The following is a 57671-nucleotide window of genomic DNA, read 5'->3' as shown; positions in this document are numbered from 1 at the left end:
TTATTGCTTTAAAACTCCAATAATTCTAAGATTACTTAATATACTTTTATCTCCCTTATGACACTCATAAAAACTTTCTGTTACATCTGTTCCAGCTTTAACTCCAAAATGTCCATTTTCATTAAATCCTGTAACTCCAGTTACATCATATACTGTACCATCTATAGCTACATATGCTAAATTATTATTTTTTCCATTATATTTTGATAATTCACCTAAAGTAAATTCTCTTCTTATTTTCAAAACAAAATTATTTCTCAAATTTTTTTCTTCCTCTAATAATAAAAATAAATCCTCTGTTATAACCTTTATATTTCTTATAATTTGCTTCCTATCATCATCATTTCTGTAAAATAACATATCTTTTAATTCATTAAGATCTTTATTTTTTTTATTTATAATTTTTTCTAGTAACATAAACAACCTCATATAATTATTGATAAATATATGATAATATATGATAAGTATGTTGCATTTGTTAGAAAAGTATTGTAAAATCAACTTAATATATTTTTTATAAAAACTGTGAAGAGAAGAGTAGACTTAGGATGTAGTCTTAGCGAGTAAGGGATGGTGTAAGCCTTATACGAAGCCTATGATTGAAGAACATCTCAGAGTTTCTAACCGAAAGCAAATTAATTTTAAATTGTTAGTAGACTTAGACGGACATCTAGACCGTTAGCTTCTAGAAGGGCATAAAATGTGCCTGTAATTTAAGTTGGCTATATTTTATAGCAATTTGGGTGGTACCGCGATAGTATCCTTTCGTCCCATTATTTTGGGATGGAAGGTTTTTTTATTTTATAAATTAATTTTCAAGTTATAGGAGGTAAAATTTAAATGGATAAAAATATTTTAGTTAAATCCCTTTATAGAAATACATCAGAATATTTAAATAAAGATGTAACTATATCAGGTTGGATAAGAACTTTAAGAGCTTCAAACGCTTTTGGATTTATTGAAATTAACGATGGTTCTTTCTTTAAAAATATTCAAATAGTATTTGATAACAAATTAGAGAACTTTAAAGAAGTTTCAAAACTTCCAATAAGCTCATCATTAAAAATAATCGGAACTTTAGTTGAAACTCCAAATGCTAAACAACCATTTGAAATTCAAGCTAAGGAAATAGTAATTGAAGGTATGTCAGATTCAGACTATCCGCTTCAAAAGAAAAGACATACATTTGAATACTTAAGAACAATCGCTCACTTAAGACCAAGAAGTAATGCTTTTTCAGCTGTATTTAGAGTAAGATCTGTTGCTGCTTATGCAATACATAAGTTCTTCCAAGAAAGAGACTTTGTTTATACAAACACTCCTATCCTTACTGGAAGTGATTGTGAAGGTGCTGGAGAAATGTTTAGAGTTACTACTCTTGACTTAAATGAAACTCCAAAAACTGAAGAAGGTGCTGTTGATTATAGCAAAGATTTCTTTGGAAAAGAAACTAATCTTACAGTTTCAGGACAGTTAAACGCTGAAACATTTGCTTTAGCATTCAGAAATGTTTATACATTCGGACCAACATTTAGAGCTGAAAATTCAAATACAGCAAGACATGCTGCTGAATTCTGGATGGTTGAACCTGAGATATCATTTGCTGACTTAGAAGATGATATGAAACTTGCAGAAGAAATGTTAACTTACGTAATTAAATATGTAATGAAAGAATGTCCTGAAGAAATTGAATTCTTCAATAAATTTATTGATAAGGGATTAGTTGAAAGATTAAACCACGTTGCAAACTCAGATTTTGCTAGAGTTACTTATACTGAAGCAGTAGAGATACTTAAAAGCTGTGGTAAAAAATTCGAATATCCTGTTGAATGGGGAATTGACCTTCAAACAGAACATGAAAGATATTTAACAGAAGAACATTTCAAAAGACCTACATTTGTAACTGATTATCCAAAAGATATTAAAGCATTCTATATGAGAATGAACGATGATAATAAGACAGTTGCAGCTATGGACCTTCTAGTTCCTGGAATAGGAGAAATAATTGGAGGTAGCCAAAGAGAAGAAAGACTTGATATATTAAAAAATAGAATGGCTGAACTTAACTTAGCTGAAGAAGATTACTGGTGGTATCTAGAGCTTAGAAAGTACGGAGAAACTAAGCATGCTGGATTCGGTCTTGGATTTGAAAGATTAATAATGTACATTACTGGTATGTCAAATATCAGAGATGTTATTCCATTCCCAAGAACAACTGGTCAATCAGATTTCTAATTATAAAATAATTTAAGCAATAAGCAATAAAAAATTTAGGGGCTATAAATAGATATAAGCCAGTATCTTTAAAAGATACTGGCCTTTTTTTATTATTTTATTTATTTTCTCTACCTTTTGCAAATTCATATAATGAGTTTACAGGAACTCCTGTACCACCTTTAGCCTTATAAGGCTTTGGTGAATCTGTCCACGCTGTTCCTGCTATATCTAAATGTAAGAATGGTACACCTTCTTCTACAAATTCTTCAACAAATAATCCAGCTGTTATTGTTCCAGCATTTCTGCCACCAATATTTTTTAAATCAGCAATGTCTGATTTTATAAGCTCCTTATATTCATTAAATGTTGGTAATTCCCACACCTTTTCTCCAGTATATTCAGTTACTGTTTTATATTCTTTAAATAAATCATTATCATTAGTTATAGCAGCTGTTGTAGTTTCTCCTAAAGCAACAAGTGCTGCACCTGTAAGAGTTGACATTTCTATAACTTCATTAACCTTTTCTTTTTTACTTATATAAGTAACTGCGTCAGCTAAAGTTAATCTACCTTCTGCATCTGTATTTAAAACTTCTATAGTTTTTCCTGACATACTACCTATAATATCTCCAGGTCTATACGCACATCCTGATATCATATTTTCACAAGCTGCTACTACTCCTATAACATTCATAGCAAGATTTCTTTTTGCAATAACTGATATAGCACCTATTACAGCAGCTGCTCCACCCATATCTGATTTCATTGTTTCCATTCCATTAGTTGGTTTTAATGAATATCCACCTGTATCAAAAGTTAATCCTTTACCAACAAGTCCTAAAATATCTTTTTTATTGTGTTTATCTCCAAAATACCTCATAACAATAAGCTTTGGTTCTCTAGCTGAACCTTTTGCAACAGACATAAAAGCTTCCATTCCAAATTCTTCAATTTTTTCTTTATCAAAAACTTCAACTTCAAAACCAAATTTATTTCCAAGTATAGTTGCTGCATCAGCTAGTGTTTCTGGATACATTTCATTTGCTGGTTCATTTACTAATTCTCTAGCTATTTTAACTCCATCTGCTATATCTATTCCTTCTTTAACAAATTCATTAGCTTCATTTATTAATGCTTCTTCAACACCAATAATTGATACAGACACTTCTCTATTTTCTTTATCTTTTTTATATTTTATAAATTCATAATCTGAAAGCATTAATGATAATGTAATAGCTTTTATAATTTCTAAAGCATCAAGTTTATTTGTATTAATCATATTAAAAGCTATAGATACATTTTTAAGCTCTTTCATCTTTTTATAGGCTTTTGATATATTTTCTTTAATAGTTTCTAAATTTATATCTTCTTCATTTCCAAGACCTATTAAAATTGTATCTTCAATATTTCCATCGTTCTCGTTTGTTAATATGTAAGTTTCTCCAGATTTTCCTTTAAACTTATCTTTACTATTTAAATTAGATAAAATTTCTTTTAACTTATTATCCTTAATGTCTAAATTACCTTCAAATAAAGGAATTATTCTTCCATCAAAGTTCTCTTTAACATTACTTACAGTTATATTCATATAATACCCCTCCATATTCTTATTATTTCATATATTCTTCTAATAAAATAATTTTACCTTGAGCTAAACTTTTAGGAACATCTATTATTCTTTGATTAGTTGATCCTCTAAATCTAATTCCATCCTCTTTTTTATTTTGATCAAATTTTCCATCTACTAAAACATCTATATTATTTATAAAATCTTTTAATTCTTTTTTTTCATTCATCTTATTTAAAATATGTTCAAATGTATATCCAGTAAATGACCAAATATTTAAACCATTATTTTTAAACTTTTTTGCCATATATGCAAATTTATCAGCTTGTTCTAAAGGATCGCCTCCACTAAATGTCACTCCTTTAATCATAGGGTTTTCTAAAACATCTTCTATAAGTTCATCCATGTTTTTTTCTTCTCCACCATTAAAATCATGAGTATCAGGATTAAAACACCCTTCACAATTATGTCTACATCCTTGTGCAAAGAAAACTCTTCGTATTCCAGGTCCATTTACCAGGCTTTCATAAGCTATTCCTGCAAGTCTTATATTTTTGCTCATAAGTTCACTCCTCTTATCTATTAATTATATCATTCCAATAATTACTATCAATATAATCAAAAATATTTATTACTTAATTAATTTTATTAATATCTTTATAATACTTTCTTAAATATTATTTGCTAAAAAGGCTACTACAATTACTATTGTAGCAGCCTTAATCTATTTTTAATTAACAATCTTGATAGTGATTAACCCCTGTTCCTGTATGAGTAACTCTATCCTGTCTTTCATGATACTTTCCAGGTCCAAATCTTTCATCTAAACTTAAGTATCCTGTTACTCTAGAAATTCCTTGTATATCTACACTTCCACAATTAGTACATTTTTGCTCGTGATTGTGTAAGTATGTTCCACAATCTTTACAATATCTTATATGGAAGTTAATTCCTAGGTAACTTATATTAGTTTTCTTATATGCATAATCTAATATAGACATTATAGTTTCACCTGATGGACAATCATCAACTTCTAAATAACTTATATGTCCGCCATTACATAGTTTATGATAAGGTGCTTCTATATCTATCTTATCCTTTAAAGATATTGCATAATTAACTGGAACATGGAAACTATTTGTATAATATTCTTTATCAGTTACACCTTTAATAATTCCAAACGCCTTTTGGTCTTGTTTAATGAATTTTCCTGATAAACCTTCAGCTGGTGTTGCATAAGCACTCCAGTTAAGTTTTGTTTCTTCTGCTGTTCTATCACAGAATGATCTTAAATGTTCAATAATTTTAATACCAAGTTGTCTAGCATCTTCATCTTCACCATGATGCTTTCCTACTAATGCAGTTAATGTTTCTGCAAGACCTATAAATCCAATTCCCCAAGTTCCTTGTTTTAATATTGGTTCTATTGAATCATCTGGTAATAAACCTTCTGAACCTTTCATTAAATTTTGACCTGCTACAAAAGGTAAATCTTTAACTTTTAAATGCTTTAATACTTCATATCTATGAAGTAATGATTCTTTAGCTAAATTTAATCTTTCATCAAATATTTTAAAGAATCTATCTATATTACCTTGAGCTTGTATTCCTATTCTAGGTAAATTTATAGTTGTAGGAGCTATATTACCTCTTCCCTTAACACCAGGCTCTCCATTTACATTACTCATAAGATAAGTTCTACATCCCATAGTAGCTGGAGTAATACCCATATCATAATATTTTTTATTAAAATCTGCATCTATATTCATAAATGTAGGATTCATTCTTTTAGCCGCAACTCTACAAGCTAACTCATATAAATAGAAATAAGGATCATTTGGTTCCCTATTTACGCCTTCTTTAACTCTAAAAATTATGTTAGGGAATATTGGTTGCTCACCTTTTCCTAAACCTTTTTCATACTCTAATAAGAATATTTCACAAATTAAAGCTGCATCTCTTGATTCTGGTATTCCTATATTTATTGAACTAAATGGTACTTGTGAACCAGCTCTTGAATGCATTGTGTTTAAATTATAAACTACCCCTTGCATTGCTTGATGTATTCTATTTTTTAATTTTTTTTCTGCTAGTTCCTCTATTTTTTCCTGAGGTAATCCAAGTTCTTTAAACTCAGATATTATTTCTTCTCTAGTTGGTTTAACAAATATAGACATATCATTATCAAAGTCAGGATGTGATTGACCACCAAACATATCATTTTGAGTTGATTGTAATAATATACATGATAATTCTGCTGCCGTTTCTATTCTTCTTGGTGCATTTATAGTTCCATATCCTGTATTAAATCCATTCTCTAATATCTCTTTAGTTGGAATGTGTAGACAGTTAGTAGTTAAGTTATAACTATCTAAGTCATGATAATAAAGATCTCCAATTTCATGTGCTTTTGATAAATACTTTGGCATATTTGCTAAGTTATGCCATTTATTTGATTCTGATGCTATTCTTAATAATTTAGAACTAAAATTATTACCAACATTAGCATTATCTCTATCTGTTTCAACACCTATTTTACTTATAGCTCTCATAAGGTCTGATTTTATTTCTCTAACCTTAGTTCTCTCTCTTCTATAATTTTGATATGCAATAACAACATTATCTAAGTTTGAATCCTTTAAAGCTTTTTCAACAAGATTTTGAACTTGCTCTACAGATATTCTATTTTCCCCAGACACCTCTATATACTCAATAACTTTTTGAACGATATCTAACGTTTTGCTCGCTTTTAGGTTTACACCTATATCTTCAGCTGCTTTCTTTATAGCATTAACTATCTTCTCTGAATTGAACTCAACCTCTCTACCGTCCCTTTTTACAACATATAGCATCTAAACGACCCCCATAACACAATATATAGTACCAATTTTAGTACTGTCTTATTATACTTCAAAAGATATTCTAGTGCAATCAGCTTTTATTTTAAATTTATTTGATATTTTATCCTTGCTTATTCTTTGCTTATATTAAGTCTAATTATCTCTCTTTTTTATTTTATTTTTTTATTTTTATTAAGAAAAATATTTTTTTAAATTAAAGTAATCATTTTCTATAAAACATTATATATATTAAGTATCATTAAATAAAAAAAGGAGATAAATATGAGAAAATTTTTATTAATTTCATTATTTACAATTTTTACATTTACTTCTGTAATGTCTTGTAAAGTTGAAGAACAAAAAAATTCATCAAATAATCAAAGTGAAATTTTAGATGAATCAAAAACTACATCTTCAAATAATATAGAACAAACTAAAAAATTTTATTATCCCTTTACAGGTGTAGAATCATCAGAGGATCCTCAAAATAAAGTTCCTTATATGGCAGTTGTTGAAAATTCTAAAGCTTCAAGGCCTCAAAGTGGACTCTCCTTTGCAGATATTGTCTATGAAACCTCAGCAGAAGGTGGAATTCCTAGATTTATTGCCTTATATCATAGTAAAACTTCAGAAAAAATAGGACCTATAAGAAGTATACGCCCTTATTTTTTAACACTATCAAAACAATATTCATTACCTATTGCTCATTGTGGTGGTTCAAAGGAAGCTTTATCACAAGTTGAAAATGATGATTCTTTAATGAGTTTAAATGAAATGAAAAATGGAAAATATTATTATAGGGATAATTCTAGAAAAGCACCACATAATCTTTATACATCAAGTGAAAAAATATTAACTGCCATAAAAGATAAGAAATATAACTTAACTGCAAAATCTTATTTAAAATTTGATTCTAGCTATTTTAATAAAGATAATTTAAAAACAAGCTCAAATATAACTGTAAAACCAAATAACGTTTATGAAACTAAATATGTTTTCGAAAATGGTTCTTATACTAAATATATGGATGGTAAAATTGCAATTGATGCTATAACTAATAAACCCTTAACATTCAATAACATAATAGTTCAAAAAGCCGATATCACTCTTCAAACAGATAATTCTCATTTAGATATAGATTTAATTAATGATGGTGAAGGTTATTTATTTTCTAATGGTAAAGTTATAAATATATTATGGTCTAAAGATTCAGAGACAAGTGATACTATGCTTTTTGATACAGAAGGTAATGAAATTAGCTTATCTCCTGGTAATACAATATGGAATATAGTAGATTCAGATTCTTCTATTTCTTACTAATTTTTTTATAAAAGAAATTATTTTAATAATAATTTCTTTTATATTGCTAAACTATATCAGTAATGATATAGTTTATATTATCAGTAGTGATAAAGTTTACTTGCTTTAATCATTTTAATAGGAGGTATTTATATGCAAAAAATTGCCATTTTAACTGATAGTGGATCAGATTTAACTACAGAACAATTAAAAGAAAATAACATAGAGTTTGCACCATTTAGAATAATATATTCTAATGGAGAATTTGAAGATAAAATAGATATAAGTCCAAAAGAGGTTTATGAATCATTAGAAAAAGAAATTCCTACAACTTCTTTACCAAGTGCTTCTAGAATAGAAAATATTCTTAATAAATTAGAAGAAGAAGGTTACACTCATGTAATTGCAGTTACAATCTCAAGTGGGCTTTCAGGTACAGGTAATGCTATAAGATTAGCACTTGAAGATCACCCTAAATTAACATCTTATGTTTTTGATACTAAAATTCTTAGTATGGCTGAAGGTGCATTAGTATTAAATGCCGCTCAATTAGTTAAAGAAGGTAAAACTTTTGAAGAAATAATTGAGGAACTTCCAAAACTTCGTAAGAAAACTCATGGATACTTTACTATAAACACATTAGAATACTTAAAAAAAGGTGGAAGAATAGGAAAAGTAGCAGGTACTATCGGAGAAATCTTAAATTTAAAACCTATAATATCAGTTAATGATGAAGGTGTTTATTATACATTTGCTAAAGTTCGTGGTAGAAAGCAATCTATGAACAAATTAGTAAAAATAGCAAAAGAACACCTTGAAAAGGGTAAAAGCAAAGTTTGGGTTCTATGTGGTGGTTCATCTGATGAAGAATTTAATGCTTTATATGATGCTATCTCAAAACTTGATAATATAGAATCTATCGCGCCAGCTACAATAGGACCTTCTCTTGGAGTTCATACTGGTCCTGGTTTACTAGGAGTTGTAGTCCAAGAGGTATAATTATGAGTAATTTAAATTTTTCTGACTCAATGGATATAAAGGCTGAGGAAAAAAGACTCTATGAAGAATATAAAAGAAATATGATGGAACTTAAAAAAGTAAAAAAAGAAAAAGATGCTGTGGGTCAAGTTTTTACAAAAGGTTTATTATCCATTTATGTTCTTCATATATTGAATTCTACACCAGCCACAGGTAGTTATATCTCACATTCAATTGGAGAGCGTACACGAGGAAAATGGATTCCTAGTACAGGTGGAATATATCCAATTCTAAAATCATTAGAAAAAGACGGTCTTGTAGTTTGGAAATGGGATGATCCTAAAAAGAAATTCAGAAAAATATATTCTTTAACAAATGAAGGAAAGAAAGAATACTTAAGAAAAAAATCTTTGCTTAAATCTAAAATTGAAGAAGCATTAGATGTGTTCAAAATTGTATATAATGATATTTATTAAGGATACTATTAACTTAGTATCCTTTTTGTATATATATTAATAAATACGCTAACACTAATAATAAAAAGGAGGTAGTGTTATGCGAGGTAAAATATTAGATATAAATAATTTAGAGGCATTTATAGAATTAGAAAATGGCACCTTGATTTCACGCCCTTTATGCGAAATAGCTGGTGCATCTATTGGAGATTATATATCTGTATCTTTTGATAACTCATCTTCACCAAGTAATCATAACTTTTCTAATTATATAATAAATCCTCTTATGAATGACTTCTTTTAATAAAAATAGCAAGCTTATATAAGCTTGCTATTTTTATTACTCTACACTAATTGCATTTACTGGACAATTTTCCGCTGCTTCTTTAGCTCCATCTTCATTTTCTTGTGGAACGTCAGGTGAAATTGCAACAGCCTTTCCGTCATCATCCATATCAAATACTTCTGGACATATTGATGGACATAATCCACATCCAATACAAGTATCCTTATCAACATTAGCTTTCATATTAAATTACTCCTCTCATACATAGAGAGTATGTATTAATATAAGCCTTCAAATATTAATGAATATAGAGCATTATCTAATACATACTCCTCAGCTCTTCCTTCTTCTAGAGCTTCTGTAAGTTCTAGGTTTATTGGAAGTTCTCCTAAAAGTGGTAAACCAAGGTATTCTGCATGCTCTTCTGCTGACTTTTTACTAAATACTCTTAGCTTTTTGTCACAGCTATCACAAGTTATATAAGCCATATTTTCAACTACACCCTTAATAGGTGTGCCTACTTTCTCAGCCATTTTTACAACCTTTTTAACGATCATTGATACCATATCCTGTGGTGTAGAAACTATTATTAGTTCCTTAACATTGAACTCCTTCATAACTGTAAGCGCTATATCTCCTGTTCCAGGTGGCATATCAATTAGAAGATAATCTAACTCTCCCCACTCTGTATCAAAATACATTTGATTTAAAACTCCAGTTATTACAGGACCTCTCCATATAACAGGATCATCTTCAACTTCTGTTAAAAGATTCATTGACATAACCTTTATTCCACTCTTAGTTGTAGCTGGAATGAACTTTATATTTTGTTCATCTAATGATATTATTTGCGCTCTTTCATTATTTATACCAAAAAATCTTGGCATTGATGGTCCTGTTATATCTGCATCTAAAACTCCAACTTTATAACCTTTTTTTCTAAGCATAGTTGCAGTTATTCCTGTTACAGTAGATTTTCCTACTCCACCTTTTCCACTTATTATCCCTATTACATTTTTTATTTTTCCATACTTTGGCTTTTTACCAAATGGATTCATTGTAGCTTTTTGAGCATTATTCATATGTAAATCCTCCCTTATTTATTTGTTTGACTCCAATTATCAGGCTTTTTACCATCGCTTCCGACTGTAATTTCCCATTTTTTAAATTCATAATGTCCTACAACATAATATTTTTGGTAAGTCTTATCAATCTTATTATCTACAGTTATTAATGTTCTAAACACATCTGTGCTATATCCCATGTTTTGAACAGTTACAACTACATTAAAGTCATTTTGGTTGTTATTATTTATTATTTCAGCCCCCGGTATTACTTTTTGTAAATCCTTTTGGAATTTTTGTAAATCTGTTGAAAATAAATATTTAACACAATCTAAATCACTTAGTATATTAATTCCAACTTTGTGATTACCATCACCTAATGCACCTTTATTCATTTCCATTACTTTCATTATTGTACCATAATATATTGAATTAAAATCTCTAGGTCTTCTTATAAATGATAAATTATTAATTATTGTCTGATCCAAATCTCTTGGTACCTTATAGGCATTATTTGAATCATAAAAGTTTCCTCTCCTACTTTCATTAACACCTACTACATAATAATACTTTTTAACTTTGTCTCCTGTATGAATCTCAAATATGTAATCAGGATCTAATGAACTTTTTTCCGGCTCTGGGTTTCCTGCTGATAATGTTTTGTATATTTCCTCTATTGCCTTCGGATCCGTAACTTCAAATCTAAAACCAGTATCACGACTATTCTCTATGACTATTTCATCAACCTTATTAGTCTTCATATAATCAAAATCATTGTTTCTAAATCCAAGCTTTACTAAAACATTATTTACAGGTGTACATCCAACCATAGTTGTTCCAATAACAACCATAATGCAAAGCATTGCTAATTTTGATATTACCCGTCTATTCACTTATTTTCTCTCCTTTTAAATTTATCTAAATTGTAAATTATAACTCCTAATACAAGAGTAAATATAGCTATAAATTGCGATGTTGAAAACATTAATATATTTCCTCTTGGATCATTTCTAAAAAATTCTATAAAAAATCTTCCAATACTATAAATTATAATATATACAGCAAGTATCCTACCTTTAATTCTTTCTTTTCTGCTATACCATATCAAAAAACTTGCTAATAAAAAATCAAATACGGAACTAAATAATTGAGTTGGTATTAAAGGTATTCCACTAGGTGCTAAAGACCCACTTGGAAACACTACTCCAATTGGAAGTGTTGTTTCTCTTCCATAGCAACATCCAGCCAAAAAACATCCTATTCTTCCAAACCCCTGTGCTAAAGCAACAAAAGGAACAACAAAATCTAATAATTGTATAGAATCAAATCTATTTTTTCTACAATATAAATATAGTCCTAGTGCACCACATATTATAGCTCCATATATTACAAATCCATTACCAAAATTAAATAGAATTGACGGATTATTTATTATGTCCTTAAATTCAGTAATTATAAATAATAACTTTCCTCCTAATATACCTGATATAACTGTTACAATTATTAAATTTAATAACTTATCTTCATCATATCCATACCTTTTTGCTTTTCTTATAAAAAATGTTGATGCTAATATTACACCTATAGCAATCATAAACCCATAACTATAAACCTTAAAATTTAAAATTTCAAAAAGTACTTGTCTCATATTCCCTCCTAAACACCCTATATAACTAATTAGGAGAAGCTTAAGCTTCTCCTAATTATATCTAAATTATAATACTTTCAAATATTACTTGCAAATTATTGTATATTACAAATTTATTACTTAGCTGGAACTACAATTGTTGAATTTTTATAATCATAGAACATTAACCAAAAACCATATTCATCATTACTTTTTCTCTTACACCATGTAATAAATCCTGATTTTCCTCCATAAGGTTGCTCATCCTTATCTTTTTTACCTGGCACAGCATAAACTAAGTACTTTAAGTTTCCTTTTTTATCACATTTATATCCCATCATAAAATAACCGTATTTTCTGATATATGGATAATAATTAATCATAGGATAATATAAAATAGAATATTTATTATAATCTTTTGAATCACACATATCCTCTATATCATGTACAGGTATCTTATACCATTTAGTATAAGTTAATTCTTTGAATCCATCTTTAACTTCCTCAAAACCTTTAACTAAGTTTTCAAAGAAATCTCCAATACCACCTCTTAATTTAAAATCATAAGGATCTACATTTTCTATCTCTATACTTCTTTCATAATCTTCAAACTTATTTGTTAATTCTTCCTCATTGTTTTTATGTTCAGCTTTAATATTTTCTACTTCTTCTTTAACAACTTCTTCTTTATTTTGATTTATATCTAAGTTCTCTTTTATATCAGTATGCTTTTCTTCAACTTCTGGTTCAATAACCTCTCTTTTTATATACTCTCTTGATTTAGGTTTAAGTCCATCATAATCACATTTTACTACTTTGCATTTCTTCCAGTTGTCATCTAACTTTTCTCCGCTCATAAATCCATACATAGTAAAATCTAATCCATCTGATTTCTTTTTACATATACCAGCTCCTGATATTTTATCATAATGCATATTTAATCCTGCTATATTATCAGAATTATATTCTATACACGCCTCACCTTTTCCAGAATCACTAACCTTTAGTTTACCAATATCCACTATTTGCTTTAAATCTTTTTTATAACAAATAAGTACTATAGTATAATCATCTTCTTTTTTTAAGTTTTGTGTGTAAAATGTTATTTTGCACTTATCCCCTTTTGATTCTATTTTTGCATATCCTGACAGTGCCTTATCTGAAGAACTCTTACTTCTTTCATCTTCTTGTAGAATTATAAAATTTCTATATAATTTACTATGTGCCAATTTCCCCATTACCTCCGCATACATTTATTCAATATAGTATATGCAGTAAGGTACCTATTATGATAATCGAAATTTACTTATATTTGTAAATTTCATCACTAAGCTTTGCAAATTCTTCTAAAGATAAAGTTTCTCCTCTTCTCTTTGGATCTATTCCAGCATCATCAAATGCCTTTTGTAGCTTTTCTTTATCTATACCTATATTTTTTACTCCGTTCCATAAAGTTTTTCTTCTCATATTAAAAGAATTTCTTATAATGTCAAACATAAGTTTTTCATCTTTAACTTCAACTCTTGGACTATCTAATCTATCTAACCTTATTACTATTGAATCAACCTTAGGTCTTGGTATAAATGAACTTGGTGATACTTTTCTTATTATTTTTGTATTACAGTAATATTGTACTAATAATGATAATGAACCATATTCTTTACAGTTTGGTTCTGCATTTATTCTCTCTGCAACTTCTTTTTGTATCATTATAGTTAAACTTTTAAAATTATATTTTTCTTTTAAAAGATTTACTATTATCGGAGTAGTTACATAATAAGGAAGATTTGCAACTAATTTTACACTTTTTTCATCTCCAATTATTTCATTGAAATCTACCTTTAAAGCATCCTTATGTACTAATGAAAAATTTGGATGACCTCCAAGTTCTTCTTGTAATATAGGAATTAAATCATTATCTAATTCTATTGAAACAACTTTTTTAGCTTTATTTAAAAGCTGAGCAGTTAAAGTTCCAACCCCTGGTCCTATTTCTATTACTAAATCTTCATCATTAACATCAGCACCTTGAACTATATCAGTAAGAACTGAGTCATCTATAAGAAAGTTTTGTCCTAAGCTCTTCGAAAATTTAAAATTGTACTTTTTTACAAGTTCTTGAGTTTTATAATCTTTTATTTCCATATTAAATTTCTCCTATTTCTTTTTCTACTTTTTGCATAGCCTTTGCAAATTCTTCTTTATCTATTCCGTAATTGTTTAGTCTAGATAGCATTTGTTTAGCATTTCCATATCCTATTCCAAGTTCTTTACCTAAAGCCATTCTTCTATCCTTAGCCTTTTCATCAGCTGCAAGTTTAAAATAAAACATATCCTCCATACCATATTCATTATGCTTTTCTTCTAGCGTAACCTTTGCACCTTCTAAGGCTCTTATTATAACATCTGGACATGCATTTTCTACACCTATATCTCCATCTTTTAATCCATCCTCTTGAGCTATATATGCATGCTTTATTCCTTTTACTCTCTTTGCAATTATGTTACGTATCTTCTCTCCAGCAAAATCTGGATCAGTTAAAACTATAACCCCCTTTCTTTTTTGAGCTTCTTTTATTCTATCTATAACCCTTTTATTTATTCCGAATCCACCAACAGCAATAAGTTCAGCATCTACAGCTTTCTTTACTGCATCTATATCATCTCTACCTTCAACTACTATAACTTCTTTTATAATTTTCTTATCCACAAGCTTTACTTCCTTTCGCTAATCATTTATTCTTAGCACTCATATATAAATAATTTACATATATATATACATCATGTCAAATAATAATACATAACTATTATATACAAAAAAATAAGAGATAACTAATCTGTTATCTCTTTAAAATCAAACTATTCACCCGGATAAGATACTATATAAACATCTACTCCATATTTTCTTCCCCATTGATTACATGCTGATGAACTATTTAAATAAACATCTATTATATTTCCTTTTATAGCTCCACCAGTATCTGATGCTCTAGCATATCCATAACCTTCTACATATACTAAGCTTCCTAAAGGAATAACTCTTGGGTCTACTGCTATTGTACTAACTCCACCAGGGTTGTACACAGGGGCAACACCAGTTGCAGTAGTACTATGACCTGAATATGCTGTCGCCTCCATAACTAAGTGTTTCTTATATTGTACTGAATCACCTCTATTTGGTATATAATTAACCGGATTCTTTGTACCTTGTACAACTACTGCATTAACAGGAGTTGCAACAACTTTACTGCTTACTTCTTTCTTTGAAGCTTCTTTTCCATCTTTATATACTATTTCGTAAGTAACCTCTTGCTTTCCGTTTTTACCTTCAGCTTCAATTCGTTTCTTACCTTTCTCAAGGCTTTCATCACTCTTAGTTACGGTATCGTAAGGTATTGCCTTTTGTTCTGTAACCTTCTTGCTTTCTACCTTAACAATACTAACATCCATATTTTCTGTGACTGGAGTATTTAGTTCTGGCTTAACTTCGTCTATACCATCTACATATTCTACTCCTTGTTTTTTAAGTTGATCATTACTAGTTAATAAAACATCTTCAATATTATCTTCTGCTGAATAAATTTTAACATCTTTATCTGCAAACTTAATATTGATCGGCACAGCTTTATCAACTGCAATCTCCTGACCTTCTTTAATTTTGGATTCTAAGGATGGTTGCACCTTATCATAATCTGATAAACTTATTCCTTTATCTTGCAACGCATCTTTAACAGTCCCTTTATATGTGATAAATGTTTCTTCTTTTCCGTCAATACTTAATTTAACTGTCTTTCTCATTGTAGCAACTGTAGTGGCTACTATGACTACAGCAATAGCTGCAGTTAATATCACTATTTTTGCCTTCGGACCGTTAGAAAAACTTTTCTTCATAAAAGTTTTAAATTTTTCTACCATTGATTTCCCTCCTTTGGCAAGAGTGTCTTTTGCATTATACTTAGTTTTTAATACCTTGTCAAATCTACACTCTCTTGCTTACTAGCGCTAAACCTTGAAAATGCAGTGCTATGCATATATTTTTTTATTATAAATTTAGCACTAAATGAGTTCCCTGCGTCCATGGTATATTGTTTAAGTATCTCCGAGAATTAATTGTAAATTAATTCCATTTAAGTTTACATTATTTTTTCTTATTAATCAAATTGTAAAAATTGTTATTAAGCTCAATATTTAACTCTTCTGGATTCATGCTTCTTATTTCTGCTATTTTCTCTATAACTTCTTTTATATAATCAGATCTGTTTCTCTTTCCTCTATTTGGTACTGGAGCCATAAATGGAGCATCAGTTTCTACAAGCATTCTGTTAACTGGAATTTCTTTTGCAACCTCTACTACTTTTTTTGCATTTTTAAATGTAACAACACCAGTAAAACCTATGTAATATCCTAATTTTATACATTCTTTTGCAAACTCTACACTTCCTGAAAAACAGTGAACTACACCCTTAACTTTTGGAAATTCTTTCATTATATCTAATGTGTCTTTATGTGCATCTCTATCATGTATTATTACAGGTAAATTTAATTCTTCTGCAAGTTTCATTTGTTTTCTAAATACATCTTGTTGAACTTCTTTTGGAGGATTTTCTTCCCAATAATAATCTAATCCGATTTCACCAACAGCAACTATTTTTTCATTTGACTTTATTAAATCTCTTAATTCTTTTAATACTTTATCTGTTAATTCATTAGCATTTTCAGGATGAATTCCTAATGCGCCATATATAAAATCATATGTTTGTGTAAGCTTATAAGTTACTTCTATACTTTCATATGAAGAAGCACAGTTTAAAATTCCAATAACCCCATTATTTTTTAATTCATTTAAAATTTCTTCTCTATCTACATCATAATCCTCAGAATCATAATGTGCATGTGTATCAAATATTTTGTATTTATTATCCATTAATAGCAAATCTCCCTCTTTTAAAATTTTATTACATATATTATTATACAATATAAGCACTTTGAAAAAATATATACATTAGTGAAAGGATTTGAAACACATGAAAAACACGCAATTAATAAATATAATAAAATCATCATTGTTGTTCAAAGATTTTGAATTTGAAGAAATAGAAGCGATTATATCAGACCCTTTAGTATCAATAAAGAAATACTCTAAAGAAGAAGTTATATTTTTTAATAATGATATCTGCAATAATTTAAGCATAGTAATATCTGGTGTAGTTGAAATTCAACAAAATGATGAAAATGGAAATGTTTTAATTGTTTCAACCCTTGAAGCTTCTAATATGTTTGGTGAAAATTTATTATTTGGAAACAAGAATACTTATCCTATGGATGTAGTTAGTAAAAATAATAGTTTAATTCTTCATATAAATAAAAAGAAAATAACTTCTTTACTTCAAGAAAACCAAAAATTATTATTAGCATTTTTAGCACTATTATCTAATAAGGCACTATTATTAAGTCAAAAATTAAAACAAGTGTCATCAAAATCATTAAGAGCTATGATTTGTGAATTTTTATTGATTGAATCAAAAAAACAAAATAGTAATATAATAAACTTAAATATGACAAAGCAAGCTCTAGCAAACTCCTTCGGAGTTCAAAGACCTTCATTATCTAGAGAATTAATCAGAATGAAAAATGAAGAAATAATTGACTATGATAGAAAAACAATTAAGATATTGAATTTCGACAAAATAACAATCTAATTTTATTAATATTTTCATTATTATTTATTTAGAATAATTATCATTTAATATTTTATTATATATTTTGACACAAAACTGACATATTACTAAGTTATTATTTAATTGTAAAGTAGTTAAAGCATTATTATTTACCCCTTATAACCATCTTAATTGATTGGTTCCTAGAATATCTAGTCCCCCTATTTTAGATATTCTAGGATTTTTTTATATTTTATTTTCTTTTAATTTTTTTATTTCATCTATAATATTTTTCCTATCTATTAATTCAAATAATGGTTTATATGATTTTATAATAGATGTTTTCCTTACGTTTATTAAATTCCACTCTCCACCACTTACTTCAAAATTATCTTTTATCTTTTTTGATGTTTCTGGTAAAAACGGCTCTAATACATTCGCTAAATTTATAATACCTTCAACCTTTGGATTATTTTTTTTATTTTCTTCCTTTATATATGCAAAAATTTGCCTAATTGCAGACTTAAATTTACATTGTTCTATTTTCTCTCCAACACTAAAATATAAATCCAACATTTTATCTCTTTCTATATTATCTAAATAAGAAAAATCACTTGTTTTTATTGTTTTTTTATAGAGACTATCTAATTCAAAAACTAAATCTCTATTATTTAAATTTATAAAATCTCTCCATTTAAAATCTGTTATAGTCTCTTCAGGTCCATTATTTATTAAATAATATCTTAATGAATCTACATTGTATTTTTCTAATATTTCATCTACCCAAATGGCCCAATTTTTATTTGTAGAAAAATCTTTACCTTCAAGTTTTAAATGTTCACTAGAAACTATAGTTATATTTGGATTTTTAAAACCTAATGCTACTAATATTCCAGGAAAAATTATTGTGTGAAATGGTATATTATCCTTTCCATGAACTAAATAAACTTTACTATCCTCACTATCCCAGTAATCAGATAACTTATTATCTAATTTATTTTCTATACATTTGCTTGTTGCAGTTAAATATCCCATAAGAGCTTCAATCCAAACGAATATCTTTTTATTTGAAAAACCTTTAAAAGGTACATCTATCCCCCAATCAATTTCTTTTGTTATAGATCTATCTCTTAATCCTTCATCTAAATATCTTTTTGTTATTGTTTCAGCATTTTTTCTCCAGTCATTTTGTTTTATAAATATTCTTTTTACATCATTTTCTAATTTAGAAAGTGAAAATATTAAATTCTTATCATTATTTTCATAAACTTCTTCATATATATAACCACTTTCATATAATTTTTGTATAAATTTTTTTACATTTTCCTTATGATATTTAGTATCCGTATTTGTAAATAAATCAAATGAAAAATTTAATTTATTAAAACATTCTATAAATTCATCATTATATTTTTTAAGTGTATCTTCTGGTGTTATTCCGAGTTCTAAAGCCTTTAACTTTACTGGTCTACCATGTGCATCACTGCCCGATATAAATACTACATTATCTCCCATCATTCTATGATACCTTGCTAATATATCCCCTGGAAGAAAAACTGCTATCCGTCCTAAATGCAACTTTCCATTAGCATATGGCCACGCATTACCTATTACTATATTCATTTTCTCAAATCCCTTCCTATTTTATACAAAAAGAAGCCAACCTTATACAAGCTGACTTCCTATCTAGTGTTTTTTATTTATCTTACTATACTTCCAGTTGGTAAGTTATCTCCTGGATTAACTAAGTTTAATATACTATCATCGTCATTTGATGCAGCAATTATCATACCTTGTGATAATTCACCTCTTAACTTAACAGGTTTTAAGTTTGCAACAAGTACAACATTTTTTCCTATTAAATCTTCTGGTTTAAAGTGTTTTGCTATTCCTGAAACTACCTGTCTAACTTCTCCACCTAAATCAACTTTTAATTTAAGTAATTTGTTAGCTTTCTTTATTGGCTCACACTCTAAAACTTTAACTACTCTTAAATCTATTTTTTCAAAATCTTCTATTGTTATTTCTTCTTTAATTGGTTGGATTTCTTTAACGTCTTCTTTAACTTCTTCTTTTTTAGAATTAGCCTCTATTTGAGCTTTTCTTAACTCTTCAAGTTCAGCAAGCTTTTTATCAACATCTATTCTTGGGAATAAACTATATCCTTTTTTAACATTTGTTCCAGGAGCAGTTCCATCAAATCCTTCTAATGAATTCCAATCAGTTGCTGTAACAGCTAATTGTTCATTTATTTTTTCTGAAGTTGTTGGTAAGAATGATGATAATAAAACTGAAGTAAATCTTAAAGCTTCTGCTAAATTATAAAGAACTGTTCCAAGTCTCTCCTTTTTATCTTCATCCTTTGCTAATATCCATGGAGTTGTTTCATCAATATACTTATTAGCCCTTCTAACTAATTCAAATACATTTTCTAAAGCTTCAGGAAGCTTTAATGCATCTATTGATTCTGAAACCTTCTTTGGAGTTTCTAATGCTAAGTTAATTAGCTCATCATCTACATCTTCCTTACCTACTGGTGCTGGAATAACTCCATCAAAATATTTTTCTATCATTGCAACTGTTCTTGAAAGTAAATTTCCAAGGTCATTACAAAGATCTGAATTTATTTTCTTTATAAATATTTCGTTGTTAAATAATCCGTCTGCTCCAAATGGTATTTCTCTTAATAAGTAATATCTAACAGCATCTACACCAAAGTTTTCTACTAATGTAACTGGATCAACTACATTACCTTTTGATTTACTCATCTTTCCACCATCAACAAGTAACCATCCATGACCAAATATTTGTTTTGGTAATGGTAAATCTAAAGCCATTAACATTATTGGCCAATAAATTGTATGAAATCTTAATATATCCTTGCCTATTAAGTGAACATCTGCTGGCCAGTATTTATCAAATAATTCTGTGTTATTGCTTCCATATCCTAATGCAGTTATATAGTTTGATAATGCATCAATCCATACATAAACAACATGCTTTTCATCAAATGTTACTGGAACTCCCCAATCAAAGCTAGTTCTTGAAACACAAAGATCTTGTAATCCTGGTTTTAAGAAGTTATTTAACATTTCATTTTTTCTAGATTCTGGTTGTATGAAATGTGGATGTTCTTCTATATATTTAATTAATCTATCAGCATATTTGCTCATTTTGAAGAAATAAGCTTCTTCTTTTGAAGTTTCAACTGGTCTTCCACAGTCTGGGCACTTTCCATCTACTAATTGACTTTCTGTCCAGAATGATTCACATGGAGTACAATATAACCCTTCATATGAACTCTTATATATATCTCCTTGATCATATAATCTTTTAAATATTTTTTGAACTGCTTCCACATGATAATCATCAGTTGTTCTTATAAACTTATCATAACTTATATTCATCATGCTCCAAAGGTCTTTTATTCCAGCAACTATTTCATCTACATGCTCTATAGGTTTTATACCTTTTTCTTCAGCTATTCTTTGAATTTTTTGACCATGTTCATCTGTTCCTGTTAAGAACATTACATCATATCCTGTTAATCTCTTAAATCTTGCTATTGCATCAGCTGCAACTGTTGTATAAGTGTTACCTATATGTAACTTCGTTGATGGATAATATATAGGTGTAGTAATATAATATGGTTTCTTACACATCTTAAAATCCTCCTTTATTTATATAAATATATCTTTTACTATAAAAAAACCTCTATGCATAATGCATAGAGGCGTTATATACGCGTACCACTCTATTTCTCCTTTGCCTCACGACAAAAAACTCAATAGGTAATAAAATTTACCTTACAATATAACGGTTGTTCCCGTATCCTTCTAACTCTCTAAGCTCAAAGGATGTGCTCCAAGGCCATATTCATAAAAGTCTATAACACTAGCTTTCAGCAAATTGCTAGCTCTCTTTAGATACATACTTTTACTACTCTTCTTTTCATAGCATTTATCTTCAATTTTAATATTTTAAATATATAATATTCTATATATTTTTATATGTCAATTGTTTTTAAATTGTAATCTTTATTAATAAAATTATTTACTTCTATGTGTTATAATATTTAAAAATCTATTTTGGGGGTTTTAATTATGAAGTTAAACGTGCATAGGGTTGGTTTACGTAATATAAAAACAGCTCTTGCGGTTACTGTTTGTATGATTATATTTCAATTTCTAGGACGAGAAAACGCATTTTATGCATGTATTGCTGCTGTTATTTGTATGAAGGATACAGTCTCAAGTTCCTTTACCATGGGTAAAAATAGACTTATCGGCACTATAATTGGTGGTATATTTGGTATGTTAATTATATTTATTATGATTAAATTTACCTTCTTATATGATTATAGCGCATTTATAACTGGACTTGGTATAGTTGCTGTAATTTACACTTGTAACCTTTTTAATAAACCAGGATCAGTTACAATTGCATGTATAGTACTTATAGGTATAATGATTAATTATAGTGGACCTCAATCTTATGCTTATGCCATTGGAAGAAGCATAGATACCGCAATAGGTATAATCGTAGCAATACTAATAAATAAATATTTTAATCCGCCTGAGGAGAAAGAATAAAGCTATAGTAAAAACTATAGCTTTATTCTTCTTTATAATCTACAACATCAATAATCTCACTCTGATCAACTGGTAATCTATAATTTAGTTTAGGTATTTCTAATTTTAATCTATAATTTTTAAATGATACCTTAAGTGATGATATATCTGAATCTGGAACAAAAAATTCTCTAGAAAATCCATCACCAAATTCTGATACAACCATAGACATATTATAACCATTAGAAAATACTTGCCTTCGATTTATATTTATATATATATAATCATCTTTATAATCTACTTTTATATCTTTTTTATCTATCCCTGGAAATACTCCTTCTATTATATATTTAGATTCATCTTCTTTCATATTTACATTTATAAAATCACCTTCATTAAAAAATTCTTCAATTGAACCAATATTTATACTACTAAAAAACTTAGAAAATGTTTGACTAAATATATTAGAAAAATCTCCTATGTTATTAATAATATTTCTATTTCCTATTCTTCTATTCATAATATCCCTCTTATAAAATTTTTCTTATTATAACTTATTAATATAAATATTATACTGACACATTTTAATTTATATATTAGGTAAGTTATTAATTATTCTAATAAAAAAAGTGTGGAAATTATCCACACTTTTAAAAATTAATATATTAATTTTCCACAACTTCATCCACTGGTTTTCCTATAAACTTAACAGCAATTACAAGTACTATTATTGCAACAGGTAATATTATATAAACAGGAACATTTAATCCAGCTGGTATATAACCTAATATTATTGTGGCTCCTGCAACAAACAGTGCATACCACATTTGTGTTTTTACGTGTTCTATATGATCACATCCAGCTCCCATTGATGAAAGTATTGTTGTATCTGATATTGGTGAACAGTGGTCTCCAAATATTGCTCCTGTAAGTACAGCACTTGTACTTAATACTATATAGCTCATATCTGGTGATATTGAATGAGCTAGAGGAATTGCAAGAGGCATAAGTATTCCCATTGTTCCATATGCAGTTCCGGTAGCAAATGATATTACAGCTCCTAATATAAATATAATACTTGGAAGTAAAAATGATGGTATTGATCCAGATAATAATGTAACTAAATATTTAGCAGTTCCCAAATCTTTTATTACTGAACTTAATGACCATGCAAGTAATAAAATTACTCCAGTTATTATAAGACCTTTCATTCCATCTACCCAAACTTCAACAGCTTCTGACACAGTAAATATCTTTTTACAAACTCCCATAGCAATTGCTATTATTGATGCAAATACTGCTGATTGGAAAAGTGCTGTTGATGCATCAGCTGCACTAAATGCTTCTCTTATTGCTGTAAAAGAAAACGGTGCATTAGTTACAACTTCTCTAAGTGCTACATCAGTTCCACCTATTATACTTGTATATCCACTATAATAAAAACTTATAAGAGCTGATATTATAAGTGCTCCTATTGGGATTATTGCATTCCAAATACTAAGCTTAACTCCTTCTTTTACTTTCATCTCATCTTCTGTACTTATACTTTCAAGCTCTGATTTTTTATCCTTAATACCTTTTCTAGCCCTAACTTCAGCCTTTCTCATAGGTCCAAAATCCCTAAGCATAACAGATGTAATAACTACAAATGCAAGTATTAAAATATTATAAAATCTATATGGAATAGTTTGAAGAAAAACACCAAAGGAATCAACTTTAACTCCAATTTGAGTAAATGAATCATTTATAAGTCCTACTTCTAACCCTATCCAAGTTGATATTATTGCAAGTCCTGCAATTGGTGCTGCTGTTGCATCAATTATAAAAGCTAACCTTTCTCTTGAAACTTTAAGTTTATCTGCAACAGGCTTCATTATAGGACCTACTATTAATGAATTTGCATAATCATCAAAAAATACTAAAAGACCTAGAAACCAAGTAACAAGTTGAGCACTCCTTGGAGTTTTTGCTCTTTTTGCAAGTGCTTCTGCTATAGCTCTAGCACCTCCCATTTTAGCAACAAGATTTATTACTCCTCCAATAGCTAAAACTTGAAGTATTATTCCAGCATTCCAAGGATCCGCTAAAGAATTTAGGACTCTTTGTATAAAATCTAAAAAGGCTTGTATCAATGCATTAAATGCATTTTGATCTACGACTTGAATCATAAAACATCCAGCTAATGCACCAATAAACAAAGATACTACAACATTTTTTGTAATAAATGCAAGTACAATTGCAACTAAAGGTGGTATTATAGTCCATATACCAAACCTTTCTGCATTTACAGTTCCTGGATCAATTTCTGATGCAAATGCTACTGTTGTCATACTCATCATTAGTATAAAGGTAAATAAAAATACTAAATAATTTCTTTTTTTCATGATTGAATCCCCCTATTAAAATAAAATTTGTGAATATTTTTTAGAGGCCCATCATTTTACTTTAAAGTCAAAAAGAACCTTGAGATAACACTCAAGGTTCTAAATATATAACGTAAGAATCCATTGAATGATAGCTCACCACAAATATAATTTGTGACAGTCTTATGCATATTATGCATAAGCCCAGGATTATAACATTAAAGCATTAGTTATATCCTTCGGCGGTATTTCCTTTCATGTTATATCATAGTGCTTATCTCAATAACATTACTCTTAAAGACCGCGCCTCTACCTCTTCGCAAATTATTCACTTTTAAATTAATATAATTATATAATATAAATATATATATATCAATATATCTTTTAATTTTTTGTTTATTTTATTAACAATTTTTCATAAATTCTTCTATTTCACTAACTGATTTTATCATATCCTTAGTTAATACCTCACATCCATCATCAGTTATTAGTACATCATCTTCTATTCTTACACCAATACCTTCTTCTCCTATATATATGCCTGGTTCTACTGTATATACCATACCTGGTTCTAAAACTGTATTTCTTCCTGGATTTTCTATATCATGAGTATCTAAACCTAAGCTATGTCCTATACTATGCCAATAATATTTTGATACTTCTTCCTTATTTTCTATTAATCCAAGATTAATACATTCTTCTGCAATCCACTCTTTAGATTTTTTATTTATATCTAAGAAATTAATACCTGGTTTTAACTCTGATATAACTTTCTCATTTACTCTAAGTACAGCTTCATAAACTTCCTTTTGTCTTTTTGTAAACTTACCGTTTACAGGAAATGTTCTTGAAATGTCTCCATTATAATAATTAACCTGTGCTCCTAAGTCAAAAAGAATTAAATCTCCATCTTTAGCTTCTGAATTATTATCTACATAATGTAATATAGTTGCATTCTTTCCAGCTGCTGCAATTGTATTAAATGCATAATCACGAACTCCTCTTTTTCTGCATTCAAATTCAAAATATGCTTCTAATTCATATTCAAGCATTCCAGGTTTTATATTTTTCATTATTGATTCAACACCTTTAATTGTTATATCAATAGCCTTCTGCATTTCTTTTATTTCAGATGGACTCTTTACAAGTCTTATTGGTGCAAATATTGGAAATACATTTTTTATATTCACTTGTGGATACTTATTTCTAAGCTTTTTAGCAAATGTACTACTTACTGTTGGTAAACTGTTAAACTCATCTCTTTCTAAATCTAAATATATATTTATATCAACACTTTCATTTATTATTTTATTTAAAAAGCCTCTAAACTCTCCTAAGTATCCTATATCTTCTATACTATTTAAATTAAAAACTTCTTCTTTTCTTATTGTTTTACCAAGCCACTTTTCTTTTTCAAGGTCTATTTCTTTTATAAACATCTTTTCAATTACATTGCCATTTAATTTACCCATAACAATAATATGATCTTCTTCATCAATTCCTGTTAAATAATAAAAATTTCTGTTTGGTGTAAAACTATATTTTTCATCAGCAGTTTTCTTTGGTGCATTTCCAGCAAAAAGAATTAATAAAGAATTTTCCTCTAACTTTTCAAGTACCCTCTTTCTGTTAAATTCAAAAACTTCTTTCTCCATAATTATCCCTCCATACTTTTTATTCTACGGCTAGTATTCTAACTTTTATTACATCATCAAGCTCACTGATTTTGTATAAAAAGTTTTTAACATCTCCTCTTATTTTAGAGACATCTAATGTTATAGTAACATTTGCAGTCATATTTATTGGTATATCTTGATTAATTGTTAATATATTTAACTCATTTGTTGCAATAAAGTCTAGAACTCTTGAAAGCACTCCCGATTTATGAGCTAGTAAAAGCACAATCGTAATTTTTTTACTATTTACACCTTCCGCCATTGGATATACAAAATCCTTATATTTATAATAAGTGCTTCTGCTTATTCCAACCTTTTTAACTCCCTCTGATATATCTTTTACTTTTCCTGTATGAAGTAATTCTTTAACCTCTATAACCTTATAAAATATATTTGGTAATACTTGCTCATTTACAATATAAAATTTTTCATCTGACATATAACCCCCCCAATCTAAAGACAAATTTTAATTTGTGTATTTTAATCATAATTAAATTTATGATTATTATTTGGAATTTAGAGCATATTATCCATTATAATATGTAAGTGTTGTTTTTCTCCTCATATTAATCATTTACTCTATTTTATTGCCCCAACTAATAAATAAATAGACAAATTCAACTTTATACTATTATAATACATACAAAATACACTTGTCCACAGGAGGGATACATTTGAGAAATTTAGGACTTATTCCAAAATTAATATTAGCAATTATATTTGGTCTCATATTCGGTAAATTTATGCCGGAAAATTTCATAAGATTATTGGCAACTTTTAATTCTATCTTTGGAAACTTTCTTGGTTTTATAATACCACTTATAATAATAGGATTTATTGTATCAGGTATTGCAGACTTAGGTAAATCAGCAGGAAAAATGCTAGGACTTACAACTTTATTAGCTTATTTATCAACATTACTTTCAGGTTTATTAGCATTTTTTGTTGCTTCAAATTTATTTCCAAAATTCGTTAAGGAATCCTTAAGTTTTACTGCAAATAATCCTGAACATAGTTTACTTAAACCATTATTTGTAGTTGATATGCCACCTGTTATGTCAGTTACAACTGCATTGCTTATTGCTTTTTTACTTGGACTTGGTATAGCTTATATAAAAGGTCGTACTTTATATAATGCATCATTAGAATTTCAAGAAATTATTCAAAAAGTTATCAATGCTATAATTATTCCTTTAATTCCTTTTCATATATTAGGAATATTTGCAAATATGACTTATACAGGTCAGGTTCAATCTATATTCTCAGTATTTTGGAAAGTATTTTTAATAATATTAGCTCTACACTTTTTTGTTATATCATCTCAATTTACAATTGCTGGAGCTTTAAACAAAAAAAATATTTTTACTTTAATGAAAAATCAATTATCTGGTTATTTAACAGCTCTTGGAACACAATCTTCAGCTGCTACAATACCAGTAAACCTTGAAGTTGCAGAAAAAAATGGAGTTTCTAAAGGTGTTAGAGAATTTGTTATACCTCTTTGTGCTACAATCCATTTATCTGGTAGTACTATTACTTTAACTTGTTGTTCAATTGCAGTAATGTTACTTAATGGAATGCCTTTTAATTTTCCACAATTTTTTGGATTTATAGCAATGTTAGGTGTTACTATGATTGCAGCCCCTGGTGTTCCTGGTGGTGCTGTCATGGCAGCTCTTGGTGTATTACAAACTAACTTAGGCTTTAATGATGCACAACTTGCATTAATGATTGCTCTTTATATTGCTCAAGATAGTTTTGGAACAGCTTGTAATGTATCAGGTGATAATGCAATTGCATTAATAGTTAATAAATTTAAATTTAAAGAAAATAAATAATTTTATAAAATAAGGAATCTTGAATATATTAATTTAAGATTCCTTTTTATTCTTCAATTAAATTATACAATTTTTTATTCAAAGTAATTATTATTTATAATTATTGTATATTAAGTCTAAATATATGTTAATAAAATTATATTTTAAAATTTATTAACAATAAAAGTTTTCTTAAAGATAATATTAAAAATTTAAAACATACTACATTATAGTATTATCCAATTAACAACAGTAATAGCAGCAATTATAGCTGTTATATCTGCAATTACAGCTGCCCACAATGTATGCCTTATTTTTTTAATTTTTGCAGCTCCATAATATACAGTTATAGTATAAAATATAGTTTCCGTTGTTCCCATAATTACAGATGCTACAAGCCCTATAAATGTATCTGCCCCATATGTTTTAATAATTTCAGTAAACATACCCACTGCTCCACTACCTGATATTGGTTTTATAAGAACCAAAGGAACTACTTCTTCTGGTAATCCTATAGCTCTAGAAAGTGGTGAAATTATATTATTTACTAACTCCAAAAGATTTGCACCTTTAAATATTTGTACAGCTACAATCATAGCCAAAAGATACGGAAAAATTCTCATACATACAAATAAACCTTCTTTAGCTCCTTCTATAAACCACTCATACACTTTTCTCCCTTTAATCATTCCATAAAAAAGTATTATAACAACTATTATAGGAATAATACTTTTTGTAATATATGAAAACATATTAAAACCCCCTACCTAAAAATATCTTTGTAGTATTTTGCAACATACAACCCCAACTATTGCAGCTATGGTTGTTGATATAATTGCAGGTAATATTATTATTCCTGGATTTACAGAATTCGCTGCTGCTCTTATAGATATTACAGTTGTAGGAACTAATTGTATGCAAGCTGCATTCATAACTAAAAACAAAGCCATATCATTTGATGCAACACTGCTTTTTTTATTTAATCTATCCATTTCTTCCATAGCTTTTATTCCAAAAGGAGTTGCTGCATTTGAAAGTCCCATCATATTAGCAGTTAAGTTCATAACAATTGCACCAAGTGCCTTTTCATCTGTTGCTGCTTCTTTAAAAAGTTTCTTTAATAAAGGTCTTAAAATTCTTGCAATTTGTGCTGTAAGGCCACTCTTTTCAGCTATTTTCATTACTCCACACCAAAAGCACATTATTCCTACAAGTTCAATTAAAAAAGAAACTGTACTTTCACTTCCTAAAACTATTGCTTCAGTTATTTTATCTCCATTTCCAGTGAATAAAGCAAAAATTATTCCAAAAAATATCATTGCAAACCAAATATAATTAATCATTCATTCCTCCATAAAATAACTATTGTTAACAGTTAAATATATGCCTTGCACAACAGTTTTAGTAGTGATAGGATTAAAGTATAAACATAATTTTAAAAAGATATACCAAAGGAGAATCTTATATGAGAGAAGAAAATCTTAAATTAGTTCAACAAGATATTGATGAAGCATTAAAAACTGTAGAAGCCTTAGAAGAAGGTATCGATAAAGATGAAATATCAAGAGATGATATAAAAGAAAAATTCTTATCTTTAAATAATAAACTTCAACAATTAGAAGATATTCTTAAAACAGAAGGTATCCTTTAATAATTAATTTTATTAGGTTAAGATAACAATGGAAGCTTATTTATTTAAGCTTCTTTTATTTGTTTAAAATTTATATGAAAGGTGGTAATTTAAATGGAAATAGTAAATAAAAACGATAAAGTTGTTCCATTTGATGATGAAAAAATAAGGCATAGTATATTAAGCGCTGCTATGGATGCTAATTTTTCAATAACGACTGGAGATTTAGATTCCTTAGTTACAGACGTTAAAAATGTTTTAGATGTTACAACTGACGATTGTAGAGCTGCAGAAAGAAAAGAATTAATTAAATCAGTATGTAAAGTTTTATCTTTAAACGGCTTTTCAAAAATTAAACACGCATACCAAAATAAACATCATTAATTTTAAAAGCAAGAAGACCGTAAAAGTAATCATTCATTGATTATTTCTACAGCCTTCTTATTTTTTATATTATAAAACCTTTTCCTTAAAATTATCTATTCCTATTCTCTCAATAAAATCTCCAAGTTTTTCTCCTGCTTCTCCTAGTGACTTATAAACTTTAAAAATATTATCTACTATTTTTAAAGCCTCATCTTCAGAAACATCTTGAATTATTATATCAGCCAATCTTGGATTATAGCCTGCTGACCCACCAGCTGTAACTAAAAATCCTGTTTTATCTGCAATTATTCCAATATCTTTTGAATATACACTACCGCATGCATTTTTACATCCTGCAACTCCAATTTTTGTTCTACAAGGCATATCCATATTCTGATATTTATTAAGTAACTTCATTCCAGTACTTATAGTATTAAACTTTGATCTTTTACAATAACCAGCTGGACACATTTCAACATTTTTAACCGAATTTTGCTTTCTAACAGCTGGTTCCATTCCAAGTTCTTTCCATATTTTAGGCAAATCTTCTCCATTAAGGTTTGTTATTAAAATTCTTTGACCTGATGTTATTTTAATTACACCATTATATTTTTTTGCTACATTAGTTATCTTCTCTAAATTTTCTATAGTTATAAAACCTCCTGGAATATGTGGTGTTATTCCAAAAGTTCTCTTACCATTTCTAACCTTCTGAAGATTACCATAATGAGTTCCACTTACCATATTAGGTATACCATTTACCATATTGCTCATATTTAATCCTCCATATTAAAATATACTATGCTTTTATTATATATTAACCTTAAAATTATGTTTGTAACTATTGTTACATCAAAATAAAAAAAGTGACATTTAAAGTCACTTTTTAATTAATTTCTGATGCTATTTTATTAACCTCATCTACTTCTTTTAATTTTTTAACAGAATTATAAAAAAGAATTCCTGTTATAAGTGATGAAAATCCATCACTTATAGCTCCTGAAAGCCATATTCCATTTAATCCAAATATTTTTGGAAGAATTAAAAGACAAGGTATAAGTAATATAACCTGTCTAAGAAGACTTAAAAACATTGATATTTTAGCCTTACCAATTGATTGAAAATAATTTGAACTTATTATTTGAAATCCTATAACTGGTAACATAAATAAGTAAATTCTTATACCATTTTTAGCTATATTAACAAGATTTGGGTCACTGTTAAATATTTTAATTAAAACTTCTGGGGTTAATTGTACTACAAGCCATCCACAAACAACTATTATAGTTGCAATTATTGACCCATATTTTACAGTTTCCTTTACTCTATGATATTTTTTAGCTCCATAATTGTACCCTATTATAGGTTGTGAACCTTGATTTAATCCAAATATAGGCATTAAGAATATCATAGAAATGCTTGAAACGATTGTCATAGCTCCAATTGCAAGGTCTCCACCATATTCTTTTAATGAATTATTTGCTAGAACTTGGACTATACTTGCAGCTACTTGCATACTAAAAGGACTCATTCCTATTGAAAAAATACTAATAATTATAGCCTTATCAAGTCTTAAATTACATAATTTTAACTTTATTATGCTAGAACCCTTTGTAAAATAATATAATATCCATATAGTTGTAACTGTTTGAGAAATTACAGTTGCTATAGCAGCTCCCTTAACTCCCATTCCTAAAGCAAATATGAAAATAGGATCTAATATTATATTTGTTAAAGCTCCAATAAGCATTGAAAACATTGCTATTTTAGGATTTCCATCACTTCTTATAGAGTGATTTAATCCAAAACTTAGCATGCTTACTATAGTTCCAACAAATATTATTTGCATATACTCTCTTGCATATATTTCAGTAGCATTACTGGTACCAAACACTCTTAATATCGGATTTAAAAATATTAATCCTATTATAGTAATTAAAATACTTATTATAACTATTAATGTAAATGCATTTCCTAAATGTTTTTCTGCAGATTCTTTATTATGCTCTCCAAGCTTTAAAGAAACTCTTGCTGCAGTTCCAATTCCAACTAACATACCAAAAGCTAATATTATAGTCATTATAGGCATAGTAATCCCTACACCTGTTATGGCAAGTTGACCCACACCCTTTATATTACCTATATACATTCTATCAATAATGTTATATAAAGTATTTACTATCATACCTACTATTGCAGGCACTGAAAATATTCTTAATAATTTCGATATCTTTTCTTCCCCAAGTCTTTTTTGCTTATTCATATATTCCCCTCCTAATATTATATATTTACTCCCATATCTTTAAGTATAATTTTTATAGCTTTTTCTGAATAAACATTTTCTTTTTTTTCTATTAAATTGCAGTTCTTATCTAATGCTACAAAAGTTGGAACTCCTGTAACATTATATTTTTTTGCAAGATTTACTGCTTCATCATTATCCAAACTATCTGCACTTGCATGAACTATATTAAATTGATTTCCATATTTATCATGTAACAACTTAAGATTTTTTTCTGCATCAAAACTATGCTCTGACATAACACTTTTAAAAAGTATTATAGTTGGAAGTGACTTATTGATTTCATTCATACTAGTTACATATTCAGCTCTACCATACTTTATAGAATCATATTTATGTTTTTCCTCATATTTTTTATAAATAAAAAAAGAAAAAACTCCTATTACAATAACTAAAATAATAGCTATTATATATCTTTTTTTCACTAAAATTATATCCTCCCTTCATTTTTCATAAATATACTATATCATAAACTTAAATTTTTATCAGAACTAAATAAAAGCATAAATTTTTTATAAAAAATAAGCTATCTTTTGATAGCTCATTTAAATCATCATATATTATTTTACACTATTTCTTTCGATTATGTTATGTGGTAAAACATAGTGTGCTTGTTCTAACTCTTGTTTGTTAAGAAGTTTTATTAGCATTCTCATTGCAACTGAACCCATATCATAACTTGGTTGATTCATAGTTGTAAGTTTTGGATAGAATATTTCTCCAACAAAATTATTATTAAATCCCATAACACTAACATCTTCAGGAACTCTTATTCCATTATCTCTTAATCCGTTTATAACTCCCATTGCTAACTCATCTGTAGCACATATTATACCTTCTACCTTATAATCAGATTTTATAAACTTTTCAGCCGCTTCATATCCACACTTAACTTTAAGCCCTGATAAATGAATTAATTCTTCATTTAACTTTTCCCCTGACTCAGTTATAGCTTTTTCATAACCTATGTATCTATCGCTCCATGCATTCATTTCATCTTTATCAAGACCTACAAAAGCAATATTTTTTAAATCTTTATTTATTAAATATTTTGTTGCATCATATGCAGCTTCTATATTATCAATAGTTACACTAGGTAATTTTCCTTCTTTATCTTTAGTTTCAACAAGAATTGTTTTTAAATCTAACTCATTTATTAAATCTAAAATTTCATCTTGTAATGAACTACTCATATAGATTACTCCATCAACCATCTTTTCTTTTAATACTCTTAAATATTCTTTTTCCTTCTCTACATCAAAGTCAGAATTTCCAAGTATTATATTGTAATCATATATATTAGATACATCTTCAGCTCCTCTTACTATCTCTGGATAGAATTGACTTGATATATCAGGTATTAATATTCCTATTGTTTTTGTTCTTTGCGTTTTTAAACTTCTTGCAACTATATTAGGTCTATATCCTAATTTCTTTATAGCATCTAAAACCTTCTTTTTTGTGTCTTCATTCACAACATCTATGTCATTTAAAACTCTTGAAACTGTAGCAATTGAAACCCCAGCTTCTCTTGCAACATCCTTAATAGAAGTAGCCATAATTTATCACTCCTAATCATATTTGATAATTTATTATACTAATATATTCGCTTTATTTCAAGAAAACCCCTTCTTTAATTATAGTTTCTCTAAAAATTATGTAAATATATATTAATAAATAAAAAAAACTAGAAAGCATTAACTTTCTAGCTTTTTTAATATTTTATTTTACAACTTCTACAGTCATATCTAGTTTTTCACCGTTTATAGTTACTTCTGTATAATCAAATTCTCCATTAAATACTATATCTTTTGTTAAAGTTTCCTTTTTAATAGTATCTTCAAACTTTTTAATTACATCAATTAACATATCATTATTTGCAACATAAAGATTTATATTATCCGCAACTTCAAATCCTTTTTCTTTTCTCATGTTTTGGATTTTTGAAATCATTTCTCTTACATGACCTTCTTCTCTTAACTCTTCAGTTATATGAGTATCAAGAACAACACCAGTATCTCCTTCTCCAGCAAAAGCAAATCCTTCTAAACCTTGCATAGTTACAAGAACACTTTCTGCATCTAAAGGTATCTCTGTTCCATCTACATTTATAACTTCAACTCCACCATTTTGGATTTTTTGAGCAAGTTCCATTTGATTTCTTGAAGCTATTTCTTTTCTTATTCCAGGTATTAATTTACCAAATTTTCTTCCTAAAACCGGTAAATTAGGTTTTATTTCAAAATTAACATATTTTGAAAGGTCTGCTCCAAACTCAATTTCTTTTATGTTAAGTTCATTAGCTATAATATCACCATAATATTCTGGAAGTGATTTTGTTGAAACAAGTATTTTTGAAAGTGGCTGTCTATTCTTAACGTTAGCTCCATTTCTTGCACTTCTTCCAAGCTTAACTATTGTATAAGCTAAATCCATTTCCTTTTCTAGTTCTTTATTTATAGCTGATTCATCAGCCTTTGGCCAAGAACATAAATGTATGCTTTCTGGAGCATTTTCATCCATATTAACAACTAAGTTTTGATAAATTTCTTCTGTTATAAATGGAACAAATGGTGCTGCAACTTTAGCTAAAGTAACAAGTACTTTATTTAATGTTACATAAGCTCCAATCTTATCATCAGTTAATTCTGCTGACCAGAATCTTGCTCTATTTCTTCTTACATACCAGTTTGATAATTCATCTGTAAACTCTTCAATCGCAAGAGCTGAACCTGTTATATTGTATTCGTCTAATCCAGTCTCAACAGTTTTAATCAATGTATTTAATTTTGAAAGTATCCATTTATCCATTACATTATCTGACTCAAAATCAGCATATTTAGTTGGATTAAATTTATCTAAGTCAGCATATAGTACATAGAATGAATATACGTTCCATAATGTGCTTAAGAACTTTCTTGAAGCTTCTGCAACATCATCTATTGAGAATCTAGTTGGAAGCCATGGTGCACTTGCAGTATAGAAATGCCATCTTGTAGCATCTGCACCTTGTGCATCAAGTACATCGAATGGATCTACAACATTACCTTTTGATTTACTCATCTTTAATCCTTTTTTATCAAGGACGTGACCTAAAACTATACAGTTTTCAAATGGATTTCTATCAAATATTGCAGTTGAAATTGCAAGTAATGTATAGAACCATCCTCTTGTTTGGTCAACAGCTTCTGATATAAATTGAGCTGGGAAATTTTGATCAAATAATTCCTTATTCTCAAATGGATAATGAAGTTGAGCAAATGGCATTGATCCTGAATCAAACCAACAGTCAATAACTTCGTGAGTTCTCTTCATTTTTTTACCGCAATGGCTACAAGTTAATTCAACTCTATCTATAAATGGTTTGTGTAATTCTATATCTTCTGGAACATCTATTCCTTTTTCCTTTAATTCAGCAATGCTTCCAATACATTCTCTATGTCCGCATTCACATTCCCAAATTGGAAGTGGAGTTCCCCAATATCTATCTCTTGAAATACCCCAGTCTATAACATTTTCTAAGAACTTACCAAATCTTCCTGTTCTAATATTATCTGGTAACCAATTTATTTTATCGTTATTAGCTAATAACTTATCTCTTAAAGTTGTCATAGCAACAAACCAACTATCCTTTGGATAGTAAAGAAGTGGAGTATCACATCTCCAACAATGTGGATATGAGTGTGTATGCTTTTCAGCTTTAAATAATTTATTTTCTTCTTTTAAGTAATCACAAATTGCTTGATCGCACTTTTTAACAAATTTTCCAGCCCAAGGTGTTACTTCAGCAACGAACTTACCTTCTGCATCAACTAAATTTATAAATGCCATATTATTCTTTTTAGCAACTAAGTTATCATCTTCACCATAAGCTGGTGCTATGTGAACTATTCCTGTACCATCTGTAAGAGTTACAAAATCTCCATGAATTACTTCAAATGCTTTACCTTCCGGCTTGTGGAATGGTAATAATTGCTCATATTTCATTCCTAAAATATCTGCACCCTTAAATTCTTTAATTACTTCAAATTCTTCACCAAGTACTTTTGGTGCTAACTCTTTAGCTAAAATATACGTTTCATCTCCAACCTTAGCTTCAATATAATCATATGATTTATTTAAACATAATGCTACGTTTGAAGGTAATGTCCAAGGAGTTGTTGTCCAAGCTAGTATATATTTATTTTCTTCTCCAGCTACTTTAAATTTAGCAACTGCAGTTAAATCCTTAACATCTTTATATCCTTGTGATACTTCGTGTGATGAAAGACCTGTTCCACATCTTGGACAATATGGCATAACTTTATGACCTTTATATAAAAGATCTTTATCCCACATTTGTTTTAATGCCCACCATACTGATTCAATGTATGGATTATGATATGTTACATATGGGTGTTCCATGTCAACCCAGTAACCAATTTTATCAGTCATTTTTTCCCACATGTTAACATATGTGAAAACACTTTCTTTACATTCTTTAACGAATTTTTCTACTCCGTATTCTTCTATTTGCTCTTTACCTGAAATTCCAAGTTTCTTTTCTATTTCAAGCTCAACTGGTAATCCGTGAGTATCCCAACCAGCCTTTCTTATAACTTTAAATCCCTTCATAACTTTATATCTTGGGATTATATCCTTCATAACTCTAGTTAAAATATGTCCTACATGAGGTCTTCCATTTGCTGTTGGAGGTCCATCATAAAAAGTAAAATATTCACCATCTTGATTCATGTCAAAATTTCTTTTAATTACATTTCTAGCTTTCCAAAGGTCAGCTACTTCTTTTTCCATACCTACAAAACCATTTGTAAGTTCTACTTTTTTGTACATGTCAAAACTCCTTTCTCTAATTGCTTTTTTTGTTAAAATATTTCTATATATAAATAAAAAAAACCTCATCCTTACTATAGGACGAAGTAAATTACTCGCTATACCACCCATGGTATTACAAAATCAATTATATTGATAAAGTATCAATAATATAATAATAAGTTTTCTCTCTTACTATTTTAATTGAAATCAACTATTCAAGTACTAACATACTCTATTCTTTAACGCAGAATTACGTGTTAACTTAATAAGTAATATTTACTGTTCGGCCACCAACTCCTAGGTGATTTTCATTAATTTTTACTATAGCTTTACACCAACCAACTACTCTCTTTAAGTAAAAAAATTAACTACTTTTCCTAATCACTGTCTTTATTAAAGACATTATATATTATGCATATTAAAAAGTCAATTATGTAAATTTCTATATATTTGAAATATATTATTAATGATTTATTCTTTATATATTAATTTAATATGTATCATTATAATATTTCTTTATAAATTTTATAAACTTCTTAATGTGTTTTGGCAATATTTTATTCTTTTTATATGTTATGTACAAATATCTATAAGTTTCTTTTTCTCCGATAGGTAATGATATTATTTTTTTAGTTTTAACCATATCGTATATTACTTTACTAGATACAATTGAAATACCCATTCCATTTGCTATTGAATTTTTTATAGCTTCTTGATCATTCATACTAGCTATAATTTTTAAAGAATCTGGTGAAATCCCAATACTCTCTATAAATTTATAAGCTTCCCTTCTAGTTCCTGAACCATTTTCTCTCATAATAACTGGCTCTTTAAGTAAATTTTTTATATCAAAATTTTTATAAAGAAATTTTTCATAATGTTGATTATTAGGAACTGCAACAACAAGTTCATCACTAAAAAAAGGATCATATATAAATTCTTTATCATTTGTATTTGTTCCGACAAAACCTATATCAAGATTTCCATTTGAAAGTTCCTTTAAAACTCCTTCACTATGAGAATGCCATACATTAAAAGAAGTATTAGGTTCTAATTTTCTATATTCACATAATATCTCAGGTAATATATAAGATGACGGTATAGTAGATGCACCTATATTAATAATATTGTTTTTGGAAGAAGTAAATTCATCTAAAATTTTTTGTCTAAGCTTCATCATACTAACAGCATAATCATAAAGCTTTTCACCTTCTTTAGTTACAGTTATCTTTTTTGTTGTTCTACTAATAAGTTTCGCATTTAATTCATGTTCAAGAGACTTTATATGCGTGCTTATCGTTGGTTGTGTAAGACATAATTGTTTTGCAGCCTCTGAAAAACCATTATAATCAATAACAGTAACAAAAGCCTCAAGTTGTTTAAGCTCCATATACAATCCTCCTTAAAGCATCGATTGCATAATAAATCTCTTCCTCTGTATTAAAATGACTAAAAGAAAAACGAATAGTTCCAGTTGGATATGTACCTAAGGTTTTATGTGCATTTGGAGCACAATGAAGTCCTACTCGAGTCATTATTCCATAATCTTCATCTAAAATATGTGATATAAGAGCTGGGTCTTTTTCAATTGGTTGAATAGAAACAACAGCAGCTCGTCCATTTATGCAACTTTTTCCTATAATTCTAACTTTATCAATACTCTTAATCTCTTTAATAAACTTATCTGTAAGTTTAAGTTCTTTATCTCTAATTTTATCTATACCTATTTTATTTAAATAATTAATTCCAGCATTAAGTCCTAAAATACCTGGAATATTTAATGTTCCTGATTCAAATTTATCAGGAAGAAAGTTTGGTATATCTTCACTATGAGAAGCGCTACCTGTCCCACCACTTATTAATGGAGTCAGCTTATCAGCCATAAAATCAGTTGTAATAAATCCACCAATTCCTTGTGGTCCTAGCAATCCTTTATGTCCTGTAAAAGCTAAAATATCTATATTCATTTTTTTCATATCTATATCAAAAACTCCTGCTGTTTGGGCAGAGTCAACAAAAAACTTAAGATTATTTTCTTTGCATATTTCTCCTATTTCTTTTATAGGAAGTAATGTACCACATACATTTGATGCGTGTGTAATTATAATCGCTTTAGTATTATTTTTTATAAGAGGTTTTACTTTATCTAAAAGAATTTCCCCTTTATCATTACAAGGAATTCTATCAAACATAACTCCTTGTGATGATAGTTGTATTAAAGGTCTCATAACTGCATTATGTTCCATTGAAGAAACTAATACATGATCTCCTTTTTTTAAATATCCCTTTAAAATAAAATTTAAACTTGTAGTAATATTTGATGTAAAAATTACATTTTTACAATCATTAAAATTAAACATTTTTGCTATATTTTCTCTAGTATCAAAAATCAAGTCTGCTATTTCATAAGCCTTATTATATCCACCACGATTAATATTAATGCCATATTCATTAATAAAATCAAACATCGCTTTAGATACAGAATTAGGCTTTGGAAATGATGTGCTAGCATTATCAAAATAAATTATATTTTTCTCATTAATTCTCATAAAATTCTCCCTTTTCCATAATATATCCTTTAATGTAAATTATTATAAATATTATAATTTAAAATTTTAATTTTGTCGAAATATTTATAGATAAAATCAATAAAAGTAATATAATTATTGAATTAATGAATTATTCATTTTTGTAAAACCATGTTAAAATTTCTATTATAAGGGGGATATAACTATGAATTTAAAAAATGAAAAATTACGTATTATTTTAGCAGGAATTATTATAGGATTAATTGCTGTATCACTAGTATTAATGGGAAATCCAGCAAATATGGGATTTTGTATTGCATGTTTTTTAAGAGATACCGCTGGGGCCCTTGGCTTGCATAGAGCAGAAGCCGTTCAATATATAAGACCAGAAATTATAGGATTAGTTTTAGGTGCTTTTATTATTTCACTTACTAAAAAAGAGTTTTTACCAAGAGGTGGCTCTTCACCAATTACTAGATTTATATTAGGATTTTTTATTATGATTGGTTGTTTAATGTTTTTAGGTTGTCCTTTTAGAATGATTCTTCGTATTGCAGGTGGTGACTTAAATGCAATCTTTGGTCTTATAGGTCTTATTCTTGGAATTCTTTTAGGAATTTATTTCTTAAACAAAGGATATTCTTTAAAAAGAACTTATAAATTAACACCTCTTGAAGGTTCAATAGTTCCAATTGTTCAAATTGTTCTTTTAATACTTCTTATAGCCGCTCCAACATTTATTTTATTTACACCTGCTGGTAAAGGTCCTGGAGCAAAACATGCCGCTATTTTAATTTCTCTTACAGCAGGAGTTATTGTAGGAATTCTAGCACAAAGAACTAGACTTTGTATGGTTGGTGGTATTAGAGATTTAGTCCTATTTGGTCAATGGAATATGCTATATGGATTTATTTCTATATTGATATCTGCTTTTGTTATGAGCTTAATTGTTGGTGGTTTTAATCCAGGTTTTACAGGTCAACCAGTTGCACATACCGATGGCCTTTGGAATATGCTAGGGATGGTTTTAACAGGTTTCGGTTCTGTTCTTTTAGGTGGATGTCCACTTAGACAACTTATATTAACAGGTGAAGGTAATACAGATTCAGCCATAACTGTAATCGGTTTAATAGTAGGTGCAGCTTTTGCTCATAATTTTGCTTTAGCATCTTCAGCAAAAGGACCTACATTAAATGGTAAGTTAGCTGTAATAATTGGATTTATAATAATGCTTATAATTGCAATTTATAATACAAAAAAACAAAAAGCTTAGGAGGGTAATTATGATTGATGCAAGAGGACGCTCATGTCCAGAACCAGTTCTTATATTAAAAAAAGCTCTACAATCAAATGAAGATAATTATACTATACTTGTTGATTGTCAACCTGCTCTTGAAAATATAACTCGTTTTGCTAATTCTAAAAATTATAAAGTATTTTACGAAGAAAATAATGGAGAGTATAAAATTGAACTTAGAAAAAACTAAATGTAATACAAATACATATATAGCTACATTCTTTTCACATTTTGGAGCAATAAGGTTTAAAAAAATTTATGAAAAAGAATTTTTAGAAATGATAATAATGCCTGTTCCAAGAGATTTAAGTTCATCTTGTGGAACTTGTGTTAAATTTAAAAAAGAATACTTATGTTGTGATAATTTAAAGCATAATGATGAAATTGAACAAATAGTTCAATTAATTGATAAAAAATATAAAACTATATATAAAGCTGAAAATATTTAAATAAAATAAGAATTGCTTAAGTTTAAGTAATTCTTATTTTATTATAAACCGAAAACTAATAAATAATTCTTATTATTTACTATTGATTTTTAATTGTATTAATGTTTAAATTTAATTGTATAGATTCAATCAAATAAAAATAAATTACTAACTTAATTTTAACTTATAAATAAACTATGGAAAGGAGTATGCTATGGAAAATAATAATGTTAAACCTGAAATAATGGATAAATTAACTAAAGTTTGTGTATGTAAGGCTATAAATAGAGCAACAATTAAAGATGCAATAAGAAATGGAGCTAAGTCTATATCTGAAGTTAAAGAAGCAACTGGTGCCGGAACAGGATGTTGTGGTGGTGCTAGGTGTGTATTTAAAATACAAGAATTAATAGACAAATATAATGAAGGCGAATACAAATAAATTCCTCGAATTAAATCTTTCCTATTGCTAAAACTATTAGTGTTAGGAAAGGAGGAATTACTTATGCCTAAACAACCTAAAAGTGCCGTAAACAATCAATGGATATCAACTCCAGTAGAAGTTAATGGTGTTCCCGCATCTAAAAGAGAACCTAAAACAGAGGGAAATAACCAATGGACTTCAACTAACAAAAACCCAATGAAATAATAAAAATAAGCCATAACTTTTTGTTATGGCTTATTTTGTTATATAATTACTATTTATTTTCTTCACAATATTTTTCTATAGCATTTGCAACTATTTTAGCATGTGAAACTGCTTGAACTACTGTTTTAGCACCTGTAACAACATCCCCTGAAGCAAAGACACCCTTTCTTGTTGTATGTCCTTCTTCATCTGTTATTACAAGTCCCCATTTATTAGTTTCTAACTTAGTTGTACTTGAAACTATGACTGATCTTGGTTCTTGACTTATAGCAACTATTGTTGAATCACATGATATGAATTCTTCTTGTCCATCTAAAGTTCTTGTTTGAATTTTTCCATCTACTTCTACATTTTCAGTTTTAACAAATTTAATTCCATCTTCTAATATTTCAACTGGAGCTCTAAATAATTTAAACTCTACTCCATCTTCTTTAGCTTCTTCTATTTCCTTTTTAGTTGCTGTCATTTGATCAAAATGCTTTCTATAAACTATGTACACATTTTTTGCACCATTTCTCTTTGCTGTTCTTGCAGCATCCATAGCCACATTTCCAGCTCCTATAACACAAACTGTATCTCCTAAGTTATAAACATCTGGTGCTTTTAAATAATCAATTGCATAATGAACATTTCCTAAAGTTTCACCTTTTATATTTAACTTTTTAGCATTCCATACACCAGTTCCAATAAATACAGCTTTATATCCGTCTTCAAATAATCTATCTAAAGTTATAACTGGTCCTATCATTATATTAGGTCTTATTTTCACACCAAGTTCTACTAATTTTTCTTCATATTTATCAACTAATGAATTCGGTAGTCTATATTCTGGTATACCATATCTTAATACTCCACCTATTTTTTCATGAGCTTCAAATATAGTAACTTTAAAACCCCTTTCAGCTAAAGTAAAAGCTATTGTTATTCCCGCTGGTCCTCCACCAATTATAGCAATTCTATCTTTAGTCCCATTAATTTTATCTAATTTTATATTATTTAAATAATTTTTTGATATTTCTTCTTCTATTTCATAGAAAGGAATTGGTTCACTTTTTATTCCTCTTATACAATTTCCTGCACACTGATCTTCATGAGGGCAAACTATGGCACATATAGCTGATAATGGATTGTTTTCAAATAAAATCTTTCCAGCTTCATTAAATCTTTCTTCCCTATAAAGTTCTATAATTTCAGGAATAGGCGTACTTATAGGACAAAATTCTTTACATCTAGGTTTTTTACATAACAAACATCTATTTGCTTCTTCTTTTAAAAATAAATTCATGACGTCCTCCCAAAAAAGTTAATCTTTTTTAAATCTTTTTTATACTATATTATCATTATGAGAAAAAAACAAGTGATTTTATTACATTATCTATAAAAAAGTTATGTTATAATCTTTAAAGAATTATTTTGAAGGGAGCTAATATAAATGGCTAGTAAATTCTATTTACATAAATTAAGCAAAAAGGCAAAAGCTGAGCAAGGTAGACCTTGGATATATACAGATGAAATAAAAGAATATGATGGAGAATATAAAAATGGAGATATTGTTGAAGTTTATAATCATAAACATTATTTCATAGGAAAAGGCTACATAAATGATGCAAGTAAAATTGCAATAAGAATAATGACAAGAGATTTAAATGAAGAAATAAACGAAGATTTTTTCAAAAAAAGATTTAAAGCCGCTTGGGATTATAGAAAAACTGTAATTGATACTTCTTCATGTAGATTTATATTTGGTGAAGCAGATTTTCTTCCTGGTCTTACTATAGATAAATTTGAAGATTATTACGTTATTCAAATTTCTACTTTAGGTATGGATAAATATAGAGACGTTATCGTTAAAATATTAATTGAAGAATATGGTGCTAAAGGAGTTTATGAAAGAAGTGACCTTAAAACTAGAGAGATTGAAGGACTTGAACAAACAAAAGGATTTTTAACAGAACCTTTTGATACAAATGTTCAAATTATTGAAAATGGAGTTAAATATATTGTTGATTTAGAAAACGGACAAAAAACAGGTTTCTTTTTAGATCAAAAAGAAAATAGAGCAGCAATACATAGAATTTGCAAGGGCAAGGATGTTTTAGACTGCTTTACTCATACTGGATCATTTGCCCTTAATGCTGGAATAGCCGGTGCTAAATCAGTTCTTGGTATAGATGTTTCACAACACGCTGTTGATTGTGCAACTAAAAATGCAGAGCTTAATAATCTTCAAGATACAGTAAAATTTGAATGTCATAATGCTTTTGATGTATTACCTTCATGGTCAAAAGAAGGTAAAAAATTTGATGTTGTAATACTTGATCCACCTGCATTTACTAAATCAAGAAATACTATAAATGGAGCAAAAAGAGGATATAAGGAGATAAATCTTAGAGGTCTTAAAATGGTTAAAGAAGGCGGTTATTTTGTAACTTGTTCATGTTCTCATTATATGTCTGAAGAACTTCTTAAAACTACCATAGCAGATGCAGCCCATGATGCTCACAGAACATTAAGACAAATAGAATTTAGAACTCAATCATCAGATCACCCAATACTTTGGAATTCAGATGAATCATATTACCTAAAATTTTTCGTATTCCAAGTTATTTAAATTTATATTAATGAATTAAAAGGCTGTACAAATTGTTAATATATTTTCTTTTAAATATTTAATTTGTTAAATTTAAACTTTAATTGTTAACCTCCCAAATATTGAATATAAATATAGATAGATATATAATAAAATTAATGATTAACGAATAATAATTATCCGACATAAATATTTGATTTAATCTTAGGAGGAGTTTATGATGAAAAGTTTAAAAGGTACTAAAACAGCTGAAAATTTAATGAAATCTTTTGCAGGAGAATGTCAAGCAAGAACAAGATATACTTATTTTGCTAGTGCTGCATTAAAAGAAGGATATCGTCAAATTTCAAATATATTTATGGAAACTGCTGAAAATGAAAAAGAACATGCTAAAAGATTCTATAAATTTTTAAAAGATGACTTCCAAGGTGAAGGAATTGAAATAAATGCAGCTTATCCAGTAGAATTACCTACTGATACTAAGACAAACTTAATATATGCAGCAGAAGGGGAACATGATGAAAATTCAAACCTTTATCCTACATTTGCTAAAATAGCTGATGAAGAAGGGTTCCCTGAAATTGCCACTGCATTTAGAATGATTGCTAAAGCTGAAATCGCTCATGAAATGAGATATAGAAAATTAGCTGCAAATATAGATCAAGGTATTGTATTTAAGAGAGAATCTAAAGATACATTATGGAAATGCGGAAATTGTGGCTTCATATTTGAAGGTGCTGAAGCTCCATTAAAATGTCCAGCTTGCTTACATCCACAAGAATTCTTTGAATTATTTGTTGAAAACTACTAAAATAAATATAAAAGCCATTAGAGAAATTTCCCTAATGGCTTTTTTTAATTAAAAAAGTTATTTAATTCATCATCAGAATCCCAAGCAAAACAATGTTTTGGATATCCAAGCTTAGTTGACTTTCCTACCTTTAAGAATAACTTTTTTATATTGCTATTTAGAAAATCATCTCTTATTAATTCTAAAATATCTGTTATCCTTTCTCTGTAAACCTTTTTATCAATTTTTAAAGGCTCTCCCCAAGCTGCAATTATTACATCGCTATCAGAAATACATGTCCTTATTACTTCGTCATTTTTATTTATACTATCTAAGTATCCTTCTTTATTTAAATTATTTTCATATGAAGAAAATAAATTAACTATAGAAATACTTTTTATTCCCTTTTCAAAATAATCAAAATGCTTATCATTAATAAAGCTTATTATTCTTCTTAAAAATCTTATACAGATTCTTGAGTTTGCCTTTTTAGGATAACTTGATATTATAAGAATATTTGAACCACTATCTGATAATTCAACTTCTATTTTGTAACAATTTTCTTCTGAAGAGTCTTCAATTATATTTATATTTTTCTTTTTAAAAAATTTAGGAAAACTATCCCTACCCATGCCTTTCCCCTTATTTAATTACTTTGTAAATTAATACTTAATTTACTGTATAATATGACCATCTATATATTCTGGTACAATATCAGTAATATTTTTTTTCATAGCATATTCTACATCTTCAATTAATCCTAATTGTTTCATTACACCATAATGTCTTGCATCCTTTATAAAATTTTGAAAACTTTTATTATTTTCATAAATATAATTAGCTGTTTTTGCTACATCAGTTAAATATAAATTTTCATTTATACTCATCATTTCATTTATTATATAACCACCACATATAAAATCATCCATTGAAAATTCCCCATTTGTTCCTGCATTAATTATTGTAACATCTTCCCCAATTTCCATAAGTTTTCTAGCAACTGCACCTCCATTTATTACAGAAGCTACAAAAATTCTTTTTGCACTCTTACATTCAGTTAATGCTCTAGTTCCATTTGTCGTTGTTATTATAACTGTTTTATCTTTAACAACACCTTCTGTATATTCTAATGGAGAATTAGATAAATCAAATCCTTCTATTTTCATAGCTCGTCTTTCTCCACCTAAAACAAACTCATCTCTATTAAATTTTTTTCCTTCATTTAACGCATCATCAACTGTAAGGCATGGTATAACTTCTCTACATCCATTCATAAATGCTGTAGTTATTACAGTAGTTGCTCTTAACATATCAATAACAATTACCACCTTATCTTTAACCTTACTTTCGTCTATATTATCTGCTGAAATAATAACATCTATATTCATATTTATTTCCATCCTCACTTTTATTTTAACAATGCAAAAAAGCCCTTTGGGCTTTCTTGCTATTTTTTATTACTTTTCAAAATCTTTACCTTGATATATTTCATTATCAACTAATGCTTTATCTATGGCATTTAAAACTTCCCACTTCTTAAGACTCCACATTGGTCCTATTAAAAGATCCCTTGGAGCATCTCCTGTAAGTCTATGTACAACCATTTCTTCTGGAATCATAGATATTCCTTTACATATTAAATCTATATAATCATCTTGTGATAAAAATTCTAATTCTCCTCTTTCGTATAACTTCACCATAGGAGTATTTTTCATTAAATGTAACAAGTGAAATTTTATTCCCTTAGATCCAGTTTTACTTATGTATTTAACCGTATTTAACATATCATCTTTAGTCTCGCCTGGAAGTCCAAATATACAATGAGTTACAAAATCAATATTTCTTTTCTTTAATCTATAAATTGCATCTTCATATACATCTAACTTATATCCTCTATTTATTTTTCTTGCAGTTTCATCTGAAACTGTTTGAAGACCAAGTTCTACCCAAACATATACATCCTTATTTATTTCTTCTAAAAGATCTAAAACATCTTCGCCTAAGCAATCAGGTCTAGTGGCAATAGCAAGAGCAACAACTCCTTCTTGCTTTATTGCTTCCTTATACTTTTCTCTTAATTCATCAACTGGAGCATACGTGTTAGTAAAAGCCTGAAAATAAGCTATATATTTTCCTTCTTTCCACTTTTTATTCATCATTTCTTTTATATCACAAAATTGTTTTCCTATTGATAACACTCTATTTCCAGCATAATCGCCTGAACCACTTTCACTACAAAAAAGACATCCACCTTTACTTATAGTTCCATCTCTATTGGGACAAGAAAAACCTCCATCTAATGATATTTTAAATACTTTTTCATTAAATTTATTTCTTAAAAAATAATTTAAGCTATGATACCTCTTACCATTCCATTCTTTCACAATGATTTCCTCCAAATTGTTTATATCCTTTATAAATATAATATCATATGTGAAAATTTATTTCTCAATGGTTTTATTTAATATTCTATATTTTATTCATCTCTTCTTTAACAAGATCTATAGTATACTTTCCTAATATTTCTTGAGATATATTATTTTTATCTCCAACAGGTATAACATTTATTATAAGTTCTGTTTTTGTTGCCATTTCATAAATTATACTATACTTATCCATTGGAAATAACTTTTCAAATTCTATTGATAACAATCTTCCATCAGGATTTTTATAAATTTTTAATCCAGTTCCTTTTTGGCCCTTTTTAGTATATTGAACTAATAAATCTCCATCACCTTCAGTAAAAATAATATCTTCTATTTTACTATCTCTTAAAATATCATAACATATTATTTTTTGAGCTGTTGGTTTCTCAAATATCTCTTTTAATGTTTTATCATCAACGCCCTGAGAATTTGTACCTGAATCCTGAGCTATACTCTCGCCAATACTAGCCATTGATGGCTTTTCCTGTTCAACTGTAGCAATGCCTATTAAACTATCCTTTTCATCAGTTGTAGCAAATCCTATTTTTCCACCAATATAACTAATACCTAAAGAAGAAAATTTATTCCTTGGTATTTTTTCTTTTTTTATAGGTGGTGTAATATCTTTAGGATAAATATTTGTTGGTAAATCATTTAATCTAAAAATTAATTCATCACTTCCAGCTCCATTTATAACTGATCTTAAATTATCCTTATCAACATATACCTCTTTTATATTCTCACTCTTAACATCTGATACTTTATATTCTCCATCTTCCTTTGCAACTTGTAATGTAACTGTATCTAAACTTGCATTTAATGTATTTTTACTATTTCTTGCACAAATATATTCAATATATGCACTACCTCCAGTTTCCACTAAATTACCTACTAAAAAAGAAAGTATAGGCATATCAGATAAATCTTTAACTTTATTTTGTGATGCAAGACTTGAAGTTGACATAGAATTAGCACCTTCAATATCATTTCTTTTAAGACATTCTAAATATCTTGTTGCAACCTTTTTAGACAATTGAACATTAAATTGGTTTTCTGAATCCTTTTGACTAATATTTTTATTACATCCTACTATACATAAGATTAAAATCATAAAAATAGCTAAAACTCTTTTTTTATTCAAAATGAAGTTACCTCCTTATATTCATATATTTATAATTAGTTTTCCTTAGAAAATATACCTTATTCACTTATAAATAGAATAAATCTTAAGTTTAGCTTGTATATTTGTTATTAAGAATAATTTTATTTAAGGAGGTAACACTTTGAAAAAAGAGTTAATTAAAATATTTCAAGTTGCAGTTGTTTTTATTGGTACAGTTGTTGGTGCTGGACTTGCTTCTGGAAAAGAAATAACTCAATTTTTCACTTCATTTGGTGTAATGAGTTTTATATCAATAATAATTTGTGGAATATTTTATATTGCCATGGGAACTATAATTTCAAAAATTGGTATGAAATACAAACTAAAATCTTATGGAGATGTAATACATAAGATAAGTCCAAACTTTTTTGGAAAAATTACTGGTGGAATAACAACTATTTACTTAATATCGAGCGCATCTATAATTCTTGCTGGAAGTGGTGCTCTTATTAATCAGTTTTTTGGTCTTCCAAAAATAGTTGGAACATTAATTATGATGGGTATAGCTATTTTTTTCCTATTTAGAGGAACTAATGGACTAATTGAAGTAAATTCTTTTATTGTTCCAACTCTTATATTTACAATAACTACAATAACGATACTTTATTTTATCCTATGTAGAGATCTTATAACTTTTGATAATATATTATCTTTTGAGGCTCCAAAAGATAAAGGATTAGTATTATCAACAATTTTATATGCAGGATATAATATTTTATGCTGTAGTGGTGTTCTTGTTCCTTTAAGTACTAGAATCAAAAATACCAAAACTATGACATTAGGAGTTGTTTCTGGTGCTTTAGGCTTAACAATTCTTTGTCTCATGATAAATTTACTTCTAACTATAAATCAACCTTATATTTATCAATATGAAATTCCATTATTATTTGTATCCCAACGCTTTAGCTATATATTGCAAGCATTATTACTTATGGTTATATTATTAGAAATGTTCTCGACTGAAGTATCTGATGTTTATTCAATAAGCAAAACATTAGAAGAAATATTTAAAATGAATTTTAAAAAGTCTGTTATCTTAGTAATTTTTATAGCATTCCCAATATCTCTTTTAGGATTTGGAAATTTAATTTCTACACTTTATCCATTGTTCGGATTTTTAAGTCTTATATTTGTATTTCAATGTGTTAAGTTTTATTTAAAAAATAGAACTTATTTAAATAGCTAAAAAATAAGCACTAGAATATATACTAGTGCTTATTTTTTTTAATTATTATTTTAATTCCGCTATTCTTGTTACTCCTACATATATTTCAGATATTTTATACCAAGTTCTGTAATCAACAATACCTGTTTGTGGTAATCCAAATACACTTTGAAAAACCTTAACTTGATTTTGTGTCCTACTGCCATAAATTCCATCTTGAGCTACCTTTGGAATTAAAGGATAGTTTGTAGCTATCCTATTTAAATATTCTTGTGTTACTCTAACAGGCTCTCCTCTTGAACCTACAGTTAAATCATAACCTGGATAAGATTTAGGACTTCCTTTTACTACTTCTGCTGTTGTAAGTTCTATATTGTTTCCATAATAAAATTTTAAAATATCATAAGGTGTTCTTCCTTGATCACCTAATTCCTTACTTCCCCATTGAGTTAACCATCCAGGACAACTAACATTTTTTCCATCACAATACTGAGTTAAAAGCGGTTGTTTTCTTCCTATTCTTCTTACATATGTTGAGAATATCTCATCTACTATATTGCTAATATTATCATATATATTTCTTCCATAACTAAAAGCATGATCATAAGCAGTTGAATTTGTTATATCGAAGTTCTTACCTTTTGACCTGTACCACTCTGTGTAAATTCTGTTTAAAGTAAATGATATTATACAAAAAACATTAGCTCTTATGGTATTACTTGACCAAGTTGAATATATCTCACTTGATGCAACATTTTTTATATAATCTCTATATAATACTCTACGATTTACACCATATGAATTTGGTGTTCCTTCATGAACAATTATAAATTCTGGTACAACTGGCTTTGGAAGAACTACTCCACTTGATGGTGGTGGTAATTCCTTCTCTACATCCTCAGGTATCTTCCTTGGAAAATCTCCAACAAGTCTATTAGGTTGTACAACTATTACTTCTTGTCTACTTGCTCTACTTGTATTAATTTGATTTAAGTTGCAAACTTGAAATGCAGTTTCTACAGGATATATTTGACATCCTCTTACTATAAATGTTTCAAATCCATTTCTCTCAACCTTTATATCACATAAACTATATGGTATTCCACCTGATGGAGATTGAGAATTTTCTAAAGGTGGTGTTTCAAGCTCTATAGTTTGAGTTTTTCCAGAAGAATCTGTTACTAATTCAACAATTTTTTCATTACCATCATTAGTTGTTATAGTTGCCTTACAACCATCTAACGGAATAAAGCTATCGCCATTAAAACATTGTAATCTTAATCGACCCTTTTCAGCCATTAATTACTCCTTAATATTACTTTATAAATAGATTATGCTTTAATGTTTATATTTGTGAAATTATTTATTAGGCTTTCTTACAAACATATCACCAACATAAAACTCACTATATCCTCTACTTCTTATATTATCAAATAATCCTTTCATACTAATCATTCCATATCCCCACTGTCTATTAGGATAAGTATCTCCTTCTCTCTTTTCAGATCCTCTTATTATATAAGTTTTCATTTTCACAGAATACATAGCTGGATCATTTCCATCAATTATTCCCCATTGAAGAAGCAATGCGCAACAGCCTGCTAAAACAGCTCCTCCAATTGAAGACCCAGATGCAACCTTAGTCCCTCCACCAGGTACAAGTACAGTAGCATTTATTCCTCCACATGCAATATCTGGTTTAACTCTTCCATCTCTAGTATTTCCTCTTCCTGACTTTCCAACTGATGCATTATTATTTTGATTATAATAACCTGAAACTATAGCCATTTCTGCTGTTGAAGGTAACATAAGTGTAGTATATTGACTTGGATTTAAAAATTTAGTTTCTGGAGCTAATAATTCTCTTTGTGGTATCCATGCATTATATCCACCATTAACTAAATAATCTCCTATTAACCTAAATTGCCATATACCCTCTCTTAAATTTTCCATTTTTATTCTTATTAATTCATCTCCAGTTATTTCTTCTGGAATAAAATATTGTATAGACATTTTGGTTCCTTCAAAAACAAATCTAACTTCTTCAATTTGTCCAAGCCTTGCTGGTATTTTATCAATAAATTCTCCAGAAGGTGAAACTATTGATAAAGATATTTTATCAGGTTTATTACACCATATTTCCATATATAGCTCTTGCTGTCTTCTATCAACACTAAGTTCAATTGTTTTTATATCTCCAGTTGATTCTAATTTACCTGATGTATGAGTATCAGAATCTCCTTCATTTCCAGTGCAAGCAACCACCGCAAGTCCTCTCCTTTTTGAAGCATCTCCTATAAATCTTTCAAGTATAGATGTTCCATCATGAGAACCTACATTAGTCCCAGCTGGTATATATATTACAACAGGTACATTTAGTTGTCGTGCCTTATTTAATATAAATCTTATTCCAAGTATTAAATCAACATTTTCATATCTTCCAACACCACTATTAGTTACTCCAAAATTTCTAAGATAGGTTTCAGAAGCCTCTCTTAACTTTACAATTGTAAAATTACAATCTGGGGCTGCACCAATTATTTCTTCACTCTCTCTACCTCTTGCTCCAATTATTCCAGCAACCATAGTCCCATGCCCTATTTCATCCCTACTATTAACTATAGAATATGGATCTCCACCTGAAAGACCTGCATTTATTGCATCATTTATCTGATTTTCCGAAAACTCAACTCCATAATTAAAACTACTAGGTGCTTTTCCATCTTCTATAGATTGATCCCATAAATAAGATATTCTTGTTGTGTTATCTTCTCTCATAAATTCTTTATTCATATAATCTATACCACTATCTATTATTCCAACCATAACACCTCTTCCATTTAAAGAAAGGTATGGATTATCATGAAATAACGTAGCTCCAGATGCTTCAACTGGAGAAACATCATTTAAAGTATATACTGGAGATGCTTCTACATAAACAATTTCACTAGTTGTATCTACTATCCTCTTTAAATCACTTTCTAAAACATCTATTACAGCAAAATTTTCATCTAAAATAATTAAATTTACATCTGGATATTTTGATAATGCTGCTTCTAAATCTCCAACATACTCAACAATTTTTCTTATTCTCTTAATTTGTCTATTCTGTGCTGGAATATTTAAATCATTTCTTAATATTTCAAATGAATTAAATGCACAAATAGTTCCATAACCCCATAAAGAACTAGGATAAGTTATGCTAGGTCTATCTCTTTTAGCTCCTCTTACTAAATAATTTTTAAGTCTTTCCCCAAATAAAAATGTATCATTTCCATTAACTATTCCCCATTGCATAAGTAATGCAGCTATACCAGCAACATGTGGTGTAGCCATAGAAGTTCCACTTTTTGAATCAAATGTATTAAATGGTACTGGTGCTATAATTCCTTCACCTGGCGCTATTATATCCGGTTTTATAAATGATGTATTTCGAATTTTACCTCTTCCACTAAAAGGAGATATTGTATTAGTTAAATAATTATAACTTCCTACTGATATAACATTCTGAACTGTTGCTGGTATTCCTAATGTATTAAAAAGAGTTGGCTTTAAAAACTTTGTGTTAGTATTTAATCCTTCTCTAATAGGAAGCCATATATCATAATATCCCCTATACTCATTTACAACCTTTATTTTTATCTTCCATTCACCATTTATCAAATAAAATCCACCTGCTATAAAAGCTATAGTTATCTCCCCAACTAAATCAAAAGGCTTGGGGCCAGATGCATATATTACTATTCTATCTCCATCTAAATAAATTTCATTAAGACCATTATTAATTAATATTTCTCCACTACTTTTACCAGTTGGATTTGTAATTTGAATAGATAGTTTAGGCAATATATCCTTATAAATAGCTAACTCAACATAAGGTTCATCTTCTTCAACATTTATAGAAATCTCTTGCTCATCTCTAAGTTCTCCACCAACATGGTGTGCTGCATCTCCTTCATTTCCAGCCGCAACAACAACAGTTATTCTTTCTAAGTCACAAACTGTACTTATATATTTTTCTAATAATGAATTTCCATTATGAGCTCCATCATTTGTACTTAAACTTATATTAACAACTAATGGCATATTCAATTCTTTACTCTTATCAACTAAAAATTTAATTCCCCTAAGTATTTGAGTACTTAAAGCAAATCTACCTCTATTTGCCTTTACCATTATTATTGAACTTTTTGGAGCAACTCCATAATTATTTTGTGGAATATTCCCACCTGCGCAAGCTATTCCAGCAACATGTGTACCATGCTCTATTACATCTATTGATGGAACTATATTAGTTGGATCCACACTATTTATAGCTTCATTTATTTGATTTTTATTATATACTTTACCATCTAAACTTAAATCATATATATATTCAATTCTTGTAGTCCCATCTTCATTTCTAAATGCTGGATGCATGTAATCTATTCCTGTATCTATAAATCCTATAACTACTCCAGTACCATCAACATCATAACTTCCTCTAACTCTTTGAACACATGCAGCTCTATTACTACTAGAATCTGATATATATAACTCTTTTGGTAATTCAATATATTGTATTGTTTTATATTGTTCTAATTGATATAACTTATCCACAGGTACAGTTACTATTCCATAACCATATCCCAAATTTTCATATTTTCCTCCTAAGTTATCCACAATTTGTGAAATATTATCCACATTATCCCCACTAATTATTATAACTTCAATTAAATTTTGTCCTTCAACAACTTTACCTTTGAAATTATTAATTCTATTAATTATATCTTTAGTTAATGATCTATATTTTCCTAGTGAATAATTTATATTATTTTCCAATATATATTTCACCTCAAAATTATTTATATAATTAGTATAATATGGACTTACTATGTTTTTTGATATAAAAAAAGTGCATCTATAATAGATGCACTTTTAAAGTTTTATTTCTATTTTATCTAATTTCGCTATTAACTTCATGTTTTTAAATTCAACAGTTTCAGTCATTAGTCCACTTCTATTACTCATTAATAAAGCTTTTGCATTATCTAATTTTTTTATTTCCCTAATTTTTGTTGAGCCTTTATAATGAACTAAATAAAAACCATTTTGACTAAACTCTGTAACTAAATGTCCAAATACCAAATCACCTTTTGCCATTCTAAATCCACTCATATCGTCATCTTGAATTTCAATATAGATAACTTTATCTTGAGGATATCCTTCAATTTTATTAGAGTGTATTGGTAATTCCTTATATCCTTTTGCATTATTTAAAGAATAATCATATATCGGAACATTTTTTAGAACAGATGAAAATGCATTTTCCCATACTGCATCAGACTTATTATCTTTTTTAAAACTTGGTTTTATATCTTTAGCAAGTTTCTTTTCATTCATTAAATCTTCATCTGTAACTACCATATTTACATCATTTAAATCTACATTTAAAACTTTAGCCGCTTTATTTATTAAACTCTCTTGAGCAATTCTACGCCCAAGTTCTATTTCATTTATAAATTTCTCTGAAACACCAAGCTTTTTAGCTAATACTTTTTGAGGCATATTAACTTTAAGTCTAGCTTCTTTTATCTTATTCCCAACTCTACTCAAAACTTATTACACTCCTCTTTTGTTCTGACTCTTATACCATTCTCTTTCCTCTATAAGATGGTTTAATAAATATTTAAATGACCAGTTACGTGACATTGGAGTTACTACTGCAAGTACCCCGCCTTGAACAGAACTTCTTACTTTCTTCACCAAAACTTGAACTTCCTTATCTGAAAATCCACTAAATAATATAGCTTTCTCATCAGGTAATTCTGTTTCTTCAATAATTTCTTCAACTACTTTTCCTGAAGCTATTTCATGTATTTTTAATTCTACCATTTCTGGCTTTATTTCTATTATTTTAGCTAATGGTTTTAATGAATTTATTTCTTCTTCTGATAAGCCATGTACTAATAAAGCTTTACTTTTTACCATTTAGCTCACCTCTTAATCTTCTAATATTTGTGGTTCTTTAGCTTTATAATCCCCTAAATCTACTGTAACCTTCTTTATCTTTTGATCTTCTCTTGGTCTATCCATACGATCTCTTGGAGCTTTAACTATTTCATCAGCAACTTCAATTCCTTCAATTACTTTACCAAATGAAGCATATTGTCCATCTAAGTGTGGAGCATCAGCAACCATTATAAAGAATTGACTACCAGCTGAATCTGGGTGCATAGCTCTTGCCATTGATAAAACTCCTCTATGGTGTTTTAATTCATTTTTGAATCCGTTTCTTGTAAACTCTCCTTTAATTGAATATCCTGGACCACCCATTCCTGTTCCTTCTGGACATCCTCCTTGAATCATGAATCCTGGAATTACTCTGTGAAATATTAACCCATCATAGAATCCCATATTTATTAAATGTATAAAATTATCAACTGTATTTTCTGCTACCTCTGGATATAATTCTGCTTTTATAACTTTCCCATTTTCCATTTCAATTGTAACTATTGGATTTTTCATAATAAATTCTCCTTTCAAAATTAAACTATTATCTATTATTATCCAAATACTTCATATAAATTCATATAAAAATACTAGATAATAAATATTCTAAGGAAATTATATATCATTTAATCTTATTAAACAAATTATTGTTTAACCCTAATTATTGCTTGCTACTTTTCCTTTTATAGCGGTAATTATAATTGGTACAATTGAAATTATTACTATAAATATAAATATCATCGAAAAATTGCTTTTTATAAATGATATATTACCAAAAAAGTACCCAAGCATAGATACTATAAATACCCATACTATTCCACCAATTGCATTATAAGATATAAACTTTTTGTATTTCATAGAACCAATTCCAGCAACAAATGGTGCAAAAGTACGAACAATCGGAATAAATCTTGCAAGTACTAAAGTTTTTCCACCATACTTATCATAATAAGAATTAGTTTTTTCTATATGCTCTTTCTTTATAAACTTAGAATCTCCTTTTAAAAGTAATTTGCTACCTAAGTATTTACCTATATTATAGTTTAAAGTATCACCTATTATTGCAGCAAATGATAACAAAATTAATAAAACTCCTAAATTTAATACTCCACTTG

At 28.3% G+C, this 57671-nt stretch carries 56 protein-coding genes, 1 pseudogene, 1 riboswitch and 2 other annotated features (1 of these 60 only partly in view); of the genes and pseudogenes, 18 read left to right on the top strand and 39 right to left on the bottom strand.

The window, feature by feature from the left end; all coding sequences use genetic code 11:
• Entirely contained in the window at positions 1 to 417 is a 417-nt protein-coding gene (locus Q4E08_RS01495) for a cytochrome b5 domain-containing protein (protein ID WP_303127403.1), read from the bottom strand.
• 99 nt (positions 418 to 516) lie between these two features.
• Positions 517 to 776 (top strand) — a binding site (T-box leader).
• Between the two features lie 64 nt (positions 777 to 840).
• Here Q4E08_RS01495 and asnS point away from each other — a divergent pair.
• Positions 841 to 2235 (top strand): asparagine--tRNA ligase, encoded by a 1395-nt coding sequence (gene asnS / locus Q4E08_RS01490; RefSeq protein WP_303127400.1) that lies wholly within the window; start codon positions 841 to 843, stop codon positions 2233 to 2235.
• A gap of 97 nt (positions 2236 to 2332) precedes the next feature.
• Here asnS and Q4E08_RS01485 read toward each other — a convergent pair whose 3' ends face one another.
• The 3 genes from Q4E08_RS01485 to Q4E08_RS01475 all read right to left on the bottom strand — a co-directional run bounded on the left by Q4E08_RS01485 (position 2333) and on the right by Q4E08_RS01475 (position 6636).
• Positions 2333 to 3805, bottom strand: coding sequence for a leucyl aminopeptidase (locus tag Q4E08_RS01485; RefSeq protein ID WP_303127398.1), 1473 nt, complete (start codon positions 3803 to 3805; stop codon positions 2333 to 2335).
• Positions 3806 to 3827: 22 nt separating this feature from the next.
• Positions 3828 to 4346, bottom strand: coding sequence for an anaerobic ribonucleoside-triphosphate reductase activating protein (gene nrdG / locus Q4E08_RS01480; RefSeq protein ID WP_303127396.1), 519 nt, complete (start codon positions 4344 to 4346; stop codon positions 3828 to 3830).
• A 172-nt stretch (positions 4347 to 4518) separates the two neighbouring features.
• The gene (locus Q4E08_RS01475; RefSeq protein ID WP_303127394.1) at positions 4519 to 6636 is read right to left on the bottom strand and encodes an anaerobic ribonucleoside triphosphate reductase; all 2118 of its coding nucleotides are present in this window, start codon (positions 6634 to 6636) and stop codon (positions 4519 to 4521) included.
• A gap of 270 nt (positions 6637 to 6906) precedes the next feature.
• Here Q4E08_RS01475 and Q4E08_RS01470 point away from each other — a divergent pair, with 270 nt between their 5' ends.
• The 4 genes from Q4E08_RS01470 to Q4E08_RS01455 all read left to right on the top strand — a co-directional run bounded on the left by Q4E08_RS01470 (position 6907) and on the right by Q4E08_RS01455 (position 9660).
• Positions 6907 to 7944: a DUF3048 domain-containing protein gene (locus Q4E08_RS01470; protein ID WP_303127392.1), complete on the top strand. Its 1038-nt coding sequence runs from the start codon at positions 6907 to 6909 to the stop codon at positions 7942 to 7944.
• A gap of 132 nt (positions 7945 to 8076) precedes the next feature.
• Entirely contained in the window at positions 8077 to 8922 is an 846-nt protein-coding gene (locus Q4E08_RS01465) for a DegV family protein (RefSeq protein ID WP_303127390.1), read from the top strand.
• A 2-nt stretch (positions 8923 to 8924) separates the two neighbouring features.
• Positions 8925 to 9377, top strand: coding sequence for a PadR family transcriptional regulator (locus tag Q4E08_RS01460; RefSeq protein WP_303127388.1), 453 nt, complete (start codon positions 8925 to 8927; stop codon positions 9375 to 9377).
• Positions 9378 to 9456: 79 nt separating this feature from the next.
• The gene (locus Q4E08_RS01455; RefSeq protein WP_303127386.1) at positions 9457 to 9660 is read left to right on the top strand and encodes a hypothetical protein; all 204 of its coding nucleotides are present in this window, start codon (positions 9457 to 9459) and stop codon (positions 9658 to 9660) included.
• Between the two features lie 36 nt (positions 9661 to 9696).
• Here the strand turns inward: Q4E08_RS01455 and Q4E08_RS01450 are convergent, their stop codons facing one another.
• The 9 genes and pseudogenes from Q4E08_RS01450 to Q4E08_RS01410 all read right to left on the bottom strand — a co-directional run bounded on the left by Q4E08_RS01450 (position 9697) and on the right by Q4E08_RS01410 (position 17257).
• Positions 9697 to 9885 (bottom strand): ferredoxin, encoded by a 189-nt coding sequence (locus Q4E08_RS01450; RefSeq protein WP_303127384.1) that lies wholly within the window; start codon positions 9883 to 9885, stop codon positions 9697 to 9699.
• Between the two features lie 35 nt (positions 9886 to 9920).
• A pseudogene (locus tag Q4E08_RS01445) lies at positions 9921 to 10673 on the bottom strand (Mrp/NBP35 family ATP-binding protein); the annotation flags it as partial.
• A gap of 65 nt (positions 10674 to 10738) precedes the next feature.
• Positions 10739 to 11599 carry a hypothetical protein gene (locus Q4E08_RS01440; protein WP_368410141.1) on the bottom strand — a complete coding sequence of 287 codons (861 nt, stop codon included), beginning with the start codon at positions 11597 to 11599 and terminating at the stop codon, positions 10739 to 10741.
• Positions 11596 to 12354 carry a prolipoprotein diacylglyceryl transferase gene (locus Q4E08_RS01435; protein WP_303127382.1) on the bottom strand — a complete coding sequence of 253 codons (759 nt, stop codon included), beginning with the start codon at positions 12352 to 12354 and terminating at the stop codon, positions 11596 to 11598. The genes Q4E08_RS01440 and Q4E08_RS01435 overlap by 4 nt, the downstream gene beginning before the upstream one ends.
• A gap of 116 nt (positions 12355 to 12470) precedes the next feature.
• Positions 12471 to 13571, bottom strand: a complete 1101-nt coding sequence (locus tag Q4E08_RS01430; RefSeq protein ID WP_303127381.1) for a hypothetical protein — start codon at positions 13569 to 13571, stop codon at positions 12471 to 12473.
• Between the two features lie 64 nt (positions 13572 to 13635).
• Positions 13636 to 14478, bottom strand: a complete 843-nt coding sequence (rsmA, locus tag Q4E08_RS01425; protein ID WP_303127380.1) for a 16S rRNA (adenine(1518)-N(6)/adenine(1519)-N(6))-dimethyltransferase RsmA — start codon at positions 14476 to 14478, stop codon at positions 13636 to 13638.
• A gap of 1 nt (position 14479) precedes the next feature.
• Entirely contained in the window at positions 14480 to 15031 is a 552-nt protein-coding gene (gene rnmV, locus Q4E08_RS01420) for a ribonuclease M5 (protein ID WP_303127466.1), read from the bottom strand.
• A gap of 161 nt (positions 15032 to 15192) precedes the next feature.
• Positions 15193 to 16248, bottom strand: a complete 1056-nt coding sequence (locus Q4E08_RS01415; RefSeq protein WP_303127378.1) for a 3D domain-containing protein — start codon at positions 16246 to 16248, stop codon at positions 15193 to 15195.
• Positions 16249 to 16471: 223 nt separating this feature from the next.
• Positions 16472 to 17257, bottom strand: a complete 786-nt coding sequence (locus tag Q4E08_RS01410) for a TatD family hydrolase (RefSeq protein WP_303127376.1) — start codon at positions 17255 to 17257, stop codon at positions 16472 to 16474.
• A 100-nt stretch (positions 17258 to 17357) separates the two neighbouring features.
• Here Q4E08_RS01410 and Q4E08_RS01405 point away from each other — a divergent pair, with 100 nt between their 5' ends.
• Positions 17358 to 18032: a Crp/Fnr family transcriptional regulator gene (locus tag Q4E08_RS01405; RefSeq protein ID WP_303127374.1), complete on the top strand. Its 675-nt coding sequence runs from the start codon at positions 17358 to 17360 to the stop codon at positions 18030 to 18032.
• Between the two features lie 204 nt (positions 18033 to 18236).
• Here the strand turns inward: Q4E08_RS01405 and Q4E08_RS01400 are convergent, their stop codons facing one another.
• Complete coding sequence (locus Q4E08_RS01400; RefSeq protein ID WP_303127372.1) at positions 18237 to 19613, bottom strand: methionine--tRNA ligase; 1377 nt, start codon at positions 19611 to 19613, stop codon at positions 18237 to 18239.
• Positions 19614 to 19690: 77 nt separating this feature from the next.
• Positions 19691 to 21652 (bottom strand): methionine--tRNA ligase, encoded by a 1962-nt coding sequence (gene metG, locus Q4E08_RS01395; RefSeq protein WP_303127370.1) that lies wholly within the window; start codon positions 21650 to 21652, stop codon positions 19691 to 19693.
• 64 nt (positions 21653 to 21716) lie between these two features.
• Positions 21717 to 21954: a binding site (T-box leader), on the bottom strand.
• Positions 21955 to 22093: 139 nt separating this feature from the next.
• Between metG and Q4E08_RS01390 the strand changes: the two genes are divergently transcribed.
• Entirely contained in the window at positions 22094 to 22582 is a 489-nt protein-coding gene (locus tag Q4E08_RS01390) for an aromatic acid exporter family protein (protein ID WP_303127368.1), read from the top strand.
• 22 nt (positions 22583 to 22604) lie between these two features.
• On the opposite strand, the gene Q4E08_RS01385 is transcribed toward Q4E08_RS01390, so the two are convergent.
• The 4 genes from Q4E08_RS01385 to Q4E08_RS01370 form a co-directional block, all read right to left on the bottom strand.
• Complete coding sequence (locus Q4E08_RS01385) at positions 22605 to 23081, bottom strand: Hsp20 family protein (RefSeq protein WP_303127366.1); 477 nt, start codon at positions 23079 to 23081, stop codon at positions 22605 to 22607.
• Positions 23082 to 23226: 145 nt separating this feature from the next.
• The gene (locus Q4E08_RS01380) at positions 23227 to 24945 is read right to left on the bottom strand and encodes a Na+/H+ antiporter NhaC family protein (RefSeq protein ID WP_303127364.1); all 1719 of its coding nucleotides are present in this window, start codon (positions 24943 to 24945) and stop codon (positions 23227 to 23229) included.
• 123 nt (positions 24946 to 25068) lie between these two features.
• Positions 25069 to 25244: riboswitch (Lysine riboswitch) on the bottom strand.
• An 84-nt stretch (positions 25245 to 25328) separates the two neighbouring features.
• Positions 25329 to 26579: an aminopeptidase P family protein gene (locus Q4E08_RS01375; protein ID WP_303127362.1), complete on the bottom strand. Its 1251-nt coding sequence runs from the start codon at positions 26577 to 26579 to the stop codon at positions 25329 to 25331.
• A gap of 19 nt (positions 26580 to 26598) precedes the next feature.
• Positions 26599 to 27039, bottom strand: coding sequence for an ACT domain-containing protein (locus Q4E08_RS01370; protein WP_303127360.1), 441 nt, complete (start codon positions 27037 to 27039; stop codon positions 26599 to 26601).
• Positions 27040 to 27274: 235 nt separating this feature from the next.
• Here Q4E08_RS01370 and Q4E08_RS01365 point away from each other — a divergent pair, with 235 nt between their 5' ends.
• Positions 27275 to 28438: a dicarboxylate/amino acid:cation symporter gene (locus tag Q4E08_RS01365; RefSeq protein WP_303127358.1), complete on the top strand. Its 1164-nt coding sequence runs from the start codon at positions 27275 to 27277 to the stop codon at positions 28436 to 28438.
• Between the two features lie 206 nt (positions 28439 to 28644).
• On the opposite strand, the gene Q4E08_RS01360 is transcribed toward Q4E08_RS01365, so the two are convergent.
• Together Q4E08_RS01360 and Q4E08_RS01355 are read right to left on the bottom strand one after the other, a co-directional pair.
• Positions 28645 to 29169: a spore maturation protein gene (locus Q4E08_RS01360; protein ID WP_303127356.1), complete on the bottom strand. Its 525-nt coding sequence runs from the start codon at positions 29167 to 29169 to the stop codon at positions 28645 to 28647.
• 15 nt (positions 29170 to 29184) lie between these two features.
• On the bottom strand, positions 29185 to 29760 hold the full coding sequence (locus Q4E08_RS01355; protein ID WP_303127354.1) for a nucleoside recognition domain-containing protein: 576 nt from the start codon (positions 29758 to 29760) through the stop codon (positions 29185 to 29187).
• Positions 29761 to 29882: 122 nt separating this feature from the next.
• Here Q4E08_RS01355 and Q4E08_RS01350 point away from each other — a divergent pair, with 122 nt between their 5' ends.
• Positions 29883 to 30068: a hypothetical protein gene (locus tag Q4E08_RS01350; protein WP_303127348.1), complete on the top strand. Its 186-nt coding sequence runs from the start codon at positions 29883 to 29885 to the stop codon at positions 30066 to 30068.
• A gap of 93 nt (positions 30069 to 30161) precedes the next feature.
• Positions 30162 to 30431 carry an ATP cone domain-containing protein gene (locus tag Q4E08_RS01345; protein ID WP_303127346.1) on the top strand — a complete coding sequence of 90 codons (270 nt, stop codon included), beginning with the start codon at positions 30162 to 30164 and terminating at the stop codon, positions 30429 to 30431.
• Positions 30432 to 30500: 69 nt separating this feature from the next.
• Here the strand turns inward: Q4E08_RS01345 and Q4E08_RS01340 are convergent, their stop codons facing one another.
• From Q4E08_RS01340 to Q4E08_RS01310, 7 genes are all read right to left on the bottom strand, one after another.
• Positions 30501 to 31187 (bottom strand): NAD(P)/FAD-dependent oxidoreductase, encoded by a 687-nt coding sequence (locus Q4E08_RS01340; RefSeq protein ID WP_303127344.1) that lies wholly within the window; start codon positions 31185 to 31187, stop codon positions 30501 to 30503.
• 112 nt (positions 31188 to 31299) lie between these two features.
• Positions 31300 to 32676, bottom strand: a complete 1377-nt coding sequence (locus Q4E08_RS01335) for an MATE family efflux transporter (protein WP_303127342.1) — start codon at positions 32674 to 32676, stop codon at positions 31300 to 31302.
• Positions 32677 to 32693: 17 nt separating this feature from the next.
• Entirely contained in the window at positions 32694 to 33140 is a 447-nt protein-coding gene (locus Q4E08_RS01330; RefSeq protein ID WP_303127340.1) for a hypothetical protein, read from the bottom strand.
• 135 nt (positions 33141 to 33275) lie between these two features.
• The gene (locus Q4E08_RS01325) at positions 33276 to 34274 is read right to left on the bottom strand and encodes a LacI family DNA-binding transcriptional regulator (protein WP_303127338.1); all 999 of its coding nucleotides are present in this window, start codon (positions 34272 to 34274) and stop codon (positions 33276 to 33278) included.
• Between the two features lie 163 nt (positions 34275 to 34437).
• Positions 34438 to 37548 (bottom strand): isoleucine--tRNA ligase, encoded by a 3111-nt coding sequence (gene ileS, locus Q4E08_RS01320; protein ID WP_303127336.1) that lies wholly within the window; start codon positions 37546 to 37548, stop codon positions 34438 to 34440.
• Positions 37549 to 38020: 472 nt separating this feature from the next.
• Positions 38021 to 38920, bottom strand: coding sequence for a selenium metabolism-associated LysR family transcriptional regulator (locus tag Q4E08_RS01315; RefSeq protein WP_303127334.1), 900 nt, complete (start codon positions 38918 to 38920; stop codon positions 38021 to 38023).
• Positions 38910 to 40079 carry an aminotransferase class V-fold PLP-dependent enzyme gene (locus Q4E08_RS01310; protein ID WP_303127332.1) on the bottom strand — a complete coding sequence of 390 codons (1170 nt, stop codon included), beginning with the start codon at positions 40077 to 40079 and terminating at the stop codon, positions 38910 to 38912. The genes Q4E08_RS01315 and Q4E08_RS01310 overlap by 11 nt, the downstream gene beginning before the upstream one ends.
• A 184-nt stretch (positions 40080 to 40263) precedes the next feature.
• Between Q4E08_RS01310 and yedE the strand changes: the two genes are divergently transcribed.
• From yedE to Q4E08_RS01285, 5 genes are all read left to right on the top strand, one after another.
• The gene (gene yedE, locus Q4E08_RS01305; RefSeq protein WP_303127330.1) at positions 40264 to 41331 is read left to right on the top strand and encodes a YedE family putative selenium transporter; all 1068 of its coding nucleotides are present in this window, start codon (positions 40264 to 40266) and stop codon (positions 41329 to 41331) included.
• Positions 41332 to 41341: 10 nt separating this feature from the next.
• Positions 41342 to 41545 (top strand): sulfurtransferase TusA family protein, encoded by a 204-nt coding sequence (locus Q4E08_RS01300; protein WP_303127328.1) that lies wholly within the window; start codon positions 41342 to 41344, stop codon positions 41543 to 41545.
• Complete coding sequence (locus Q4E08_RS01295; protein WP_303127326.1) at positions 41526 to 41804, top strand: DUF3343 domain-containing protein; 279 nt, start codon at positions 41526 to 41528, stop codon at positions 41802 to 41804. Before Q4E08_RS01300 ends, Q4E08_RS01295 begins: the two co-directional genes overlap by 20 nt.
• A 193-nt stretch (positions 41805 to 41997) precedes the next feature.
• The gene (locus Q4E08_RS01290) at positions 41998 to 42225 is read left to right on the top strand and encodes a bacterioferritin-associated ferredoxin (RefSeq protein ID WP_303127324.1); all 228 of its coding nucleotides are present in this window, start codon (positions 41998 to 42000) and stop codon (positions 42223 to 42225) included.
• 63 nt (positions 42226 to 42288) lie between these two features.
• Positions 42289 to 42432 carry a hypothetical protein gene (locus Q4E08_RS01285; protein ID WP_303127322.1) on the top strand — a complete coding sequence of 48 codons (144 nt, stop codon included), beginning with the start codon at positions 42289 to 42291 and terminating at the stop codon, positions 42430 to 42432.
• A gap of 49 nt (positions 42433 to 42481) precedes the next feature.
• On the opposite strand, the gene Q4E08_RS01280 is transcribed toward Q4E08_RS01285, so the two are convergent.
• Entirely contained in the window at positions 42482 to 43717 is a 1236-nt protein-coding gene (locus Q4E08_RS01280) for an NAD(P)-dependent oxidoreductase (protein WP_303127321.1), read from the bottom strand.
• Between the two features lie 147 nt (positions 43718 to 43864).
• Between Q4E08_RS01280 and Q4E08_RS01275 the strand changes: the two genes are divergently transcribed.
• Both Q4E08_RS01275 and rbr read left to right on the top strand, forming a co-directional pair.
• Positions 43865 to 45043 carry a class I SAM-dependent rRNA methyltransferase gene (locus Q4E08_RS01275; protein WP_303127319.1) on the top strand — a complete coding sequence of 393 codons (1179 nt, stop codon included), beginning with the start codon at positions 43865 to 43867 and terminating at the stop codon, positions 45041 to 45043.
• Between the two features lie 199 nt (positions 45044 to 45242).
• On the top strand, positions 45243 to 45833 hold the full coding sequence (rbr, locus tag Q4E08_RS01270; protein ID WP_303127464.1) for a rubrerythrin: 591 nt from the start codon (positions 45243 to 45245) through the stop codon (positions 45831 to 45833).
• Positions 45834 to 45877: 44 nt separating this feature from the next.
• Here the strand turns inward: rbr and Q4E08_RS01265 are convergent, their stop codons facing one another.
• The 4 genes from Q4E08_RS01265 to Q4E08_RS01250 all read right to left on the bottom strand — a co-directional run bounded on the left by Q4E08_RS01265 (position 45878) and on the right by Q4E08_RS01250 (position 49379).
• On the bottom strand, positions 45878 to 46444 hold the full coding sequence (locus Q4E08_RS01265) for a DUF1643 domain-containing protein (protein ID WP_303127318.1): 567 nt from the start codon (positions 46442 to 46444) through the stop codon (positions 45878 to 45880).
• 42 nt (positions 46445 to 46486) lie between these two features.
• Positions 46487 to 47200 carry a 2-phosphosulfolactate phosphatase family protein gene (locus tag Q4E08_RS01260; protein WP_303127316.1) on the bottom strand — a complete coding sequence of 238 codons (714 nt, stop codon included), beginning with the start codon at positions 47198 to 47200 and terminating at the stop codon, positions 46487 to 46489.
• A 69-nt stretch (positions 47201 to 47269) separates the two neighbouring features.
• Complete coding sequence (locus Q4E08_RS01255) at positions 47270 to 48199, bottom strand: TIGR01212 family radical SAM protein (RefSeq protein ID WP_303127462.1); 930 nt, start codon at positions 48197 to 48199, stop codon at positions 47270 to 47272.
• Between the two features lie 82 nt (positions 48200 to 48281).
• Positions 48282 to 49379, bottom strand: a complete 1098-nt coding sequence (locus tag Q4E08_RS01250) for a hypothetical protein (RefSeq protein WP_303127314.1) — start codon at positions 49377 to 49379, stop codon at positions 48282 to 48284.
• A 142-nt stretch (positions 49380 to 49521) separates the two neighbouring features.
• On the opposite strand from Q4E08_RS01250, the gene Q4E08_RS01245 reads away from it, so the two are divergent.
• Positions 49522 to 50586 (top strand): GerAB/ArcD/ProY family transporter, encoded by a 1065-nt coding sequence (locus Q4E08_RS01245; protein ID WP_303127312.1) that lies wholly within the window; start codon positions 49522 to 49524, stop codon positions 50584 to 50586.
• Positions 50587 to 50631: 45 nt separating this feature from the next.
• On the opposite strand, the gene Q4E08_RS01240 is transcribed toward Q4E08_RS01245, so the two are convergent.
• The 6 genes from Q4E08_RS01240 to Q4E08_RS01215 all read right to left on the bottom strand — a co-directional run.
• Positions 50632 to 51864 carry a peptidoglycan-binding protein gene (locus Q4E08_RS01240; RefSeq protein WP_303127310.1) on the bottom strand — a complete coding sequence of 411 codons (1233 nt, stop codon included), beginning with the start codon at positions 51862 to 51864 and terminating at the stop codon, positions 50632 to 50634.
• Between the two features lie 60 nt (positions 51865 to 51924).
• On the bottom strand, positions 51925 to 55386 hold the full coding sequence (locus Q4E08_RS01235) for a S8 family peptidase (RefSeq protein ID WP_303127308.1): 3462 nt from the start codon (positions 55384 to 55386) through the stop codon (positions 51925 to 51927).
• Positions 55387 to 55482: 96 nt separating this feature from the next.
• Positions 55483 to 56160 carry a helix-turn-helix transcriptional regulator gene (locus Q4E08_RS01230; RefSeq protein ID WP_303127306.1) on the bottom strand — a complete coding sequence of 226 codons (678 nt, stop codon included), beginning with the start codon at positions 56158 to 56160 and terminating at the stop codon, positions 55483 to 55485.
• A gap of 6 nt (positions 56161 to 56166) precedes the next feature.
• Entirely contained in the window at positions 56167 to 56535 is a 369-nt protein-coding gene (locus Q4E08_RS01225) for a DUF3783 domain-containing protein (protein ID WP_303127304.1), read from the bottom strand.
• 12 nt (positions 56536 to 56547) lie between these two features.
• On the bottom strand, positions 56548 to 57072 hold the full coding sequence (locus Q4E08_RS01220) for a peptidylprolyl isomerase (protein WP_303127302.1): 525 nt from the start codon (positions 57070 to 57072) through the stop codon (positions 56548 to 56550).
• A 141-nt stretch (positions 57073 to 57213) separates the two neighbouring features.
• Positions 57214 to 57671, bottom strand: partial view of a DedA family protein gene (locus Q4E08_RS01215; protein ID WP_303127300.1) — the 3' portion only. The gene runs 187 nt beyond the window's last position; the window shows 458 of its 645 coding nt (coding positions 188-645); its start codon lies off the right edge, out of view — the gene reads right to left on this strand; its stop codon occupies positions 57214 to 57216.

It is taken from the genome of Clostridium sp., from assembly GCF_030532265.1.
GTDB lineage: Bacteria > Bacillota > Clostridia > Clostridiales > Clostridiaceae > Clostridium.
Note: the sequence above shows the minus strand (reverse complement) of the source record. Positions and strands in the feature narration are given on the sequence as shown.

What these genes read in the sequence shown, in the direction of transcription:
- Q4E08_RS01350 (WP_303127348.1), top strand. Translation starts at nt 29,883, where the DNA reads ATGAGAGAAGAAAATCTTAAATTAGTTCAACAAGATATTGATGAAGCA.
- Q4E08_RS01265 (WP_303127318.1), bottom strand. Translation starts at nt 46,444, where the DNA reads ATGGGTAGGGATAGTTTTCCTAAATTTTTTAAAAAGAAAAATATAAAT.
- Q4E08_RS01240 (WP_303127310.1), bottom strand. Translation starts at nt 51,864, where the DNA reads ATGGCTGAAAAGGGTCGATTAAGATTACAATGTTTTAATGGCGATAGC.
- Q4E08_RS01470 (WP_303127392.1), top strand. Translation starts at nt 6,907, where the DNA reads ATGAGAAAATTTTTATTAATTTCATTATTTACAATTTTTACATTTACT.
- Q4E08_RS01280 (WP_303127321.1), bottom strand. Translation starts at nt 43,717, where the DNA reads ATGAATTTATTTTTAAAAGAAGAAGCAAATAGATGTTTGTTATGTAAA.
- Q4E08_RS01310 (WP_303127332.1), bottom strand. Translation starts at nt 40,079, where the DNA reads ATGAGAATTAATGAGAAAAATATAATTTATTTTGATAATGCTAGCACA.
- Q4E08_RS01375 (WP_303127362.1), bottom strand. Translation starts at nt 26,579, where the DNA reads ATGGAGAAAGAAGTTTTTGAATTTAACAGAAAGAGGGTACTTGAAAAG.
- Q4E08_RS01485 (WP_303127398.1), bottom strand. Translation starts at nt 3,805, where the DNA reads ATGAATATAACTGTAAGTAATGTTAAAGAGAACTTTGATGGAAGAATA.
- Q4E08_RS01385 (WP_303127366.1), bottom strand. Translation starts at nt 23,081, where the DNA reads ATGAATAGAAGAATAGGAAATAGAAATATTATTAATAACATAGGAGAT.
- yedE (WP_303127330.1), top strand. Translation starts at nt 40,264, where the DNA reads ATGAATTTAAAAAATGAAAAATTACGTATTATTTTAGCAGGAATTATT.
- Q4E08_RS01315 (WP_303127334.1), bottom strand. Translation starts at nt 38,920, where the DNA reads ATGGAGCTTAAACAACTTGAGGCTTTTGTTACTGTTATTGATTATAAT.
- Q4E08_RS01335 (WP_303127342.1), bottom strand. Translation starts at nt 32,676, where the DNA reads ATGAATAAGCAAAAAAGACTTGGGGAAGAAAAGATATCGAAATTATTA.
- Q4E08_RS01465 (WP_303127390.1), top strand. Translation starts at nt 8,077, where the DNA reads ATGCAAAAAATTGCCATTTTAACTGATAGTGGATCAGATTTAACTACA.
- Q4E08_RS01415 (WP_303127378.1), bottom strand. Translation starts at nt 16,248, where the DNA reads ATGGTAGAAAAATTTAAAACTTTTATGAAGAAAAGTTTTTCTAACGGT.
- Q4E08_RS01370 (WP_303127360.1), bottom strand. Translation starts at nt 27,039, where the DNA reads ATGTCAGATGAAAAATTTTATATTGTAAATGAGCAAGTATTACCAAAT.
- Q4E08_RS01475 (WP_303127394.1), bottom strand. Translation starts at nt 6,636, where the DNA reads ATGCTATATGTTGTAAAAAGGGACGGTAGAGAGGTTGAGTTCAATTCA.
- Q4E08_RS01220 (WP_303127302.1), bottom strand. Translation starts at nt 57,072, where the DNA reads ATGAAAAATCCAATAGTTACAATTGAAATGGAAAATGGGAAAGTTATA.
- Q4E08_RS01390 (WP_303127368.1), top strand. Translation starts at nt 22,094, where the DNA reads ATGAAGTTAAACGTGCATAGGGTTGGTTTACGTAATATAAAAACAGCT.
- Q4E08_RS01260 (WP_303127316.1), bottom strand. Translation starts at nt 47,200, where the DNA reads ATGAATATAGATGTTATTATTTCAGCAGATAATATAGACGAAAGTAAG.
- Q4E08_RS01400 (WP_303127372.1), bottom strand. Translation starts at nt 19,613, where the DNA reads ATGAATATAGTAATAGGTAATGCGTGGCCATATGCTAATGGAAAGTTG.
- Q4E08_RS01430 (WP_303127381.1), bottom strand. Translation starts at nt 13,571, where the DNA reads ATGGGGAAATTGGCACATAGTAAATTATATAGAAATTTTATAATTCTA.
- nrdG (WP_303127396.1), bottom strand. Translation starts at nt 4,346, where the DNA reads ATGAGCAAAAATATAAGACTTGCAGGAATAGCTTATGAAAGCCTGGTA.
- Q4E08_RS01450 (WP_303127384.1), bottom strand. Translation starts at nt 9,885, where the DNA reads ATGAAAGCTAATGTTGATAAGGATACTTGTATTGGATGTGGATTATGT.
- Q4E08_RS01460 (WP_303127388.1), top strand. Translation starts at nt 8,925, where the DNA reads ATGAGTAATTTAAATTTTTCTGACTCAATGGATATAAAGGCTGAGGAA.
- ileS (WP_303127336.1), bottom strand. Translation starts at nt 37,548, where the DNA reads ATGTACAAAAAAGTAGAACTTACAAATGGTTTTGTAGGTATGGAAAAA.
- Q4E08_RS01410 (WP_303127376.1), bottom strand. Translation starts at nt 17,257, where the DNA reads ATGGATAATAAATACAAAATATTTGATACACATGCACATTATGATTCT.
- Q4E08_RS01380 (WP_303127364.1), bottom strand. Translation starts at nt 24,945, where the DNA reads ATGAAAAAAAGAAATTATTTAGTATTTTTATTTACCTTTATACTAATG.
- Q4E08_RS01285 (WP_303127322.1), top strand. Translation starts at nt 42,289, where the DNA reads ATGCCTAAACAACCTAAAAGTGCCGTAAACAATCAATGGATATCAACT.
- Q4E08_RS01345 (WP_303127346.1), top strand. Translation starts at nt 30,162, where the DNA reads ATGGAAATAGTAAATAAAAACGATAAAGTTGTTCCATTTGATGATGAA.
- Q4E08_RS01290 (WP_303127324.1), top strand. Translation starts at nt 41,998, where the DNA reads ATGGAAAATAATAATGTTAAACCTGAAATAATGGATAAATTAACTAAA.
- Q4E08_RS01360 (WP_303127356.1), bottom strand. Translation starts at nt 29,169, where the DNA reads ATGTTTTCATATATTACAAAAAGTATTATTCCTATAATAGTTGTTATA.
- Q4E08_RS01405 (WP_303127374.1), top strand. Translation starts at nt 17,358, where the DNA reads ATGAAAAACACGCAATTAATAAATATAATAAAATCATCATTGTTGTTC.
- Q4E08_RS01355 (WP_303127354.1), bottom strand. Translation starts at nt 29,760, where the DNA reads ATGATTAATTATATTTGGTTTGCAATGATATTTTTTGGAATAATTTTT.
- Q4E08_RS01340 (WP_303127344.1), bottom strand. Translation starts at nt 31,187, where the DNA reads ATGAGCAATATGGTAAATGGTATACCTAATATGGTAAGTGGAACTCAT.
- Q4E08_RS01225 (WP_303127304.1), bottom strand. Translation starts at nt 56,535, where the DNA reads ATGGTAAAAAGTAAAGCTTTATTAGTACATGGCTTATCAGAAGAAGAA.
- Q4E08_RS01325 (WP_303127338.1), bottom strand. Translation starts at nt 34,274, where the DNA reads ATGGCTACTTCTATTAAGGATGTTGCAAGAGAAGCTGGGGTTTCAATT.
- Q4E08_RS01495 (WP_303127403.1), bottom strand. Translation starts at nt 417, where the DNA reads ATGTTACTAGAAAAAATTATAAATAAAAAAAATAAAGATCTTAATGAA.
- rsmA (WP_303127380.1), bottom strand. Translation starts at nt 14,478, where the DNA reads ATGGAAATAAAAGATTATAAAACTCAAGAACTTGTAAAAAAGTACAAT.
- rbr (WP_303127464.1), top strand. Translation starts at nt 45,243, where the DNA reads ATGAAAAGTTTAAAAGGTACTAAAACAGCTGAAAATTTAATGAAATCT.
- asnS (WP_303127400.1), top strand. Translation starts at nt 841, where the DNA reads ATGGATAAAAATATTTTAGTTAAATCCCTTTATAGAAATACATCAGAA.
- metG (WP_303127370.1), bottom strand. Translation starts at nt 21,652, where the DNA reads ATGTGTAAGAAACCATATTATATTACTACACCTATATATTATCCATCA.
- Q4E08_RS01300 (WP_303127328.1), top strand. Translation starts at nt 41,342, where the DNA reads ATGATTGATGCAAGAGGACGCTCATGTCCAGAACCAGTTCTTATATTA.
- Q4E08_RS01435 (WP_303127382.1), bottom strand. Translation starts at nt 12,354, where the DNA reads ATGAGACAAGTACTTTTTGAAATTTTAAATTTTAAGGTTTATAGTTAT.
- Q4E08_RS01455 (WP_303127386.1), top strand. Translation starts at nt 9,457, where the DNA reads ATGCGAGGTAAAATATTAGATATAAATAATTTAGAGGCATTTATAGAA.
- Q4E08_RS01275 (WP_303127319.1), top strand. Translation starts at nt 43,865, where the DNA reads ATGGCTAGTAAATTCTATTTACATAAATTAAGCAAAAAGGCAAAAGCT.